This window comes from Amycolatopsis sp. cg9 (assembly GCF_041346945.1).
GTDB lineage: Bacteria > Actinomycetota > Actinomycetes > Mycobacteriales > Pseudonocardiaceae > Amycolatopsis.
The window spans coordinates 5,733,411-5,788,597 of the sequence record NZ_CP166850.1; the positions used below are offsets into that span (position 1 = coordinate 5,733,411).

Here is a 55,187-nt window from a genome sequence, read left to right on the forward strand (position 1 = left end):
AAGGCTTCGACCCCGGCGAGCATGAGCCGCCGAGCGGTCTCCGGCTGCACGTCCGGCCACAGCTCGGCCGACAACGACATCGTCATCCGGTGATCCTCCCAGACAGCCCCGCCCAAGTGGCGGCCCCGACAGCCGACGGGACGCCACCATTGTAAGCGGGCGCTAACCTTCGGATCTGGGGGATGTATCCCGCAAAACGGGATAACATACCGAAGATCCTCCTCGCAGCCACCTACGCGCTACCGCGCGCGCGGGGCCGCTTCCAGGGGCGGATTTGGGCACCGAGACGGAGGACCTGACCGACGGCGGATGATGTGGACGAATCCGCCACCGCCCAGCTTGGTCGCGAGTCCTCAGCGACGTCGTCTGGTGCACCTTGAACGCGACGTCACACCCGCCGTACGAGGTGCGGGGCGCCCCGCATTGCCTGCCGGTACGGCAAAGCCGTGCGCTCATAGGTATGGCAGGACTTGAGCGGTGACGCATGCCGCGACGTTCGGGCGCCGGAAAACGTGGCTTTGCCCGAGCTCGTGGTCCGCCGCGGCCTTCAGCTCGTCAGCGAGGCTGGTATTCGCTCGCGCACACCAGGCCTTCCAGCAGCTCGACGGCGCGCCGGGCGGCGGGGTGCTGTGCGAGCGACTTCTTCACCGCGAGGCTGAGACGCCGGACCGGGGTGGGCGTCACCAGCTTGACCGTCGTCAGGTTCTCCGGAAGCTCGCCGATGCCGAGGGTCGGTACCACGGTCAGGCCGATTCCCGTTGCCACGAAGGACATCGCGGTCCGGTAGTCATGGGTTTCCACCACGAAACCGGGGGAGAACCCGGCTTGTGCGCAGGCGTTGAGGAGCACTTGGCGGCACGGCCCTTCGCGGAGGTCGTTGTCCACCCAGTGCCGCGGGGCGAGGTCCACCAGCGGAACCTCCGGCAGCCCGGCGAGCGGGTCGTCGACGCGGACGACGGCGAGATACGGATCATCGGCGAGCCTGCGCACGTCGACGGCGCCGGCGCGCTCGACACCGGTCTCCTCGACGAAGATGTCCACATCCGGGTCGCCCGAGGTGAACTCGGTCAGCAGCAGGTCCAGCCGCAGGTCCGGGAACTCGGCGCGCAATGCGGCGACGGTCGGCGCCAGCCAGGCCGCTCCGGCTGAGCCGAAGTAGCCGATTGACAGGCTGCCGACCCGGCCGGCGCGCAGGTCGCCGACCACCCGCTCGACCCGGCTGAATGCCTCGAACAGCGTGTCGGCCTCGGCGGCCAGGGTCCGGCCGGCTGCCGTGGGCTCGATGCCGCGCCCGGATCTTTCGAACAGCTGCAGCTCGGTCTCCCTTTGCAGCGCGGCGAGCTGCTGGCTCACCGCGGACGGTGTGTAACCCAGCGAGGAGGCGCTCGCCCGGATCGAACCCGTCGCGACCACCGCCCGCAGGACGCGGAGTCGAGGGATGTCCAGCATAAGGCAAACTGTACAGAGATGCTTAACAGACGTCCATAATCAATCGCTTGTGCTGTACAGATCGGGCGGGTGAGGATGCTCCGGGGACCGATCTAGTCGAGACCCTCCGGCCCGCCGGCCCCAGTAAGACCGGCTTGGGCAAGATCGCGGCCGCCGCCGGGGTCGCGGTGCTGCTGTGGGGTTCGTCCTTCGTCGCCATCCGTGGCCTCGGGCACGCGCTTTCCCCCGGACCGCTGGCGCTGTTGCGGCACGGCGTCGCGGCGGTCACCCTCACCGCGATCGTGCTGGCCCGGCGGCCGGTCCGCATCCGGTTGTCACGCAAGGCGTTCCTGCTGATCGGGGCCTACGCCGTGGTGTGGCTCGCCGGCTACACCGTGGCCCTCAACGCGGGGGAGCAACACGTCGACGCCGGGACGGCGGCGTTGCTCGTCAACCTCGCGCCGCTGCTCGTCGCCGTCGCCGCCGGAAAGCTTCTCGGCGAAGGCTTCTCGCGACCTCTCATCGTCGGCTCGCTCGTCGCGCTGGGCGGAGCCGCGGTCATCGCGACGGGAGCCACCGCGCAGCGCGACTGGGCGGGCGTCCTGCTGTGCTTGCTGGCCGCCGCGCTCTACGCCGCGGGCGTCATGATCCAGAAGGTCGCCCTGCGCCACGTCGACGGGCTCACCGCGATCTGGCTCGGCTGTGTCGTCGCCACCGTGGTCCTGCTGCCCTGGGGGCCGCAGCTGGTCGGCGAGCTGCAGGTGGCGTCCATGCCCGCGGTGCTCGGCGCCGGTTACCTCGGCGTGTTCCCCACGGCGATCGGGTTCACCGCGTGGGCATACGCGCTGCGCCGCATGGACGCCGGCCGGCTGTCGGCGGTGACCTATGCCGTTCCGGCCGCGTCGGTGCTGTTGTCGTGGCTGCTGCTCGGCGAGATTCCCTCGGCATACGGACTCGCCGGCGGCGCGCTCTGCCTGATCGGCGTCGCCATCTCCCGCAGGCGGTAGTGCGCGAACACGCCGAGGGTCTTGGCGCCGGTGAACTGGTTGACTCCCCGTTGCTACCCGGCAGTATCGTCGGTGCTTTGCTCGACACGCACTGTCGGCGTCCGGACGAGAGTGGTCGCGCTGCCCACCGAGCGGTCCGTGTCGGCCTTCGTCATTTCAGGTCATGACCGTTGGTTCCCGCCAGTCGCACGGGTTGCGGATCGGCTCGCGGCTCCGGCTGATCACCTGGAACGTCCGGGGCCGGTTCGGTTCGTGGGAACAACGGCAGGAGCCTGGGTTCTGTCCGTACCCGAGGGTCACGAGGGTGCGCGGTCCCGGTCGAACAGGCACGCGTCGAACTCGGCAAGAGACGCCGCGCATCGGTATCGAGGCGATCTTGGTCGCGTCGACTATGGGGTGAGGGACTCGACTCCGGCTCCGACGTGCTCCAGGCATTGCCGGAGGCGCAGGAGGTAGGTGTCGAAGTCTTCGTCGGCCCGCCAGCTCTCGTAGGCAGTGGCGGACGCTGCGAGCGCGAGGTTCAGTTGCAGCGTGGCGGACATGGGATCGCCACTGCGGGGCTGGGCCAGGATCGAGGTTCGCAGGTCGGTTCGCAACTGGTCGCCGGACGCTCGGCTCGCCTGGGCGAGTGCCGGCGACTGCGTCTTGAGCCGGCGCATCAGCGGCATGCGCTCTCGCAGGCCCTCGCTGACGTCGAGCATGACGGTCGTCAGCGCGTCCCACAGCGACTCGCCGGGGTCCCGGGATTCCAGCCGGGCGCGCCAGCGGGCGCGTGCTTCGGGGTCCTGGTCGAACAGGACCGCTTCTTTGCCGGCGAAGTAGTTGAAGAAGGTGGCCCGCGACACGTCGGCGGCGGCGGCGATCTGCTCGATCGTGGTCGCTTCGTAGCCGTGTTCTTCGAAAAGCCGCAGTGCGGCGTCGCTGATGGCTCGCCAAGCGGCCAGTTTCTTCCGTTCCCGCAGGCTCATCGACCCTCCTTGCCGCAGGATACAGCTTACACTCATCTAAGTTTAGACGAGTCTAGAAATTTTGGTACCGTGGTGGCAGTAGCGCATCAAGCCCGTAACCCAGGAGTTGATCATGACCGATCCGCAGTGGACCGAAAACGACGTTCCGGACCAAGGTGGCCGGGTGGCCGTCGTGACCGGCGCCAACAGTGGTCTGGGCCTGGAGACCGCGCGAGTCCTGGCCGAGCACGGCGCGCACGTCGTCCTCGCGGTCCGCAACCTCGACAAGGGCCGGCAGGCCGTCGCCCACATCACCGGCCGCGTGCCCGGTGCCGAGCTCGGCCTCCAGCGCCTGGATCTGGCCTCCCTCGAGTCGGTGCGCGCCGCGGCCAGTGAGCTGCGTGCGGCGCACCCGCGGATCGACCTGCTGATCAACAACGCCGGCGTGATGTACACGCCGCGGCAGAAGACGCAGGACGGTTTCGACCTGCAGTTCGGCGTCAACCACCTCGGCCACTTCGCGCTGACCGGGCTGCTGCTCGAGGCGATGCTGCCCGCACCCGGCTCCCGCGTGGTCACCGTCAGCAGCTTCGGCCACCGCATCCGGGCCGACATCCACTTCGACGACCTGCAGTGGGACCGCTCCTACAACCGCATTGCCGCCTACGGGCAAGCCAAACTCGCCAACCTGATGTTCACCTACGAACTCCAGCGCCGGCTCGCCCCGCACGGCACCACCATCGCCGTCGCCGCCCACCCCGGGGCCGCCGCCACCGAGCTCCAGCAGAACCTGCCCGCGCCGCTGCGCGCGACCGCGAGCCTGTTCCTGCCGCTGGTCGCCCAGAGCGCCGTCATGGGCGCGCTGCCCACGCTGCGCGCGGCCACCGCCACCGCCGTCACCGGCGGCCAGTACTACGGCCCCAGCGGCATGGGCGGGACCCGGGGATACCCGCGGGTGGTGGCCTCCAGCGCCCGGTCCCACGACGAGGCCGTTCAGCAGCGCCTGTGGGCGGTGTCCGAACAGCTCACCGACGTCAAGTTCCCCGTCTGAGCCCGGCGATGCGCGTCATCATCTTCGGTGCCACCGGCATGGTGGGCCAGGGAGTGCTGGAAGCCTGCTTGCGTGCCGACGAGGTGACCGACGTCCTCGTCATCGGCCGGACGTCCACCGGCCGCGCTCACCCCAAGCTCCGCGAACGCCATCACGAGGACTTCCTCGACTTCACGGCGATCCAGGACGAGTTTTCGGGCTACGACGCCTGCTTCTACTGCCTGGGCACCTCGGCCGCCGGCATGACCGAGGCCCGCTACCGAGTGGTCTCCCACGACTTCCCCTTGGCCGCTGCCCGCGCCCTGACAGCGGCCAGTCCCGGACTCGCCTTTTGCTACGTCTCCGGCGCCGGCACCGACGGCTCGGGCAAGTCCCGCATGATGTGGGCGCGGGTGAAGGGGGAGACGGAGAACGCTCTCCTGGAACTGGTTCCGCGGGCCTGGATGTTCCGGCCCGCCGCCATCCTGCCGCTGCCCGGCACCAGGGCGAAGACCAAGGCTTACGTGCTGCTCTACCGCGTCCTGACCCCGCTCTACCCGGTGCTGCGGCGCATCGCGCCGCGCTACGTCACCACGAGCGTGCAGCTGGGACGGGCCATGCTCGAGGCCACTCGTAGCGGTGTGTCCCGCCGCGTCCTCGCGACGGCCGACATCAACGAACTCGCCGCCCGGTCGTCGAGCTGACTCGCTCCCGCCAGAGCAGCTTGTCCAGGGTGATGGGCAGGTCGCGGACGCGGCGGCCGGTGGCGTTGTAGACCGCGTTGGCGATCGCGGCCGCGGAGCCGACGGTGCCGAGTTCGCCGATGCCGCGGGCGCCGACCGGGGTGAGGATGGTGTCGGGGTACTGCAGGAAGCGGACGTCGATCGGCGGGACGTCCGGGTTGACGGGAAGCAGGTAGTCGGCGAGGTTGGCGTTGGCGAAGCGTCCCGTCGGCTCGAGCTGGGTGCCTTCCGGCAGCGCGTGGCCGATGCCGAAGATGACGCCACCCGCGATCTGGCTGCGCGCGGTCTTGGTGTTGACGATGAGGCCGGCGTCGACCACGGTGGTGAACCGCGACAACCAGGGCTCTCCGGTGAAGCGGTTGACGCGGATTTCGCAGAAGTGCGCGCCGAAGGAGTGGAAGGCGAACCGTTCGGGGTCGCCGCCGGGGGCGCCGCTCTCCGTGGCTTCCACGGCCGCCGTTCCCGTGGTGTCCAGCAGGGTCCCGAAACCGATCGAACGACCGGCGGCGGAAAGGGCGCCGTCGGCGTAGCGCACGTCTCCGGGGTTCATGCCGTGGAACGGGGAACGCGGGTGGTCGACAGCCAGCTGGATCAGCGCGCGCGTGGCGGCGTCGGCCGCGGCGCGCAGGGCCGGCGCGGCACCGGCACTGGACGTGGAGCCGAAGGCGCCGAAGTTGTTGGGCAGCAACGAATCGCCGAGATCGTGGGCACGCGCCCCGCTTGCCGGACGGCGCAGCGAATCGATACCGCTCAGGAGAGGGAACGGGCGCGGACTCCGGCTGATGCGCGCCGGTGAAGGCCTTCGCGAGTCAGCCGCGGTGGGCGGCGCGGTATTGCTCGTCGGTCACCGGTTCGAGCCACGTGGTCCCGTCGCCACCCTCTTCCGGCCCTTCGAGCAGGGCGAGGTGGCTCATGCAGTTCGTGCTCGTGCCGCCGTGCCAGTGCTCCTCACCGGGCGGAGTCCAGACGGTATCGCCGGCGCGCATGCGGATGACCTGGCCGTCGCGGTTGACCACCAGACCGGCGCCCTCGGTGACGTGGAGGGTCTGTCCGACGGCGTGGGAATGCCAGTTGGTGCGGGCGCCCGGGGTGAAGCGCACCAGCGAGGCCACCATGCGGGAAGGCGGCTCGGGTGTCTTGATCATCGTCAGGTAGACGTCGCCGGTGAAGCGCTCGGCCGGGGTCTTGACGGTTTCGTTGAGAGGAATGAAGTCCACGGTGTTCTCCTGGGGGTCAGTTGCGGAAGACTTGCTTGGCGACGGCCATGGCGGCCATCGCCTGAGGCCAGCCGGCGTAGAAGGCCAGATGGGTGATCGCCTCGATCAGCTCGGCCTCGGTGTTGCCGTTCTCCTTGGCCAGGCCGAGGTGGAAGACGAGCTGTTCGGTGTTGCCGTTGGTCGCCAGCGCGGCGACCGTGACGAGGCTGCGTTCCTTCGGCGTCAGCTCGGTGCGCTTCCACACCTCGCCGAAGAGCACGTCGTCGGTGAAGTGCACCAGCGCGGGCGCGAAGTCGCCGAACAGCTTCTCCGCGCCGGAGGGCTCCTTGTCGGACATGACGGGTTCCTTTCGTCGATTTCGTTCTTAGTGGCGGGTGCCCAGTCCCGCGACCGCTGCGAGTGCCGCGGCGGCGGCGATCGCGGCGGCGAGCAGCAGGCTCACCCGCATTCCGGTGTCCCAGCCGGACGGTCCGGCCAGCAGTGCGCCGAAGACGGCGACGGCCAGCGCCCCGCCCAGCTGGCGGCTGGTGTTGAGCACCCCGCTCGCGGTCCCGGCGCGTCGGGCGCCGACAGCACCGAGCAGGACCGCGATGATCGGGGGGATGACCGTGGGACCACCCACGCCGACCGGCACCATCGCCGCGGCGATCACCCAGCCGGGTGTCGTGGTGGGGAGGACCGCCAGGACGGCCAGCCCGCCGGCGATCAGCGCCAGCCCGGCCGTGACCACCGGGCGGGTGCCGGCCCGCTCGGTCACCCGCGGCACGATCGGGGTCAGCACCAGCCCGGCGAGCATCATGGGCAGGAAGACCGCTCCCGTCTCCACCGGGGACAGTCCGCGTTGCTGCAGCACCAGGCTGAGCACGAACGGCATCCCGTAGTAGCCGACCATGAACGCGAACCCGACGACCACCACCGTGACCACGGTGCGCGACCGCAGCAGCTCCAGCGGCAGCACCGGATGGGTGCTCCGGGCCTCGACCGGCACGAAGCCGGCGAGGCCCGCGACGGCGAGGGCGAAAGCGGCCACGACGTGGGGAGCGGTGAACCCGGAGCGGCCGGCTTCGATCGCGCCGTAGACCAGCGCGGCGGCGGCGACGGCGCCCACGGCCTGCCCGGTCCGGTCGAACGGGGCGCGGTGGCGCGCCGACGGAGCCACTCGGGCCAGCAGGACCACGGCCACGACGCCGACCGGCACGGTGATGAGGAAGATCCATCGCCAGCTCGCGGTGGTGAGCAGCCCGCCCAGTACCGGCCCGGCGGACGAGGCGACTGCCCCGCCCATCGCCCACACCGCGACCGCCCGCCCCCGCCTCACCGGATCGGGGTACGCCTGCGCGATCAGCGCCATCGACGACGGCATCACCACCGCCGCGGCGGTGCCCTGGAGAAACCGGAACACCACCAGCGCCGGCAGTGTCGGCGCGACGCCGCAGGCCAGCGACGTGAGCACGAACACGCCCACACCGAGGCCGAACGCGCGCTTCGCGCCGATCCGGTCCACCAGGGACCCGGCCGAGAGCAGGAACGCGGCGAACATCAACGTGTAGCCGTCGACCACCCACTGCAGTCCGGTGATGCCACCGCCCAGGTCGGCCCGCATTTCGGGCAAGGCGACGTTGACGATGACCGCGTCCAGCGTGACGACGAAGAAGCCGAGCAAGGCCGCCCCCAGCGTGGTGGCGGCCCGCGTGCCGGTGGTCTGCACGGAGGTGGTCACACCTCGATGCAACGCTCCTTCGCGAGCGCGGGGGAGGTCGCGTCTTTCCGGGTTCCGACAGAACCCCCTTGGCGCTGGGGTCGCGTCGTACCGTGGAGGACGTGAACGCCAAGAGCACCGAGGTCCGCGACTTCCTCGTCACCCGCCGGGCCAAGATCACGCCCGAGCAGGCCGGACTGCAGCACTACGGCGGCAACCGCCGGGTGCCGGGCCTACGGCGCGAAGAGGTCGCGATGCTCGCCGGGGTGTCCGCCGACTACTACACGCGCGTCGAGAAGGGCAATCTCGCCGGCGTCTCCGACAGCGTCCTCGACGCGATCGCCGAAGCTCTCCAGCTCGACGAGGCCGAGCGGGTGTACCTGTTCGACCTCGCCCGCGCGGCCAACGCCGCCGGCCGGCCTCGAACCGCGGCCGCGCAGCGCCGGCGGGTGCCGCAGCGGGTCCGGCCGGTGGTGCAGCAGATCCTCGACAGCATGACCACGACGGCGGCGTTCGTCCGCAATGGACGGTTGGACATCCTGGCCACCAACCCGCTCGCCCGGGCGCTGTACTCGCCGGTGTTCGACAGCCCGACCCGCACCAGCGAAGCCGCGCTCCCGAACCTGGCCCGCTTCGGCTTCCTCGATCCCGCCGCGCGCGACTACTTCCCCGACTACGACAAGTCCTGCCACACCTCGGTGGCCATCCTGCGCACCGAAGCGGGGCGGGACCCGCACAACCGGGACCTGTCCGACCTCGTCGGCGAGCTGTCCACCCGCAGCGAGGACTTCCGCATCCGCTGGGCCGCCCACGACGTCCGGCTGCACCGGACCGGGACCAAGGAGTTTCGCCACCCGATCGTCGGCGAGCTCACGCTGGACTTCGAAGCGATGGAGCTGTCGGCCGACGCAGGGTTGACCCTCACCGCGTACGCCGCTCCGCCTGACACGTCGTCGGCGGAGCGGCTGCGGCTGCTGGCCAGCTGGGCGGCCACGGAATCGGCGACTCGTTAGGGCGCGGTCGAGGCGCGTGGCCGGCGGTCGTTGTCCGGCTCGTCGCTGCCGGGGGCGATCTGCGCCAGCGCCTCGCGAGACGTGTCGACGCCGGCGAACACGTTGAGCAGCGTCACGACGATGTACATGCCCGAGACGCCCAGGATCACCCCGACGACGCCGTAGCTGTTGAACAGCCACAGGACGATGAAGGGGGAGAAGATCAAGCAGATGCGTCCGACGGTCTGGGCGAAGCCGCCGCCGCGGAAGCGGAACGCGGTCGGGAAGAACTCCGGTGTGGTGCCGAGGCCCAGCGTCAGGAACGACGCGACCGTCGCGACGAGGACGAAGCCGACGGCGATGACCAGTGCGGGCGCCTTCATGAAGGGGTAGAGGCCGGCGAAGATCGCCGAAAGGGTCCCGAACAGCACGATGCTGCGGCGCCGCCCGAGGCGGTCGACGATGAACATGCACAGCAGCGGCCCCGCGACGTAGCCGGCCATGATGGCCGCGTTGAAGCCGAGGGACTTCGAGACGGTCATGCCCTGCTTGACGAAGAACGTGGGCATCCAGCCGGTGACGGCGTAGGAGCCGAACAGGCACGTGACGGTCAGGATCAGCGCCATCAGCGTCCGGCGGACGACCGGGCGCGAGAACAGCACCGTGACCGGCACCCACTCGGCCTTCTCGTTCTGCTGCTGCGGGGCCGGAGCCGGATCGGCCTCGTGGCGCGAAATGCCGGACTCCCGCTCGATCTGCCGGACGACGGCCTCGGCCTCCTCGTACCGCCCGCGCGACTCCAGCCACCGCGGCGACTCCGGCATACCCCGGCGCAGCCACCAGGCGATCAGCGCGCCGACGCCGCCGATGACGAACATCCCCCGCCAGGTGAACGCCGGGATGACGACCCAGCCCAGGAGCGAGGACAGGGAGACGCCGAGTCCGGCGAAGATCCCGAGCAGGCCCAGGTACCGGCCGCGACGGGCCCGGGGGATGAACTCGGTGATCATGCCGTAGCAGATGACGTACTCGGCGCCCATCCCGATGCTCATCACACCTCGCAGGGCGATGAGCACCTGCATGGACGGCGCCAGAGCGGCGAGCAGGGCGAGGATTCCGAAGAGCGCCAGGCTGAACTGGAAGGCGAAGCTGCGTCCGACCCGGTCGCCGAGCCAGCCGGCGAAGGCGGCTCCGATCGCCAGGCCGGCGAACGTGACCGACAGGAAGAGCGAGTTCAGTTCGAGCGTCGAGAAGCCGGTGGGCAGCATCGAGGCCAGCACCGCGGCCGAGAGCGTGTTGTCGAAGGAGTCGAAGAACATGCCCAGGCCGACCAGTACGGCGATGCGCCGGTGGAATTTGCCGATGGGGAGGTTGTCGAGCCGCAGGCCCGCGTTGAGGTGCGTGGTCATCGAACGTTGCCTCCCGCTCGTGCCGGGCCGGGAAGACGGGTTTCGCATGGGTTCGATCGACATTGTCCGGTCATGCGCTTATTACCTTTGGCTTGGTGTTCGATGCGCAACGGCGCGAACACGACGGTGTGTTGGTGGGCGCTTTGTGCCGGCGGATCACCGGTTGACGACGCTCAGCTCCTCGCAGCGATACTTGACGATATCCTGTATTATGAGACATCGTCAACAGTCGAGACCCCGCCGATGTTGGCCTCGATCGAGGAGCGTTGAACGTGAAAGCTGTTCTCTTCCTGGGTGAAGGCAAGCTCGAAGTCCGTGAGCTGCCCGACCCGGTGCCCGGTCCGGATGAAGTGGTCATCCGGATGAAGGCCTCCGGCATGTGCGGGAGCGATCTCAACCACCTGCACGGCCCACCGCGCTCCGGATCCCAGCTGGTCATCGAAGGACACGAGCCCTGTGGCGTCGTCGAGCTCGTCGGCGAGGCCGTGCGGCCCGGCGAGGCCAAGGCCGGTGACCGGGTGATGGTCCACCACTACGACGGGTGCCGGACCTGCCGGTACTGCCGGTCGGGCTGGACCCAGTACTGCCCGAACGCGCGCACCGTGTACGGCGGGCTGGACGGCGACGGCGGGCACGCGGACTTCATGAAGGTGCCCGCGCACACCCTCATCGCCTTGCCCGACTCGCTGTCGTTCAAGACCGGCGCGGCGATCTCGTGCGGCACCGGGACGGCCTTCGGGGCGATCAAAAGGGTCGGGTTGTCCGCCGACGAGACCGTGGCGGTCTTCGGGCAGGGGCCTGTCGGCCTGAGCTGCACACTGCTGGCCAAGGCCTTCGGTGCCCGGGTGATCGCTGTCGATGTCGAGCCCTCGCGGCTGGAGATGGCGCGGAAGTTCGGTGCCGACCACGTCGTCGACGCCCGGGATCAGGATTCCGTCGCTGCCGTCCGGGAACTCACCCGCAACGGTGAAGGCGCCGACAAGTCCATCGAGTGCAGCGCGAACGTCACCGTGCGCCGTCAGGCCGTTCAGGCGCTCCGGCGCTGGGGAACGGCCTGCCTGGTCGGCGTCTTCGGCAAGATCGAACTGGACAGCGAAGAGCTCATCCAGCTGCAGAAGACCGTCGTCGGCTCGCTCACCTTCAGCAAGAACCTGCAGGAGGAGTGCGCCCTGTTCGTCGCCGAGCGGGGTCTGGACGTCGAATCGCTGTTCACCAACGAGTTTCGGCTCGACGAGGCCGAGCACGCCTATGACCTGTTCGACCGGCGCCAGATCGGCAAGGGCGTCTTCGTTTTCGACTGACGGGAAGCCGCAGTGACCACTTTTCAGCAGAACTTCGCCCTGGGCGAGCAGGCCCAGGGGTTCTTGTCACGCGAGGTCCACCACCACGTCATCGACGGCAAGCGCGTTCCCGCCGCGTCGGGCCGGACGCTGAGCACGGTCAATCCCTCGACCGGTGAGGTCTTGGCGCAGCTCGCGGCGGGTGACGCGTCCGATGTGGATCAGGCGGTTCACGCCGCGCGCAGAGCATTCAGCGGTCCATGGCGTGCCTGGACGCCCTATGAGCGCCAGGCGCTGCTGACGCGCGTCGCCCAGACCCTCGACGAGCGGTTCGAGGAACTGATCCAGATCGAGGCCACGGACATGGGCGCCCCGGTCTCGAGGTTGCGCACCACCAAGCCCGCCTTGATGAAGATGCTGTCGTTCTTCGCCGCGCAGGCGGCCACCATCAGCGGTGAGACCCTGATGAACGGCATTCCCGGCAGCGTCGCCACGATGACGCTGAAGGCACCGGTCGGAGTCATCGGCGGGATCATTCCCTGGAACGGTCCGCTCAACAGCCAGTTCTGGATCATCGGCGCCGTGCTGGCCAGCGGGTGCACCACCGTGCTGAAACCGTCCGAGGACGCCTCGCTGTCGGTACTGCGGGTGGCCGAGATCCTGCTCGAAGTCGGTGTGCCGGACGGCGTGGTCAACGTCGTCACCGGCTTGGGCAAGGAGGCGGGCCACGCGCTGGCGGCCCACCCGGACGTCGACCGCATCGCGTTCACCGGCTCGACGCAGACCGGCCGCAGCGTCATCGAAGCGTCCACGGTGAACATCAAGAAGCTGCAGCTGGAACTCGGCGGCAAGTCCGCGGATATCGTGTGCGCGGACGCAGACCTGGACAAGGCGGTGCCGGGCGCCGCGATGGGCGTGTTCGCCAACTCCGGTCAGATCTGCTTCGCCGGCACCCGGGTGCTGGTCCAGCGTCCCGTCGTCGACGAGTTCACCGCACGGCTGCTCGAGTTCGTGAAGACCCTGCGAGTGGGGCACAGCCTGGACACCGCCGCGACGTTGGGTCCGGTGATTTCCCAGCCCCAGCTGGACAAGGTGCTGTCCTACGTCGACGTCGGCCGGACCGAGGGTGCCGACTTGCTCTGCGGCGGCCGGCGGCTCGAAGGTAGCGGCTACTTCGTGGAGCCGAGCGTTTTCGCCGGGGTGACCAACGAGATGCGGATCGCCCGCGAGGAGATCTTCGGCCCGGTGCTGTCGATCCTGCCGTTCGACGACGTGGACGAGGCCATCGCGATCGCCAACGACAGCGAGTACGGCCTCGGGGGAGCGGTGTGGTCGCAGAACCTGTCCACCGCGCTGCGGGTGGTCCACGGCGTGCACACCGGCACGATGTGGGTGAACTGCTACGGCTACATCGACCCGCTGGTCGGGTTCGGCGGGACGAAGATGAGCGGGTACGGCTCCAAGGGGAGTGCCGCGCACATGGACACCTACCTGTACACCAAGAGCGTCTACATTCAGCTGTGACCGCTATGCGAAAGAGCGCCCCGGGAACTCAGAGATCCCGGGGCGCTCGAGTAGGAGCCCGTCGGGTCAGCTGCCGGTGTCGTAATACTGACCCGCGGCACGGGCTCGCTGGGTCGCCAACTCGATCACCAGCTCGAGGTTGGGTGTCGGGACCTGCGCCAGCGCGGCCAAATCGAGCGGGACGCGAAGCATCGCGTCGATCTCCATCGGCCGGCTCGCGCGCAGGTCCTGCGCGATGCTCTGGAGATGGCCGGACTTCGCCAGCTTGCTAAGCCCTTCTTCGGGATCCCCCGGATCGCAGCCCAGGGCACGCGCGATGGCGGCGCCCTCGTCCGCCATCGCCTTGGCGGTACCGGCGATGGCGGGCTTGTCGAGGACGTCCTTCATCGGCGAGCCCGTCAGGACGGCGAGGGAGCCGCCGACGAGGTTCATCAGCAGCTTGGCCCAGATCGCGTCGCGGATCTTCGGCGTGACGGTGGCTTCCAGCCCGCTGGGGTTGAGCAGCGTCGCCAGTGCGTCGAGCTTTTCGTCGGGCCGGCCGTCGGGGCGGCCGATGACCAGGCGGTTGCGGGGGTTCTCGGCGCGGATCAGGCCTGGTGCGGGCACGCTGCAGGCGGTGTAGGCCACAGCGCCCACGGCCCGGTCGGGGCCGACGTGGTTCTCCAGTGCGCGTTCCGGATCGAGCCGTCGGAGGTGGGTGCCGCCCAGGGGACCGCCGTGGGAGTGGAAGTACCACCAGGGGATGCCGTTCATGACGAACAGCGCCAAGCCGTCCGGCCGCAGCAGGGAACCGACCTGCTCGGCGATGGCCGGAAGGGCCGGGGCTTTGACCGCCACGATGACGATGTCCTGCGGCTCCAGCTCGGCCGGCCGGTCGGTGGCGACCGGGTGGGAGACCAGCTCGCCCTCACGGGTCTGCACCCGCAGCCCGTGCCGGCGGATCGCGGCCAGCTGCTCGCCACGGGCGACCAGCGAGACCTCGGCGTCACGGGAGGCCAGGCGCCCGGCGATGTGCCCGCCCACAGCTCCCGCGCCGTACACGCAAATCTTCATGCGAGTCCTCCGTCGAACTGCCGGCGCTTCTGCGCCGCGGCGGCGCTGAGGAACGAGATGTCGTTGCCGGTGGAGACGTAGCCGGCGCCGAGGTCCAGGTACTGCCGGATGAGGTCCGGCCGCCCGCCCATCCCGCCGATGCCCACCGTCTTGCCGTGCGCTCGGCAGGCGTCGATGACGTGCAGGAACGCCTTGTGCACCTCCGGGTGGTCCACCTGCCCGGCGAAACCCAGCTCGCCGCTGAGGTCGCTCGCGCCCACGAGGACGATGTCCACGCCGTCCACCGCGGCGATGGCCTCCGTCGCGTCCAGGCCGGCGCGGGATTCGACCATCGCCACGACCATGGAGGTCTCGTCGAGCGCGCGGATGGTCTGGTCGCTGGGCAGTGATCGGTAGTGCAGCTGCGGCGCCGATCCCGCGAAGGAGCGTTCGCCCCACGGCGCGTGCTTCACGGCACTCACCGCCGCGTGCGCCTGGTCGGCGGACTGCACGCCCGGCACGACGATCCCCATGGCGCCGGCGTCCATGACCCGGGCGATGAGGAACGGGTCCAAGCCGGGGACGCGGACCAGGGGGGTGACGCCCAGGTGGGTGCAGGCCATGCAGATCTGGCCCGCGGCTTCCAGCGGAAAGCTGCTGTGCTCCAGGTCGATGTAGACGGAGTCGAAGCCCGCGGCGTGGGCGATCGCGGCGATGTCGACTGTCCGCACCAGGCGGACGGTCATCGAGAACACCGGTTCGCCCCGGGAGAGCTTTTCCTTCAAGGGATTGCGCAACAGGGGTTCGCTGGTCATGCTCGTGCCTCGTTTTCGAACCCGTACACGGACTTGACTTCGAGATATTCTTCGAACCCGAACCTGCCCATCGAGCGGCCGATGCCGGACTCCTTGTACCCGCCCATGGGGGCGTACGAATCGGTGGCCGCGCCGTTGTAGCTCACGCGTCCGGCCCGCAGCCCGTTCACGACACGGCGGGCCTTCGCCGGATCATCACCGAAAACGTAGCCACCGAGCCCGTACGGCGAATCGTTGGCGATACGCAGGGCGTCGTCCTCGTCGCGGTAGGGCAGGACGGCCAGGACGGGACCGAAGACCTCCTCGCGGGCGATCCGCATGTCGGGGGTTACCCCGGTGAACACCGTGGGCCGCACGAAGTAGCCCCGGTCCAGACCCTCCGGGCGCTCGGTGCCCCCGGTGACGAGGTGGGCGCCGTCGTCGAGGCCGCTCTGGACGAGATCGCCGATCGACTTGAACTGGGCGGCGCTGACGACCGGCCCCATGGTCGTCGCGCTGTCCAGCGGGTCGCCGAGGCGGAAGCGCCGAACTTCGTCGACGAGGAAGGGCACCACCTGCTCGACCTGGCTTTCGTGCACCAGCATCCGGCTGGGAGCGTGACAGGACTGGCCGGCGTTGAAGAAGCAGCGCTGGATGTTCCAGCGCGCGGCCCGCTCGAGGTCGGCGTCGGGCAGCACGATGTTGGCCGACTTCCCGCCCAGCTCGAGGCACACCCGCTTCACCGTGCCGGCCGCGGCGGCTCCGACCAGCTTGCCGGCGGCGGTGGATCCGGTGAAGGAGATCATGTCGACGTCCCGGTGGCGGGAGAGCGCGTCGCCGACTTCACGGCCGGTTCCGTTCACCAGGTTGAACACGCCCGGCGGCACTTCGGCTTCGTGCAGCACCTGGGCCATGAGCGCGCCGCTCGCGGCGGAATTGAGGCTGGGCTTGGCGACCAAGGTGCACCCGGCGGCCAGGCCGTAGATCAGCTTGATCACGCCGGTCTGGATCGGCCAGTTCCACGGCGAGATCAGCGCGCAGACGCCGATCGGCTCGCGCCGGACGACGGCGCTGCCCATCCGCGTTTCGAAGGGGTAGTCGCGCAGGATGTCGCGGGCCACCCGCATGTGCTGGGCCGGGCCGGTGACCTGGGCGCGGTTGCCGACGGGAATGCCGACCTCGCGCGCGATCAGCTCCGAGAACTCGTCGGCGTGCGACTCGTACACGTCGATGATGCGGTCGATCAGTGCGATCCGGTCGGCGGCCGAGGACACGGAGAAGGTTTCGAACGCCTTGCGTGCCGCGGCGACCGCGCGATCCGCGTCCGCGGCGCTGCCCAGAGCCACCCGGGCGAAGACCTCTTCGCGGGTGGGGTCGATGAGCTCTGCTTCGCGCGGCTCGAGCGGTTCGGTCCACCGGCCGTCGATGTAGAGGTGCGGGTACTGCCGCATGAGCGTGGTCTCCTCGGGGGTCAGCTGCTGTGGGTGTAGCCGCCGTCGCAGGCGATCGTCTGGCCGGTGATGAACGCGGACGCCGGCGTGGCCAGGAAGAACAGGACGCCGACCAGATCGGTCGGCACCATGCCGCGCGGGATGCACTGCTGCGACGCCGCGCGCGCCCGGACCTCGACGGTCGGGTTGACGGTGCGCTCGACCTCAGTGGCGACCATGCCCGGCCGCACGCAGTTGACCGTGATCCCGTGGGGACCCAGCTCGCGCGCCAGGGAGTTGGTCATGCCGATGACGGCCGACTTGGAGGTGACGTAGTGCAGGTAGTTGACCGTGCCGCGGGTCACCGAGTCGGAGGAGATGTTGACGATGCGGCCGAAGCCCGCCGAACGCATGTGCGGAGCCACCGCCCGGACGCACAGGAAGCTCCCGGTGACGTTGACCTTCAGCACCTTTTCCCACTGCTCCAGGGGAATCTGGTCGAACGGTCCCTTTTCGATGGTCGCGAAGATCGACGCGTTGTTGACCAGCACGTCGATTCGGCCGCGGTCTTCGATGATCGTGTCGACCATCGCGGCGACGGAGGATTCGTCGGCCACGTCCACCCGGACGGCCAGTCCGTTCCCGCCGGCGTCGTGGATCTCCTTGACCACCGCCTCCGCTTTGGCGAGGTCGAGATCGGCCACCACGGAGATGGCGCCGGCTGCGGCGAACTGGCGCGCCAGCTCGCGGCCGATGCCTTGCCCGGCGCCGGTGACGACGACTACCCGCCCCTCGACGCTGAAGTCCCGTGCCGAGGCCGGCACACCGGAGTCCTGAGGGGTGTGAGTGAGAGGCGTCGTCGTCATGGGTTGAACATATCCTGCAATATGGGATATTGTCAATCAGGTGGCCGGTTCTGCGCCGGCCGAACGACATCGACTTTGAGGAGCGGGAGATGCGCGTAAGCAAGGCGGCCGACACCGGCAGCGAGCGGGTCGGAACCATGCGCGAGGGGACGCTCGACCAGAAGCACCTGCTGTTCGGCGAAGACGGCTCGCGCAACAACTACGACCTGAACATGGGACTCACCGGCGGTGGCGGCTGGCGGACCCCGCGGCACCGGCACAACTTCGACCAGATCCGTTACGTCATCGCGGGCAAGCTGCCCTTCACCGAGACCGACGTGCTGGAACAGGGCTGGGTGGGGTACTTCCCCGAAAGTGTCCACTATGGACCACAGGAACGCCCCGAAGGACTGCGCACCATGGTTCTCCAGTGCGGTGGCGCGAGCGGCGCCGGCTACCTGAGCGTCGCGCAGCGGGAGGCGACGAACGCCGAGCTGGCCAAGACCGGCGAGTTCAAGAAGGGCAAGTACCACTACACCGACGCCGACGGTGTGGCCCGGGTAGTGGACGGCTCGCAGGCGATCTTCGAGCACGCCACGGGCGGCAAGCTGGAGTTCGCGACTCCGCGGTACACCGACGTCATCACGATGAACCCCGCGGCCTACGACTGGCTCCCGCAGGGCGATGAGGGCGTCGCGGAGAAGTGGCTCGGCAGCTTCACCGAACGCAACCTGCGCATCGGGTTCCTGCGCCTCGACGCCGGCGCGGTGTACCGGGCAGGGCAGCACCCCTCCATCGAGATCCTGTTCCAGATCGACGGTCAAGTCTCGGCCGGCGGCGAGAAGTACGGTCCCGAAACCGGGTACGAGTTCCTCGCCAACGAGGGACCGGTGCCGGTCGAGGCCGTCGAGCCGACCGAGTTCTTCCGCGCGGTGCTGCACACGTTCTGAGCCGGCTGATGAACGATTCCCCGACGGCGTTGCTCCGGCAGCTCGCTGAAGTCGGCGTGCCCGCGGACGCGTCGCCCCGGCGCCGATCCGAGTACGCCTACGACGCCTCCAACTACCGCGTCGAACCCCTCGCGGTCGCGTTCCCGCGCTCGGTCGACGACGTCGTGGCCGCCGTCGCGGCGTGCCGGGCGACCGGTACCGCGATCATCGCCCGCGGCGGCGGCACGTCGATGGCGGGCAACGCCGTCGGTCCCGGGCTCGTCTTGGACTTCTCGCGGCACATGAACCGCGTCCTCGCGATCGACGAGGAGGCCGGGACGGTCGACGTCGAGCCCGGCGTCGTGCTCGCGGCGCTCTCTCGTGAGGTGGAGCGGGCGACCGGCGGGCGCCGCACGTTCGCGCCGGACCCGTCGTCGAAGAACCGCGCGACGATCGGGGGAGCGATCGGGAACGACGCGTGCGGCAACCACTCGGTCCGCTACGGCCGTACGTCCGACCACGTAGCCGAGATCGACGTCGTCACCTCCGACGGCGCGCGGCTGACGGCGACGGAGACGGGGCTGCGGGCCACCGATCCCGCGGACTCGTTCTCGGCCGGCCGGGCGGCGGCGCTCACGGCGTCGCTGACCCGGCTCGCCCGGGAGAACCTGAGCGCGTTCCGCGTCGAACTCGGCCGCATCCCCCGGCAGGTTTCGGGCTACCACCTCGAGAACTTGTTGCCGGAGCGGAAGTTCAACGTCGCGCGCGCCGTCGTCGGCTCCGAGGGGACGTGGGCCGTCGTCGTCGGTGCCCGGATGAAGCTCGTGCCGAAACCGGCGGCCGCGTTGCTCGTCTGCCTCGGCTACGAGGACGTCGTCGACGCCGCCCGTGACATCCCGGCGATCCTCGAGTTCTCGCCGGCGGCGGTCGAGGGGACCGACGAGGCGATCGTCGCGACCATGCGGCACCGGCGTGGACCCGACTCAGTCCTCGGACTGCCCGAGGGGCGGGCGTGGCTTTTCGTGGACCTCGACGGCGACGACCCCGGGTCGGTCCGCGCGCAGGCCGACCGGCTGCTCGCGCGCCTGGCGGAGAACGGGCGGCTGGTGCAGGGGCGAGTGGCCGCGGACTCCGCGGAACGCGCGTCGCTCTGGCGGGTGCGGGAAGACGGGGCGGGACTGTCGTCCCGGCTGGCGTCGGGCGGCGAGTCCTGGCCGGGGTGGGAGGACTCGGCGGTCGCTCCCGAGCGGCTTGCCGACTACCTCGCCGATCTCCGGGAGCTCCTGGCAGAATACCGCCTCACCGGGGTCATGTACGGGCACTTCGGGGCCGGCTGCATGCACATCCGCATCACCTACGACTTGCGCAGCGAGGAGGGCCGCGAGGTCTTCCGCAAGTTCACCCGCCGGGCCGCGGAACTCGTGGTCCGGCACGGCGGATCGCTGTCCGGCGAGCACGGAGACGGCCGGGCGCGGTCCGAGCTGCTGTCGCTCATGTACTCGCCGGAGGTGATGGCGGCGTTCGCCGAGTGCCGCCGGTTGTGGGACCCCGCCGGCATCCTGAACCCCGGCTCCATGACCGACCCCGATCCGATGGACGCCCATCTCGCACTGGCCGGGGTACCGGACCGCGAATGGCGCATGAGCTTCGACCTGCACCCGGCCGGCGGCACGGACCCGTGGGTGCACGCCGTCCAGGGCTGCATCGGCGTGGGCCGGTGCCGCGCGGACAGCGGCGGGGTGATGTGCCCGAGCTACCGCGCCACCCGCGACGAGAAGGACTCGACCCGCGGCCGCGCCCGCGTCCTGCAGGACATGGTCCGCGGCGCACGTACGGTCGAGCAGGGCTGGCGATCCGAAGAGGTCCGCGAAGCCCTGGACCTGTGCCTGTCGTGCAAGGCCTGCTCGACCGACTGCCCGGCCGGAGTGGACATGGCCACGTACAAGGCGGAGTTCTTCCACCACTACTACCGTCGCCGGCTCCGGCCGCGCTCGCACTTCTCGCTCGGCTGGCTGCCGCGCTGGCTCAAGCTGACCAGCCGCGTCTCCGGTGTCGTCAACACCGTCCTCGCGACCCGGTTGGGCCCGCTCTTGGCCGCGGCGGGCGGGCTCACCACGAAACGTGCGCTGCCGCGGTTCGCCGGAGCGCGGGAGTGGCGGCGCGAGGCCGCCGACGTCCCGGCCGGGGACGGTTCGGTGGTTCTGTTCGTGGACACGTTCACGCGCGGCTTCCGGCCCGAGGTCGCCGGCGCGGCGGCTCGCGTCCTCGCCGACGCCGGTGACGCCGTCGCTTGCTCGGCTGACGCCTGCTGCGGCCTGACGTGGATCTCCACGGGCCAGTTGAAGACCGCGCGGCGGCTCCTGGTCAAGGCCGCGAAAGCCCTCGACGACGGCACCGACCGGCCGATCGTCGTCATCGAGCCCAGCTGCGCGGCCGCGTTGCGCAAGGACCTGCCCGAGTTGGTCCCCACGGAGCAGGCCAAGCGGGTCGCGGCGCGCGTACGCAGCTTCGCCGCGCACCTGGCCGACCGGGTGTCAACGGGCTGGAAACCGGCTCCCGGGCCGGGACAGGTGGTGCTCCAGACGCATTGCCACGAGTACTCGGTCTTCGGCAGCGCGGCCCAGCGGACGGTGCTCGAAGCAGCCGGGGTGCGCACCATCGTCGACGCGAACGGCTGCTGCGGCGTCGCCGGGAACTTCGGCTTCGAAGCCGCGCACTACGACGTGAGCATGCAGGTCGCCGAGACCGCGCTCGCCCCCGCGCTCGGCACCACCGGCCACGACGTCGCCGTGCTGACCGACGGCTTCTCCTGCGCCCGTCAGGTGGACCAGCTCGATCCCACGAGGCCCGGCCTGCACCTGGCCCAGCTTCTCGACCCGAACCCCAGCAAGGAAAACGAGGAACTCACGTGACCATCGGCAAAGTCAGCACCGGCGTCTTCATCGACGGACAGTGGGGCGAAGCCGCCTCCGGCGCCCGCTTCGACGTCGTCAACCCGGCGACCGAAGAAGTCATCGCGACGGTGGCCGACGGCGGCGCCGAGGACGCGATCCGCGCGATCGAAGCCGCGGGGCGCGCGCAGAACGATTGGGCCAAGACCGCTCCCCGTGAGCGCAGTGAGATCCTGCGTCGCGCCTACGACCTGATCATGGCGCGGCAGGACGAGCTCGCACTCGTCATGACCACGGAGATGGGCAAGCCGCTCGCCGAAGCCAAGGGTGAGGTGGCCTACGCCGCCGAGTTCTTCCGGTGGTTCGCCGAAGAAGCCGTCCGCATCGGCGGCGACCTAACGACGACGGGCGACGGGAAGAACCGCATCCTCGTCTCGCGCGAACCCGTCGGCCCCTGCGTGCTGGTGACCCCGTGGAACTTCCCGCTCGCGATGGGCACGCGCAAGATCGGACCGGCCATCGCGGCCGGCTGCACGATCGTGTTCAAGCCCGCCAACCTCACCCCGCTCTCGTCGCTGGCACTGGTGGACATCCTCGGCGAGGCCGGACTCCCCGCGGGCGTGCTCAACGTCGTGTGCACGACGAAGGCGTCCTCGGTGGTCACGCCGTGGATGTCGAGCGGCATCGCCCGCAAGATCAGCTTCACCGGCTCGACCGCGGTGGGCGTCCGCCTGCTCGAACAGGCGTCGCAGCACGTCATGCGCTCGTCGATGGAACTGGGCGGGAACGCACCCTTCCTGGTGTTCGAGGACGCGGACCTGGACCGCGCGGTCGAAGGGGCGGTCGCGGCCAAGATGCGCAACATGGGCGAGGCCTGCACGGCCGCGAACCGGATCTTCGTGCAGCGGTCCGTCGCCGAGGAGTTCGCTCGACGGCTCGCGGCGCGGCTCGGTGCGCTGACGGTCGGCGACGGCGCCGAGCCCGGCATCGAGGTCGGCCCGCTCGTGGAAGAGAAGGCCCTGCGGAAGGTCCAGGAGCTGGTCGACGACGCCGTCGGCAAGGGTGCGAAGGTCGTCTGCGGCGGGAACCGGCCGGACCGCCCGGGCTACTTCTACTCGCCGACGGTCCTCTCCGACGTCTCGGCCGAGGCCAACCTCATGACCGAGGAGATCTTCGGGCCGGTGGCGCCGGTCGTCCCGTTCGACACGGAGGAGGAGGCCGTCCGCCTGGCCAACGACACCCCGTGGGGGCTCGCGGGCTACCTGTTCACCCAGGACGTGGACCGCGGGTTCCGGGTGGGCGAGGCGCTCGAGGTCGGTATGGTCGGCCTGAACACGGGGATCGTGTCCAACCCGGCCGCGCCCTTCGGTGGCGTCAAGGCTTCCGGGCTGGGTCGTGAGGGCGGCCGCGTAGGCATCGACGAGTTCCTGGAGTACAAATACATGGCCGTGCCTCGCACGTGAGTAGTTTGACAATATCTCACATGGCGGGATATTGTCACTGCCGTGACCGAGACGACGGACAGCGCGAGCAGCCTGGCCAAAATGCTCACCATCTTGCAGCTGTTCAGTGAGAAAGAGCCCGTCTGGTCGACGGCCGCCATCCTGGAGGCGCTCGAGACCTCGAGGTCGACGGGGTACCGCTACATCAAGACCCTGCACGAGGCCGGGCTGATCAACGCGGTCCGCAACGGCCAGTACGCGCTCGGCCCGCGGATCATCGAGATGGATCTGCAGATGCGGCTGACGGATCCGCTGCTGCTGGCCAGTCACGGTGTGCTCGAAGACCTGGTGGACAAGATCGGGCACTCGGCGCTGCTGTGCACCGCGTTCCGGGATTCGGTGCTGTGCGTCGGCGAGGCCCGCGCCCCGAAGAGCCCCGAAAACCGGTTCCTTCGCGGGCAGCGGCGCCCGCTGTTCCAAGGGGCGGTGTCGAAGGTCGTGCTGGCCTACTTGCCCCACCACCGCTTGAAGGCGATCTACCCGCGCCAGCAGGCGGAGATCGAGAAGGCCGGGCTGGGCAGCACCTGGAGCGAGTTCCGTGCGGCCCTGGGCAAGATCAAGAAGGACGGCTACGCGCTGACGGTGGGGGAGTTCAACCCCGGCGTCTACAGCGTCGCGGCGCCCGTCCTCGACGACCAGAAGACCTCGCTGGGTAGCGTGGGTGTCGCATGGGACGAGAAGGAGCGGCGCGACGTCGACGTCGAGCACGCGGTGCTCGCCGTCAAACAGGCGGCGGCGACGATCTCGGAGCGCCTGCTGGAGCACCAGCGTGGCGGATGACCTCCTTCGGCATAGGGAAGGCGGCTGCGGTCCTCACAGCAGGGCATCCGCGGTGATCGGGAAATCGCGGATCCGGCGCCCGGTGGCGTGGAAGACCGCGTTGGCGATCGCCGGGGCGACGCCGACCAGCACGAGTTCGGCCAGGCCCTTGACCCCGAGGGGGTCGGCTTCGCGGTCTTCGCCGTCCAGGTAGATCGCGCGGAGGTCGCGGATGTCGGCGTTGACCGGCACCAGGTAGTCGGCGAGGTTGGCGTTGACGATGCGGCCGTCGCGCGGATCGGTGACCGTGTGCTCCAGCAGAGCGGCGCCGATGCCGCCGACCATGCCGCCGAGAGCCTGGCTGTCGGCGAGCTTGGGGTTGACGATGCGGCCCGCGTCGTAGACGCCGAGCAGGCGCCGGACCCGGATGAGGCCGAGGCGGGCGTCGACGGCGACTTCGGCGAAGGCCGCGCCGTAGCCGTACATCGAGAACCGGTTCTCCGGCGAGGGCGCCCAGGACCCGATCACCTCGAGGTGATCGCGGCCGTTGCGCGTGAGCAGCTGCCGGTAGGTCTCGCCGCGCGTGGGATCGCTCTTCACGTGCATTCGTCCTTTTCGGACGAGCACGTCGTCCGGATTGACGCCGCGCAGGGGAGATCGAGGGTCGTTGACGGCCAGGGTGATGGCCTGGCGGCGGACCTTGTCGCAGCCGTCCTGGACGGCGGAGCCGACGCTGGCCATGGTCATCGAGCCGCCGTGGGGCGGGGTCGGTGGCATGAGGGAGTCGCCGAGCCGGAACCGCACGGTGTCCATGGTCAGGCCGAGGGCGTCGGCGGCGACCTGGGGCATCGAGGTGTAGGTGCCGGGGCCCATGTCGCTGGTCGCGGACTCGACCAGTGCCGTACCGTCGGCGTTCAGCCGGACGTGGGCCTGCGCCGGGGCGCGCGCGGTGTCGTAGACCGCGGCGGCCATGCCGGTGCCGATCAGCCAGTCGCCGTCCCTGGTGGAGGCCGGCTTGGGATTGCGACGGCGCCACCCGAATTCGTGCGCGCCGACGTCGTAGCATTCGCGCAGCCGCCGGGTGGAGAACGGCTGCCCGGTGGACTCGTCGGCCGCCGGTTCGTTGCGTTTGCGCAGCTCGATGGGGTCGATGCCGAGTTCGTGGGCGAGCTCGTCCATCGCGGACTCGATGACGAGGGCGGCGGAGGCGTAGCCGGGCCCGCGCATCCAGATCGGGGTGTTCACGTCGAGCGGGACGGTCGAGTAGGCCTGGCGGACGTTCGGCATGCTGTAGAGCATCTGGCCGGGTGCCAGCATCGCCTCGGTGAACGTCTCGTAGCTGGAGGTCTCGCCGCGGATCTCGTGGGTCATCGCGGTGAGCCGCCCCGTGCGGTCGCTGCCGAGCCGGAGCCGGTAGGAGTAGGCGGGCCGGAACCCGGTGCCGAAGTACAGCTGCCGGCGCGCCATGACCAGCTTGACCGGGCGTCCGGTTTCGCGGGCGGCGAGCGCGGCGACGGTGGTGTGCGGCCAGGCCCGCAGCCCGCTGCCGAACGCGCCGCCGACGAACGGCGAGATGACCCGGACCGACGTCTGCGGGATGCCGAACACGGCCGCGAGCTCCTGCTGGGTACCGCCGACCACCCACTGGGTCTTGTCCCAGACCGTGAGCCGGTCGCCGTCCCAGCGGGCGATCGTGGCGTGCGGCTCCATCGGGTTGTGGTGGTTGCGGGCGGTCCGGTAGGTCAGGTCCAGCCGGACCGGCGCGGTGCCCAGCGCACCCTCGGCGTCGCCGCGCGCGTAGGTCGCCGGCTCGTCGGCCGGGGCGGTGGCCAGGTCGGTGCTCGGCTGCTCGGCGGCGTAGGTCACCGTCACCAGACGGGCGCCCTGCTGGGCGGCTTCGTGAGTGGTGGCGACCACGACGGCGACCGGTTGGCCGAAGAACCGCACCCGGTCGTCCTGGAAGACCCGCAGCCTCGTACCCGGCGGGTTGTTCGAACCCGGATTGTCCACGTAGGGCAGTCGCGGTGCGTTGCGGTGGCTGATCACGCGCAGGACGCCGGGGTGCGCGAGGGCGCCGCGGTCGTCGATGACCGTGATGCGGCCCCGTCCGACGCTGCTGTCCACGACTGCCGCGTACAGGACGCCGTCCGTGGGGTGGTCGGCGGCGTAGAGCGCGCGCCCGGTGACCTTGAGCCGTCCGTCCACCCGGGACTGCGGGGTGCCGACGGCGGTGCGGGGCTGGATCATCGGGTGCCTCCCACGACGCGCAGCTGGCGTTCGACCGTGCGCTTGAGCAATTCGACCTTGAACCCGTTGTGCCGCAACGGGCGGGCGCCGTCCGCGGCTCGCTGCGCGGCTTCGGCCCACAGCGCATCCGACGGCCGCTTGCCGAGCAGGTGCTGTTCGACGGCGGGCAGTTTCCACGGGACGGTGCCCACGCCGCCGGCTGCGACCTTCGCCGCGCGGATCACGCCACCCTGGATGTGCAGGGCCACTGCGGCCGAGGTCAGGGCGAACTCGTAGCTCTGCCGGTCCCGCACCTTCAGGTAGCCGGATTTCGCCGGGCGCGGGAAGGCCGGGATCTCGACAGCGGTGATCAGCTCACCAGGGCGCAGGGCTTGTTCCCGGTCGGGCGTGCTGCCGGGCCGCAGGAGGAAGTCGGCGAAGGGGATGGTGCGTTCGCCGGCGGAACCTTGCACGTGCACGATCGCTTCCAAGGCGGCGAAGGCGACCGCGACGTCCGATGGGTGCGTGGCGACGCACGCCTCCGAGCCGCCCAGGATGGCGTGGCCGCGGTTGTAGCCGTCGAGGGCCGCGCAGCCCGAACCCGGGGTGCGCTTGTTGCAGTTCGCGCTCACGTCCCGGAAGTAGGTGCAGCGAGTGCGCTGCATGATGTTGCCGCCGATGGTGGCCATGTTGCGCAGCTGGGCGGACGCGCTCAGTTCCAGGGCCTCCGACACCACCGGGAAGGCGCCGTGGACCCGGGGATCCGCGGCGACGTCGGCCATCCGCACCAGTGCGCCGATCCGCAGGCCGCCACCCGGGGTGGGGGTGATGCCGGTGAGCGGCAGCGTGGCGATGTCGACGAGGGTGCCGGGGTGTTCCACGGTCTCGCGCATCAGGTCGACCAGCGTCGTGCCGCCCGCGATGTACCGGCCGCCGCGCTGCCCGGCCGCGATGGCCGAGCGGATGTCGGGGACCTTGGCGTAGGAGAAGGGTTCCATCGCCTCAGCCCTTCGCCTGCTGGATGGCCTTGATGATCTTGACGTAGCAGCCGCAGCGGCAGATGTTGCCGCTCATCCACTCCCGGATCTCGTCCGGCGATCCAGTGTGGCCCTCCTTGAGGCAGCCGACGCCGGACATGATCTGCCCCGGCGTGCAGTAGCCGCACTGGAAGGCGTCCTGGTCGACGAACGCCTGCTGCAGCGGGTGCAACGGCCCCTCATCACCGGGGGACAGGCCCTCGATGGTGGTGACCTTCGCGCCGTCCAACCGCACCGCCAGGGTGAGGCAGCCGTTGACGCGGCGGTCGTCGACCAAGACCGTGCAGGCGCCGCACGCGCCCGCGTCGCAGCCCTTCTTCGTGCCCGTCAGCCCGAAGTGCTCGCGCAGCAGGTCCAGTAGCGACGTCCGGTTGTCCACGGTCACGGTGCGCCGGGTGCCGTTGACGGTCAACGAGACCCGGCTGCTCGGCGTGCTGTCGGCCGCGGTCGCGGGCTCGGCGCCCAGCAGCGAGGAGCCGGCCACGACGGCACCGCTCACGGCCGACGCGGCGAAGAACGTCCGCCGGGAAACGGCTGCCGCCTCTCCTGGCGGCTGGGGGTTTTCGGAGGCCATGGGACGACTCCACCAGGTGTTCGCGCGGGCTGGGAGTCACTGGCGAAGGGTGTACTGGCAGTACGTCGCAAAGCGGACGAATCGGCGGTACTTTGGCCGGTTGACTCGGGAGCGGGTGTGGCGACCGGGGTGCGCGTTACGTCAATCAACTGATTTAATCGGGTTGTCTGACCTCGCCCGGACCATCCCCACACGGCGCAACGGAGAATCCCTTGACCGCATCCGCTTTGGACCCCGGCACGGCCTTGCTCGTCGTCGACCTGCAACGCGCGACCACCAGCCTCCCGTCCGCTCACGACATGGACGGCGTCATCGCGAACGCCGTCCGGCTGGCCGGTGCGTTCCGGCAGCGGGACCTGCCGGTGGTCCTGGTCAGCGCGGACCTGAACCGGCCGCCCGCGGGGCGGACCGAGCTGGGCGGGAACCGGCCGCCGATCCCGGAGGCGGCGCTCGCGCTCGTCCCGCAGCTCGATCCGCAGCCCGCGGATCTGCGCGTCGTCAAGTCCGGGTGGGGAGCGTTCGCCGGCACCGACCTGGCCGGCACACTGACCCGGCTCGGCGTCACGCAGGTGGTGATCGCCGGGGTCGCGACGACTTTCGGCGTCGAGTCGACCGCGCGCCAGGCGTACGACCTCGGCTTCACCGTCACGGTGGTCGTCGACGCCGTCACCGATCCCCGCGCCGAGGCGCACGAGCAGAGCGTCGCCCGGGTGTTCCCCGTGCTCGGCGAGACAGCCACCACCGAGGAGGTGCTCGCGCTGCTCCCGATCAGGGCGTGAGCAGGGCCTTGATCGCGCGCCGCTCATCCATGGCCCGGTAGCCCTCGGCCACCTGGTCCAGGGGCAGCGTGAGGTCGAAGACCGGGCCGGGGTTGATGTGGCCGGACAGGACGCGGTCGATCAGGTCGGGCAGGAAGCGGCGCACCGGCGCGGGGCCGCCGCGCAGGCCGACGTGGGAGAAGAACAGCTCTTCGCCGGCGATCTGCACGTCGTGCGGGACGCCGACGAACCCGACGTTGCCGCCGGGCCGGGTCGCGTGGAGCGCCTGCTTCATGGATTCGGCGGTGCCGACGCACTCCAGCACGGCGTCGGCGCCGATGCCGCCGGTGAGGTCCTTGATGGCGGCGACGCCGTCGTCGCCGCGTTCGGTGACGATGTCGGTGGCGCCGAACTCAGTGGCCAGCTTCTGCCGCGATTCGTGGCGGCTCATGGCGATGACGCGTTCCGCGCCGAGCTCCTTGGCCGCGATGACGCCGCACAGCCCGACCGCGCCGTCGCCGACCACGACGGCGGTGGAACCGGGCTTCACCTCGGCGGCGACGGCGGCGTACCAGCCGGTGCCCATGACGTCGGACACGGCCAGCAAGCCGGGGAGGTGCTCGGGGCCGGGGTGTTCAGGGGTGGCGACGAGCGTGCCCTGGGCGTTGGGGATGCGGACGAGGTCGGCCTGGCAGGTGCTCATGAACTCGCGGTGCAGGCAGGACGACTGCCAGCCGTTGCGGCAGTTCGCGCAGGTGTTGTCCGAGGTGGCGAACGAGCCGACGACGAACTGGCCGGGCTTGACCGCGGTCACCTCGCTGCCGACCTCTTCGACGACGCCGACGTACTCGTGGCCCATCGGGTGCGGGTCGCCGATCGGCTCGAGGCCGCGGTAGGGCCACAGGTCCGAGCCGCACACGCAGGTGACGACGGTGCGGATGATCGCGTCGGTCGGCTGCTCGAGCTTCGGGTCGGCGAGCTGTTCGAAACGGACGTCGCCGGGCGCGTGGATGACGGCTCCGCGCATGGGGATGGCTCCTCGGGTGACGGGGTGCGGGCCCAAACGGCCCCTGGCGCTTACAGGCAACCGCGTCTCCGCGCGCACAGCGAGTCTCTGATGAAGGGTGTACCGGCAGTACACCCCAACGTGTGATGGCGGCGCGTACGGTCGCGCTGTGGACAACCGTGACGAAGTCCGCGAGTTCCTCGTCTCGCGGCGAGCCAGGATCACGCCGGAGGAGGCGGGGCTGCCGGGCGGGACCCGGCGTCGCGTGAGCGGGCTGCGCCGCAGCGAGGTCGCCGCGCTGGCCGACGTGAGCGTCGAGTACTACGCCAAGCTCGAACGCGGGAACCTCGCCGGTGCCTCGCCCGCCGTGCTCGAGGCGGTCGCCCGCGCGCTGCGGCTGGACGACGCCGAACGCGCCCACCTGCTGCACCTGGCCCAGACCGCCGACGGGGCCGATGTGCTCGCCCGCCCTCGGCAGCGGTCGGCGAAACCGCGCACGCTGCACCGCAGTCTGCAGTGGACGCTGGACGCGATCACCGCCGGGCCCGCGTTCGTCAACAACGGCCGCCTGGACCTGCTGGCGGAGAACCGGCTCGCCCGGGCGTTCTACCGCGACATGTACGTGGGTGGCCCGAAGCCGAACATGGCCCGGTTCCAGTTCCTCGACCCCACGGCCCGCCGCTTCTACGCCGACTGGGACCTGGCCGCGGACATCACCGTGGACGTCCTGCGCACCGAAGCCGGCCGCAACCCGCACGACAAGGGCCTGCACGACCTCGTCGGGGAGCTGTCCACTCGCAGCGACGAGTTCCGCCGCCGCTGGGGCAAGCACAACGTCCGGCGGCACGGCACGGGCGTGAAACGCTTTCATCACCCGGACGTGGGTGATGTCACCCTCACGTGGGAGGCGATGGGCATGGCCGCCGAACCCGGTCTCACCCTGGTGGTCTACACCGCCGAACCGGGTTCTCCGTCCGCGGAAGGGCTGGAGCTGCTCGCGTCCTGGGCCGCGGCTCAGCCCGACCGGTGACCGGTCGGGTGTGCCGCCTCGTGCGTGGCCGCCCAGGAGGCCAGGAGGCGCAGGGTCTCTTCGGACGGTGAACCGGGCTCGGCCGTGTAGATGGTCACCGTCAGGCCGGGTTCGGCGGCCAGTTCGAGGCCTTCGTAGGCGAGGGTGAGGTCCCCGACGACCGGGTGGTGGAAGGTCTTCGACCCGGTGCCGTGGTGGCGGACGTTGTGGGCGCCCCACCGGACGCGGAACTCGTCGCTGCGGGTGGACAGTTCGCCCACCAGGTCGTGCAGGCCCTTGTCGTGCGGGTCGCGGCCGGCTTCGGTGTGCAGGATTTCGACGCAGACGTCGGCGAAGAAACCCCAATCCGGGTAGAACCGCCGCGAGGCCGGATCGAGGAACTGGAACCGGGCGAGGTTCGGTGGTTGCTGCGGGCTCGCGTAGACGTCGGAGTAGAAAGCCCGGGCGAGGCGGTTGGCGGCCAGCAGGTCCATCCGTCCATTGCGGACGAAGGCGGGGCCTTCGGTGACGGCGTCGAGGACCCACTGCAGGCTGGGGTGCAGTGTCCGGTCGCCCTTCGCCGGCCGCCGCAGGATCGCGCTCGTGCCGTCCGCCGCGCGGGCGAGGGCGAGCAGATGGGCGCGCTCAGCGTCGTCGAGCTGGAGTGCCCGGGCCACCGCGTCCAGGACGGACGGCGAAACTCCGGCGAGGTTGCCGCGTTCCAGCTTGGCGTAGTACTCGACGCTGACGTCGGCCAGCATGGCGACCTCGCTGCGGCGCAGGCCCGGCACCCGCCGTTTGCTCCCGGGCGGGAGCCCGGCCTGCTCGGGGCTGATCTTCGCGCGCCGCGAGACGAGGAACTCGCGAACTTCCTGGCGATTGTCCACCCCACCACGATAAGTCCGCCCACGACGGTGAAGGGTGCTCTGCCAGTACACCTTTCGAGAGAACCTCGCGGGTCGCGCCGGCTTCTGGTTCCGTGGGAACCGGAAGCCAAGTCCGGCCGAGGAGTATTCATGTCGACTTTCGCACTCGTCGGTGCCGGCCCCGGCCTGGGGTTCGCCACCGCACGGCGCTTCGGGGCCGCCGGCTACGACGTCGCCCTGATCGCCCGCAGCGCTTCGCGCCTTGAAGAGCTGACGGCCGAGCTGACGCGTGAGGGCATCCGAGCTCGCGCGTTCCCCGCCGACGTGCTCGACCGCACGTCGCTCACCGCCGCGTTGCAGGCAGCCGGGCCCGTCGAGGTCCTGCAGTTCAGCCCGGTGCCCCGCGCGGACTTCATGAAGCCGCTCCTCGACACGAGCGCCGACGACCTCGACGCGCCCCTGAACTTCTCCGTGAAGGGCCCGGTCACCGCCGTGCACGCCGTGCTGCCCGGCATGCGCGCCCTCGGCCGCGGAACCGTCCTGTTCGTGAACGGCGGCAGCGCCGTGCGCCCGCACCCCCAGCGCGCCGGCACCTCGATCGCCTTCGCCGCGGAGAGCGCGTACGCCCGGATGCTGCACGAAGTGCTGGCTCCGGAAAACATCCACGTCGCCCAGCTCATCGTCCCGGGAGCCATCCGGCCGGACGCGGAGCACAGCAGCCCGGACGCCCTCGCCGGGAGACTCTTCGCCATCCACTCCGAACGTGACGGTTTCCGGCACTTCGCCGAGCCCATGCCGGAGACGCCGTGACTCTCGCCCGCGCGATCCCCGTCACCGCCCTGCTGGCCGCGGTCGCCTGCGGCGCCGAACCACCGCCGTCCTCGGCACCTCCGGCGTCCTCGACGACCCTCGCGCCCACGACCGGGAGCACCACCGTGAACATCCGCCTCACCGTCGACGGCCGCGTCGTGCACGCGACCCTGAACGACAGCGCGGCCGCCCGTGATTTCGCCATCCTCCTGCCGCTCACGCTGGACCTGAGCGACTTCCACGAAACGGAACGCATCTCCGACCTGCCCCGCCGGCTGTCGACCGACGGCGCCCCGGAAAGCGCCGAGCCGAAGGCCGGTGACCTGGCCTTCTACGCGCCGTGGGGCAACCTGGCGATCTATTACCGCGACGCGCCCCGCGCGAACGGCGTCGTCGTCCTCGGCCGCCTCGCCGACGGCGGCGCCGATGTGCTCGCCACCGCCGACCGCGTCACCATCGAACCAACCCCCTGAAGCTGGAGAACGCCCGAGATGAACCCCACGTACGACTTCACCGGCCAGGTCGCCTTCGTCACCGGAGCCGGCTCCGGGATGGGGCTGGCCACCGCCCGCGCCTTCGCCGAGTCCGGTGCCGCCGTCGCCCTCACCGACGTCGACGAAGCCGCGCTCGAGGCGGCGGAGAAGGAGCTCACCGCCGCCGGTCACCGCGTCCTGGCGCTGACGTGCGACGTCACCGACGAAGACCAGGTCGCCGCCGCCGTCGACCGCACGGTCGAAACCTTCGGCCGCCTTGACCTGGCCTACAACAACGCCGGTATCCAGATCCCGCCCGCCGACGCCGCCGAGGAGAGCGCCGAGCAGTTCGACCGCGTGCACGCCATCAACCTGCGCGGCATCTGGGCGAGCATGAAGCACGAGCTGCGTCACATGCGAGCACAGGGCAGCGGCGCGATCGTCAACTGCTCCTCCCTGGGTGGCCTCGTCGGCATCCCCGGCCGCGCCTCCTACCACGCGTCCAAGCACGGCGTGATCGGCTTGACCGGCAGCGCCGCCCTCGAGTACGCCCCGCGCGGCATCCGGATCAACGCGGTCTGCCCCGGCACCATCGACACCCCGATGGTCGGCGACATGATCGCCAAGGGCGAGCTCGACCGCGCCGAGGCCGAGGCCAACCAGCCCATCGGCCGGCTGGGCACGGCCGAGGAGATCGCCCAGGCCGTGCTGTGGCTGTGCAGCCCCGGCTCCGGCTTCGTCGTCGGGGTGGCCCTGCCCGTCGACGGCGGCTACGTGGCACGCTGAGCCATGGCACGCGTCTTCGTCACCGGTTCGGCCGACGGGCTCGGCCTCGCCGCGGCTCGGACCCTGCTGGACGAAGGACACGAGGTGGTCGTCCACGCCCGCCGCCGAGAACGGCTCCCGGCGGCCTTGCTGGATCGGGGTGCCGCCGGAGTCGTGGGTGATCTGTCCGATGTGGATCAAACACGGGGTGTCGCCGGGCAGGTGAACGATCTCGGCGAGATGGACGCGGTGATCCACAACGCCGGCGTCTACCGCGGCGCGCTCGTCCTGCCGGTCAACGTCGTCGCGCCCTACCTGCTGACCGCGCTCGTCCGGCGACCGGCGCGGCTGGTGTACCTCAGCAGCGGCATGCACCGCGGCGGGCGGCCGAAGCCGCGCGGACAGGACTGGTCCGGGCGCCGGGTGACCGCGTCCTATTCGGACAGCAAGCTCTTCGTGACCGCCTTCGCCGCCGCGGTCGCCCGGCTGTGGCCCCACGTGTGCAGCAACGCGGTCGACCCGGGTTGGGTGCCGACGAAGATGGGCGGCCCGGGTGCTCCCGACGACCTCCGGCTCGGCCACCTCACCCAGGAGTGGCTCGCCACCGCCGACGACCCGCAGGCCCGCACCACCGGCGGCTACTGGTACCACCGGCAACGGCACGACCCGCATCCCGCCGTCCGAGACGAACGGTTCCAGGACGAGCTGCTGGCCGAGCTCGCGGCCTTCACCGGCACGAGCCTGGCGTAGCCCGGCAGTTCACGCAGGACGGTCGCTGGTCGTCCGGCCGGGCTCGGCCGCCCAGGAGGCCAGCAGGCGCAAGCCGTCGTGGGACGGAGTGCCGGCTTCGGCGGTCCAGACGATGATCTGGAGGTCGGTATCGGCGGCCCAGGTGACGGCGTTCCAGTCGAGGTGCAGGTCACCGACGACCGCGTGGCGCAGGTGCTTGGATCCGGTGTCCCGGGTCGCGACGTCGTGAGCGGCCCACCACCGGCCGAACTGCTCTTCGCGGACGGAGAGTTCGCCCACCAGCTCGGCCAGTTGCCGGTCGCCGGGGTTGTTCGCGTTGTGCATGCGCATCTGGGCGATGGCCAGCCGGGTGACGCCTTCCCAGTCCGCGTACAGCTCGCGCATCGCGGGGTCGGTGATGAGCAGCCTGATGTAGTAGCGCTGTTTCTCGGGGATCTTGCCGAAGTCGGTGATCAGCGCGGCGCCCATGGCGTTCCAGGCGACGATCTCGGTCCGCGGCCCGATCACGAAAGCGGGGGTGTGCGCCAGGTCGTCGAGCAGGCGCTGCAGCTGCGGCTGGATCTTGGGCCGCGGCGGTCGCCGCGTCGGCTGGTGGTCGCCCTTGGCCGAGAGCTCGTGCAGGTAGGCGCTCTGGTCGTCGTCCAGGCGCAGAACCCGGGTCAGGGCGGTCAGCACGGCCGGCGACGCCGGCATCCGGCCCTGTTCGAGGCGGGTGTAGTAGTCGGTGCTGATCGAGGCCAGCACGGCGACCTCTTCCCGGCGCAGACCCGCGACGCGCCGCTGGCCGCCGTCGGGCAGGCCGACGTCGGCCGGGGTGAGCTCGGCTCGGCGCGCCCGGAGGAATTCCCCCAGTTCGTTGCGCTGAGGATCGCGGTTCATGTCCCCAGCTTGACATCGGCCGGCGGCGTTGTCAGGGGGAGAGTTCTGTCCCAGGGTGGTGTGTCCCGGCGACCACGGCGTGGCCGCCGGGACGGGGTCTCAGCCGAGGGCTTTGACGATCTCCTGGGCGAGCGGGACGGCCGACGCCGGGTTCTGCCCGGTGTAGAGGGTGCGGTCCACCTCGAGGTGCGGGGCGAACGGTTCGCCCTCGCGGTAGTCCGCGCCAAGGTCGCCGACGAGGCGGTCCTGGAGCAGCCACTTCGCCCGGTCGGCGAGGCCGTTCAGCTTCTCCTCGGCGTTGGACAGCCCGGTCAGGCGGTAGCCGTGGAACGGGGACTTGCCGTCGGCATCCACTGTGGCCAGGAGCGCCGCCGGGCCGTGGCACACCAGGGACACCGGCTTGCCCGAGGCTAGCCACTCGGTCAGCAGCTTGCCGGATTCGGCGTTGCCGGGCAGGTCCTCCATCGGGCCCCAGCCGCCGGGGTAGAAGACAGCGTCGTAGTCCTCGATCCGCGCGTCCTCGATGCGGATCGGGTTCGCCAGCTCGGTCGCGTCGCGCAGCGCGGTCTTCGTCTGCTCGGCGCCCTCGGGGCCGCCGTTGAACTCGGGGGTGAGGCTGAGTGCGTCCGCGGTCGGCGGGACGCCGCCGGGAGTGGCCACGGCGATCTCGTAGCCGGCCCCTTTGAAGACGGCGTACGGGCCGAGGGCCTCTTCGGCCCAGTAGCCGGCCGGCTGCCGGAAGCCGTCGGCGAGGGTCCAGTGGGTTGCGGCGGTGATGACGAACAGGATCTTGGTCATGGAATGCTCCTTGGTCAGCCGTTGAGGGCCTGCTGCAGCACGTGGCTGTCAGCGGCCTGCCGGAGGTGGACGAGCTTGCCGTCGCGGACGGTCCACAGGTGGATGAAGCGGACATCCGCCTTCTCACCGGACTTCGTGATCGCGTGGTAGTTCCCGTAGACGAAGACGTGGTTCTCGTCGTCGGCGAAGAACTCCTCGGCGCCGGCCGAGAAGGATTCGAAGTCCGGCATCATCCGGCCGAAGAAGTCCCGGCCGACGCTGTCCCACCCGTGGTAGACCCCGCTGTGGGGGAAGCCGGGGGTGATGTCCCAGACCAGGTCGGGGCTGATGATCTCGGCGGTGACCTCGGGCGCCATGCCGGAGTCGTACAGGCGGCGGACCAGGGCGGTGTTCGGCGAATCGGACATGATCGTGCTCCTTCGGGTGCGGTGGGCGTCAGGCGGTGGCGGTCAGGGCGGCCTGGCCGGCGCGGAACACCGCGGCCTGGCGGGCGACGCGGGCGCCGAGGTGCTCGGCGGTGGCGATGTCGGACTTGTGGACGCCCTCCGGGCCGACGTCGTTCGGGCTCTGGGCGCCGGCGCCGAGGAAGAAGCCCAGGCGGTTGATGTCGTCCTCGCTCGCGGTGCTGCTGGCCCAGCCGGGCTGGAGGCCGAGGCTGACCCAGTGCATCGCGTGCTGGGCGGCCATGGTGGCGAAGTAGCTCAGGGTGGAGGACTTGTCGCCGGTCTTCGCGCCGGAGTTGGTGAAGCCGGCCGCGAGCTTGTCGGCCCAGGTCTGGGTGAACCAGCGCTTGGTGCTCTCCTGCGCGAAGGCGTGGAACGCGGCCGAGGCGGTGCCCATGTAGGTGGGGGCGCCGAAGATGATCGCGTCGGCGGCGTCCAGCTGCGCCCACTGCACGCCGGTGATGGTGTCCACGGGGATGGACACCACATCGGCGCCGGCTTCCGCGGCGCCGCGCGCCACGGCCTCGGCGAGGACCGCGGTGTGACCGTAGCCCGAATGGAAGGCGATCGCGACGCTCGGGCGGACCGGAGAGGACATTGGTGCTCCTCGAAAAGTGTGGATCAGGTACGTTCACCACAGTGCCTTGCCATGGGGAGTGAAAACAGGGAGAGATCGCTCCCCGGTTGATTTCTCCCTGCTTTTCGCCGGCGAAGGAAATCGGAGCCGTCAGGTGGCGGCCCAGGAGGCGAGCAGGCGCAGTCCGTCGGCGGAGCGGCTGCCGGGTTCGGCCGTCCAGACGACGAGGTGCTGTTCGGGGTCGGCGGTGGAGGTCAGGGTGTCCCAGTCGAGGATGAGCGAGCCGGCCACCGGGTGGTTCAGGTGCTTGGTGCCCACCCCGCGGCCGGCGACCACGCGGGCGGCCCACCACTGCCGGAAGTGTTCGTCCCGGGTGGACAGTTCGCCCACGAGTGCGCTCATCCGTCGGTCGCCGGGGGTGCGGGCCGCCTCGACCCGCAGCGTGGCGACGGCCATGCGCGCGACGTTCTGCCAGTCCGGGTAGAGCTCGCGCATCGCCGGATCCGTGAACAGCAGCCTGATGTAGCTGCGGTGCTTCTCCGGGATCCGGCCGAAGTCGGTGATCAGGGCCGCGGCCATCGGGTTCCACGCGAGGATGTCGGTGCGCCGGCCGAGCACGAACGCGGGGGTCGCGGTCAGGTCGTCCAGCAACCGCCACAGCTGCGGCTGGACCTGCTGCCGGGCCCGGCGGTAGGGGCGGTGGTAGATCTCGTTCCCGGCGAGTTCGAACAGGTGGGTGCGCTGCTGCTCGGTCAGCCGCAGCACGTGGGCGAGGGCGCCCAGAACCGGCCCCGAAGCCGCGATGCGGCCCTGCTCGAGCCGGGCGTAGTAGTTGGTGCTGATGGCCGCGAGGAGGGCGACCTCCTCGCGGCGCAAGCCGGCGGCCCGCCGCCGCGGAAGGTCCTCGGGCAGCCCCACGTCACCAGGGGTGAGTTCGGCGCGGCGGGCTTTGAGGAATTCGCCGAGTTGTCCGGGTCGCGGATTTCGGGTCATGCGATCCAGAATCGCATCCCGCGTCGTCCGTGTGAGGGGGAGGAATTTCTCCCAGGATGGAGTTCTCCCTTTTTCGATTCGCTCCGGGCATGCGAATGTCAGCGCTGTGAAAGCTGTGGGAGTGACCGAGTTCGGCGGGCCCGACGTGTTGCGTGTGCTGGAGCTCCCGGTTCCCGCGGCGGGTCCGGGCGAGATCCGCATCCGCGTGCGCGCGGCGGGGGTCAACCCGGTCGACGTGCTGGTGCGCCGGGGCCAGGCCTTCGTTTCCGACGCCGAGCCACCGTACGTCCCGGGCATGGACGCGGCCGGCGTGGTCGAGGAGATCGGCGAGGGGACTGAAACCGATCTCGCCGTCGGCGACCGCGTGATGGCCGTCGCGGTCGTGTCCGGCACGCACGGCGCCTACGCCGAGCAGCTCGTCGTCCCCGCCGAGTCGGTGGTCCGGGTCCCGCGCGCCGCGACCGACGTCGAGGCCGCCACGCTGCCGATGAACGGCCTGACCGCGCGCATGGCGCTGGACCTGCTCGACCTCCCGGCAGGCGCCACCGTGGCGGTCACCGGCGCGGCCGGCGCGGTCGGCGGCTACGCCGTCCAGCTGGCCAAGGCCGACGGCCTCCGGGTCATCGCCGATGCGGCACCGAAGGACGAGCAGCTGGTCAAGGACCTGGGTGCCGACGTCGTGCTGCCGCGTGGCACGGAATTCCCCCGGCATGTGCGCACCGAAGTACCCGCTGGTGTCGACGGGCTCGTCGACACCGCGGGCCTCACCGAGGCGACTGCCGCGGTGCGCGACGGCGGCCGGGTGGCCACGTCGGCCGGCGGGTTCCAGGAGAGCGCCGGTGAGCGCGGCATCGTCACCGGGCGCACGTTCGTGCCGCAGTACGCCCGCGACCACGCCAACCTCGACCGCCTCCGTCAGCTGGCGGAAGCCGGACGGATCACCCCGCGGGTCGCGCGGACCCTGCCCGCCGAGCGCGCTGCCGAAGCACACCGGCTGCTGGAGGCCGGCGGCCTCCGCGGCCGAGTGGTGCTCACGTTCTGACCATTCCCGAGACGAAAGCGAGAAACACCATGCGTGCCACCGTGATCCACGGCCCCGGCGACATCCGGGTGGAGGACGTCCCCGACCCGAAACTGGTCGAGCCCACCGACGCGATCGTCCGCACGGTCGCCACCTGCGTGTGCGGGTCCGATCTGTGGGCCTACCGCGGCACGGAGCCAGTCGGCGAGCCGCACCAGATGGGGCACGAGTACGTCGGCGTGGTCGAAGAAGTCGGCAGCGAGGTCACCTCCGTCCGGCCGGGACAGTTCGTCATCGGTTCGTTCGCGACGTCGGACAACACGTGCCCGAACTGCCGCAACGGCTACCAGTCCAACTGTGTGCAACGAGAGTTCATGAGCACCTGCCAGGCCGAGGCGTTCCGCGTCCCGACGGCGGACGGCACCCTGGTCGCCACCCCCGGGCAGCCGGACGAGGACGTCATCCCCAGCCTGCTGACCCTCTCCGACGTCATGGGTACCGGCTGGTACGCGGCCGTGGCCGCCGAAGTCAAGCCCGGCTCGACCGCGGTCGTGGTCGGCGACGGCGCGGTCGGCCTGTGCGGCGTGCTCGCGGCCAAGGAACTCGGCGCCGAGCGCGTCATCGCGATGAGCCGCCACGAAAGCCGCCAGAAGCTGGCTCTGGAGTTCGGGGCCACCGACATCGTCAGCGAGCGCGGCGAGGACGGCGTCGCCCGGATCAAAGACCTGACGAACGGTATCGGCGCGGACTCCGTCCTGGAGTGCGTCGGCACCCCGCAGTCGATGCGGCAGGCCCTGCAGTCCACCCGCCCCGGCGGAAACGTCGGCTTCGTCGGCATTCCGCACGAGGTGGAGATCGACGGTGTGGAGCTGTTCTTCTCCCACGCCGGCCTGCGCGGCGGCCCGGCGCCGGTGCGCGCCTACCTGCCCGACCTCATCACCCGCGTTCTCGACGGCCACATCGACCCCGGCCGGGTCTTCGACCTGACGCTGCCCCTGGACCAGGCCGCCGAGGGCTACCGGGCCATGGACGAACGCCGCGCGATCAAAACACTGCTGCGTCCCTGAGGGAGGCGATCCGATGACCACCTGGACGAACGACGAGCTGACCCGGATCGGGCAGGCCGACGAGCTGCAGCTCGCGGTCCTGCGCGGCGACGGAACTCCGCGTGCCCGGCTGCCGATCTGGGTCGTGCGCGACGGCGACGCCCTCTACGTCCGCTCTTACCGGGGCAGTGCCGGCGCCTGGTACCGCGCGGCGGTGAAGCACGGCGAGGGCCACATCCGCGCCGGCGGGGTGGACAAGGACGTCACCTTGGCCGAGGTCGCGGATGTAGCCGTCAACGACCGCGTCGACGCTGCCTACCGTGCCAAGTACGGCTGCTACGGCGCGAGCTACCTCGGCCCGATGACGGCTGCGCGGGACACGACGCTCGAGCTCGTCCCGCGCTGACCACGCACGCGGGAGAAACACGGTGCTCGGTCTCGAACTCGTCGTCGTCCTCGGTGCGGCGGTGCTGGTGTGCCACGTGGTTGCGACGAGTTCCGGCATCGCCTCGTCGATCCTGCTGCTCGCGGTGGGTGTACTGCCGCCCGAAGTGGCGCTGCCTGGTGGGTGTGGAGTTGCACTACGCCCTCTGCGGCCTCGGGCCCGCCGCCCTGTGGCGTGCGCTGATCGCGGTCGGAGTCGTCTGCGTAGCGCGGCCGTGAGCGCCGGCGCCGCCGACGATCCGGCGTTGCGCTGCTACCACGACGACACGGTCCTGCGGCGGCTGCGGGCCGGCCTCGACAACGAAGAGATCCGGCTGACCGGCCGTGCGGCCGCGGAGCGACCGAACGGAATGGTCATCGGGAGCGCGACGCTTCGCGTAACCAGCGCCACTGCTCCGGTTCGTCGATGGCTTCGCGGTGAGTGAGCTGCAGAACCGTCAGACCCGGGCGGCCGGTTGCCGGGAAGCTCGCCTCCTCCTGCGCGGAAAGGGCCACGAGCAGGGGAACCTCGACCTCGCCGGCCGCGGCCGGGACGTCGAAGACAGCGAGCGTGCGAGCCAGTTCCTGCCGGTCCTCGACGCCGGAGAACTCCCTGGCGAGATGGGTGGCGCTCGTGAGCAGCAGGCGATCCACCCGGACGCAGCCGAACACGGGCCGGCGCGCCGCGGCGAGGACCGCGAGATCGTCACCGACGACCGCGCGTGCGAGTCGGTCCAGATCCGGGAGGTCCAGTGCGATGTCGATCCCGCGCAACGTGTCGGCGAAGACGTGGCGGTACAAGAACTTCTCCGGTCCCAGCCGGGCGGAGCGCAAGGCACCCGGGTAGGGCATCGGCGTCTCGGGGCTGGTCAGGTCCTGGCCACGGTGGTTGATCGTCAGCGTCACGAACTCTTCGAGAACCGCCCGTCCGGGTGTGAAGTTGACGGTGCCGTACCGCGGAGTGAATATCACGGCGGTGTGCGCCGTGCCGTGCGGGACGGTCAGCAGAGCGCTCAACCGGGCATCGTCCGTACCGGTGAAGCGGAGCCTATAACGGTCATAGGCGCCGCTGGTGTCCAACGGCTCTCGCTGGATGGCGCGGGGGAGCCGAGCGAGTTCTTCGTCGATCTGGTCGAAGTACCGTTCTCGCTCGCGTCCATCGAGCACGGCCGGCGGCACGCGGCAAGAGGTGGGGCCACCGGGTGCGGGCACGGGTGATCGAGGCTCGAGGTGCTTCGCAAGGAAGACGGCCGCCTTGTCGTCGGCCCACCGTGCGCCTGCCTCATGGCCGCAATCCGGGTACTCGTCGACTGTCACTGGGCCGGGGAGCACTTGGCCGAGCCTGCCCGCGGTCGTCGGCGGGCAGGTCGTGTCGTGGGTTCCGACGTGGAGGTAGACCGGGGCTCGGACCTCGGCGGCAAGGTTCAGGACGTCAACCTCGCCGAGGGAACGCCGGACCCGCTCGCCCAGTTCGGGACGGCTCGACAGCAGGGCGCGGATCTCCTCGTAGGGACCGGCGGTGGCCTCGGCCAGCGCGACGTCGATGCCGGTCAGGAACGGGCATCCGACCGCCACCGCCGCGACCGCGCCCGGCCGCAGGGCCGCTGCGGCGAGGACGATCGCCGCACCTTGGCTGACGGCGCGCACGCCCACGCGGTCCGCGTCGACCTCCCGCCGGGAGCGGAGCAGGTCCAAGCCGCGGACCCCGTCGGCGTAGACGCCGCGGTAGACGTATGTGTGCGCGTCCTCTATTCCGCTGGTGACGTAGCCGGGGAACCCCGGCGCGACGTCGGCGTTGGCGCGGTTCTTGCCGCGGTACGCCAGGCTGAGTACGGCGTAGCCGCGCTCGGCCCACTCGACGGGGACGGCCGGATCCGCCAGGTAGCCCGGCGCGACCAGCAGCCCGGGGAGCTTCGCCGTGCCTGGGTGGCGGGGAAGGGCGTACCAGGCCGCGATCCGAGCGCCGCCCCAGCCGCGGAATCGCACGTCGTACACCAGGACGTCCGATGTGGACTCATCGTCGTCAGGTCGCCAGACCGCTTCCGCGGGGATCCGATCCAGGTCGGCGAGGGTGTCGCGCCAGAACCGGTCAGGCATCCTTCCCCCAGGTCCGGCCCACCTCGGCGAGGGGAGTCCGGTAGGTTTCCCGCGCGGTCGCGGCCGAGATGGCAGCGAGACCGGCGGCGACGGCACCCAGGACGGCGATCGGCAGCCAGTTGTGTGCGTCCGATCCCTTCAGGGACTGGCCGATGGCCGGTGCGAACCCGTACAGAACCAGCCCGAGTTGCATGCCGACTGCCATGCCGATCGTCCGGACCTTCGAGTTGAACATCTCGCCGTACAGCGCCGGGGACACGCCGTTGGGGGCCGAGTAGAAGACGCCGAGGAGCAGAACGGCCAGCACTATGATGAGAGGTACCGAACCGCTGTTGATCACGCCGAAGTAGGCGAACAGCAATGCCGCGCTGGCCACCGCGCCGCCGATGAAGACGGGCTTGCGGCCGATCCGGTCGGCCACCCGTCCCCAGAACGGCTGGGCGGGAACGGCGATGATGTTGGCGATCAGCACCGCCCAGAGCATCACGGCGCTGCTGACTCCCACCGCGTCGCTGGTCGCGAAGGACAGCCCGAAAACGGTCGCCAAGGAAGAAACGCTGGCGTAGAAGGAACAGAAGAGCACGCGCAGGACGTCACGCCACTGGTGCTTGAGCACGTCCTTCGCCGGGAAGCTCGCCGTCGTGCCCTTGGCCTTGCGGTCGGCGAACTCCGGGGTTTCGGGGAGTGTACGCCGGATGACGATCGTGGCGATGATGACGACGACGCTCAGCAGGAACGGGATCCGCCAGCCCCAGCTGTAGAGGGATTCCTTCGGCAGGGCCGCGACAGGCAGGAACGCGAGGCTGGCCAGCGCCTGCCCGCCCTGCACGCCGGACATCGTCCAGCTGGAGAAGAACGACCGGCGGTCCTCCGGGGCGTGCTCGATGGTCAGGGCGTACCCACCCGGGGCCTCGGCCGCCGTCGAGAGGCCCTGCACGATGCGCAGCGCGACCAGCAGGATCGGCGCCGCTACGCCGATCTGGGCGTAGGAGGGGAGCAGCCCGATGGCCAGAGTGGCCACGCCCATCATCAGCACGGTCAGCTGCAGCAGCGTCTTGCGGCCGAGCTTGTCGCCGATCGTGCCGAAGATGAACGCGCCGAACGGCCGGGCGACGTACGAGACTCCGTAAGTCGCGAACGAGAGGAGCACCGCGGAGGCGGGTGCGACGGACGGGAAGAACACGTGCGGGAACACCAGCGCCGCGGCCGCGGCGTACAGCATGTAATCGTAGTACTCCAGCGCGCTGCCGAGGAGACTCGCCACTGCGGCCCGGGCCGGCGTCTTCCGGCCGGCCTCCGTTCCGGTGGTCGCGGGGTGGATTGAAGTCATGGCAGCTCCTCTGCGCATCGGGCAGCTTGGTCGGCGGAGGTCATGGGGAGTCAGGCAGCTGATCGGCTTGCGACGCTCGTTCGTGGCGTGCGTCCGGGCAGGATCAAGCGTGGCCGCGGTCGTCCCGTGAGCGCTGGTGGCGCCGAGGACTCGAGGCCGTATGAACGAAATAGTGAGTTAATTAGCCCGTTACTGTCAAGACCTGGTTGCGCAGGGACCTGCGTGCGGAACGGGCCCCGCGGCGGACGTCCGGGGCGGGCTCCGGCCGTCGGCGGTTCGCGGGCGACCGGTACGTCACCCGCGCCGCCGACGAACCGGCCCAGCTGAGCGTTGTGAGCAGGGCGCTGTCGGCGACCCGTCCGGAGGGGTCGACCCGGTTCATGGCGTAGGCCCACTTGGCAGTCGTCGGCCGGGTGAGCAGGCGAGCAAGGGGCGGTCGCGGCCTCATGCCGGGGAACAGGCGGGCCGTTGGCTGATCGGCGGGCGGAGGTGGCAGGACCGGAGCGATGGGGCGGTCAACCACGCCGCCTCCGGTGCTGGCCGGGAGCGAAGAGGCTGTGATGGGACGTGCACGAGGGGCTGGCATCCAGGGGATACATCCTGCGAAACTGCAGGAAAGCGGGCGCTTTCTGGAGTCCTTGCGCCCGGCGCCGCGGTCACGTCGGTGGGTGCGACGTCGCGCTGACCGCACTGGCCGACGTGCCCGGCCGCCGACGGACGGCCGGGCACCTCATTGGCGGCAGTCTGAGCGGTTACGCGCAGAACAGGGTGTCAAGCGTGGATATCGGCGAACTCCAATCGGCGCTGCCGTATTTGACCACCAGATATTCGACCCATTGGACGTGGCCTCCGCAAATCGGGGACACCTGAGGGTTGCCGGAATAGATCGTCCGCTGTTCGCCGGCGGCGAGAGTGGCGAAGCCTTCGTCATCGTGCTTGAGCGGTCCGGTGGTTTGCAGTCGGTGGTCCAGATCCCACATCACGGTCCGCGTGGTCGTCGCCGTGTTGATCAAGCCCAGGTAGCCGAGAACATTGCAACTGTCGCTGTCGCAGTTGTAGCGGAAACACACCTGATAGCGGATCACTCCGTATCCGCTCGTGCCGGAACACTTCGGCGAACTCATCATCTCGCTGGAATCAGCCCGCGGCGAGCTGCTGCTCGAAGCGGCAACGCTTTCGGCCGCGGCTGCCGACGCGTTGAACGCTGTGCCGACAATTGCGGCCATGCCGAGGCACAGTGCGACCAATGTTCGTTTCATGAAGATCCCCTCGGTGGTAGTGCTTGTTGTCCGCCGGCGGCCGTCTCCCGGTTCACGACCGGCCAGGGAACTGGTTTACCGGACCGGCCTCGATTCACCCGATCGACGCAGTGCCGCGCGCCGCGCACGCCCCGACCTGTCCCGAGGACGGCGCGCTCGCCGGGGGAACCCGGAGCCCGGCCGCATCGCCGGCCCGGCAGCGGGCGGTGTTAAGCGCACGACCGCGGAAGCGTTACTCCCGCCCGGTCCGGTAACACGCCGATGTTCCGGATGAAACCGTCCGGAAATGGTTCCCGGGTGCACTGCTCGGCATGAACTTCGAGCTCGACGGCCTGCACCGGCCGGTGATCGTGGTCGGCGGCGGCCAGGCGGGACTGTCGATGTCCTACTGCCTCACCACCGCCGGGGTCGGGCACCTGGTGCTCGAACGCGAGCGCGCGGGGCACGAATGGCGGACCCGCCGCTGGGACAGTTTCTGCCTGGTCACGCCGAACTGGCAATGCCGGCTGCCCGGGTTCCCCTACGCGGGCGACGATCCGGACGGGTTCATGGTCCGCGACGAGATCGTCGCCTACCTCGAGTCGTACGTGAAGGAGTTCGACGTCCCGCTGCACGAGGGCGTCGAGGCGACGCGGCTGCGGCCGCTGCCCGGCGGTGGCTTCCGGCTGACGACGTCGGCCGGGGAACTGACCGCCGACCACGTCGTGCTGGCCACCGGTCCGTACCAGGTGCCGCTGAAGCCGCGGCTGGCCGAGCGGCTGCCCGAGCACGTCGTCCAGCTGCACTCGGCCGAGTACCGCAACCCCGCTCAGCTGCCCGAGGGTGACGTCCTCGTCGTCGGCACCGGGCAGTCCGGCTGCCAGATCGCCGAGGACCTGCACCTGGCCGGGCGCCGCGTGCACCTCGCCGTCGGGTCGGCGCCGCGGGTGGCCCGGCGCTACCGCGGCCGCGACGTCGTCGCCTGGCTCGACGAGATGGGTTACTACGCCCGGGGGATCGACGAATTCGCCGACGCGGACGCCGTCCGGTTCCGGGCCAATCACTACGTGACCGGCCGCGACGGCGGGCACGACATCGACCTGCGTGCGTTCGCCGCGGGAGGGATGCAGCTCTACGGCAGGCTCGACACGGTCCGAAGTGGACAGCTGGGCTTCGCGGACGACCTGCGCCGCAACCTCGACGCCGCCGACGCCGTGTCCGAAGGCATCAAGGACTCCATCGACGCCTTCATTGCGAAACGCGGGATTGCCGCGCCGGAGGAGGACCGCTACCAGCCGGTTTGGGAACCACGGGACAGCCGAATGACCCTCGACGCGGAAGCGCTTTCGGCCGTCGTCTGGAGCACCGGGTTCGGCCGCGACCACCGGTGGATCGACGTCCCGGTCTTCGACGGCAAGGGCTACCCGACGCACCACCGCGGCGTCACCAGCTGTCCCGGCCTGTACTTCCTCGGCCTGCCGTGGCAGCACACCTGGGGCTCCGGCCGGTTCTGCGGCGTCGCCGCGGACGCGGAGTACCTCGCCCGGCGGATCACCGACGTCGGCCGCGGCGGTGACGTCCGGTGGCTCTCCGGCACGCCGGTGAGCACCTACCCGGCCGACGACGACTGGGTCGCGCCGCGGACGGTGGCGTGATGCGGTGGACGAATGACGCCCACCGGCACTTGGGCGTGCTGCCGGCGTACCCCTTCTACGGCGGGCCGCCGGTCGCGCCCGCGCTCGGCAGCCGCGCGACGATCGGCGAGCTGCTGTCCGATCTGGACCGTGAACGCACCGAACGGGCCCTGGTGATCCCGAACTACGGTGTGCCGGACCCGGCGATCGCGTTCTCCTTCAACGAACTCTGCGTCGAGGCGGCGGGCGAGGACGACCGGATCAGCGCCGCGCTCTGGGTGTCGCCACGCGCCGAAGACGCCGACCGCACCGACGACGCCCTGAAGCTGGCCGGGGAACCAGGCGTGCGAGCGCTCAAGCTCAGCTTCCTGCTGGGCGGCAGGGCATCCGACCCCGCGTGCAAGCCACAGCTCGACAAGATCTTCGCCACCGCACAGGAGCACGACCTCGTCGTGCACGTCCACACCTCGCCGGGCGCGGCGTCGGACATCGACGAGGTGGGCAAGCTCGTCGAGGCCTACGGCGACGACGTCAAGCTGCACCTCGTCCACTTCGGCGGCGGGATGAGCGGCCACATCAAGCTCGTCGGCGGCCGCTTCTTCGACTGGATCGCCGCCGGCAAGCAGGTCTACACCGACCTGTCCTGGGCGATCGGCTTCACCCCGCGCTGGCTCGTCGACGAGATCTCGAGCCGGGGTCTCGGCCACGACCGCGTGCTGTTCGCCTCCGACCAGCCGTGGGGCGATCACGAGGGTGAACTCGCGAAGCTGGCCGCCGCGGCCGGCGACGGCGAGCTCGCCGACCTGGTTTTCCGCGGCACGTTCGACGTGCTGTACGGACCGAAGAAAGGGAAATAGACCGATGGCAGAGCTGACCGAAACCGAGAAGACCAGCCTCGACGAGATCCCGCACCCGTCGCTGCCGCAGGGGTCCAACCTGTACGGCGGGACCAAGGTCTTCCCGGACTACCAGGCCGAACCCGGCCAGAGCTACTTCACGCTCGTGCACGGCATCGCGCACGAGTCGTCGGTGAGCTTCGTCGCGATCCTGCAGGCGACCCGCGCGCTGCGGAAGGGCTTCGAAGCGGCGATCTACTTCTACGGCCCGGGTTCGCTGAACTGCCTGGCCACGCGCGGCTTCCCGACCACCGGCAACGCCGCGTTCCCGGGCGAGCTGAACATCAACGACCAGCTCAAGACGTTCATCGGCGAGGGTGGCAAGGCCTACTGCTGCCGGTTCGGCCTGTCGCTGCACGGCGCGCGCGAGGAGGACCTCATCGAAGGCGTCATCCCGACGCACCCCCTGGACGTCCAGGACGCACTGATCCACTACGCGCGCAAGGGCGCGATCATCAACTCCACCTACATGTTCTAGGAGCGGTCCGTGCGCGTTGGCATCGATGAAGAACTGGACACCCGCGCCGACATCGCCGTCCGCGGGGTGCGGATGGACGCACCCGTGCAGCGCAGCAAGGGCGCCGGGCCGAGCGACGACGGCCACCTGGTCGTCGACGGTGCCAACGCCACGCTGCCGCTGAACCCCGACAGCCCCTACGAGGTCCGGGACGGCCGGATCCACCGGGGAACGGTCGATCTCGGCCTGAGCGTGACACCGGTGGCCCGGCCGCGGTTCTACGAACTGTCCACTTCGGACGGTATCCCGTACCGGAAGATCGCGCTGCTGCACGGCAAGGACGTCCTCGCGACGACCGCCGTGCAAACCTGCATCCGGTACGCCGAGGACCAGCGGTGCCGGTTCTGCACCATCGAGGAGTCGCTGCGGGCCGGGTCCACGGTGGCCGCCAAGACGCCGGCGCAGCTCGCCGAGGTCGCCGAAGCGGCGGTGCGCCTCGACGGTGTCCGGCAGATGGTGCTGACCACCGGCACCACGGCCGGGCCCGACCGCGGGGCGCGGCACCTCGTCCGGTGCGTCCGGGCGGTGCTCGACGCCGTGCCGGGCCTGCCCGTCCAGGTGCAGATCGAGCCGCCGGGCGACCTCGCCGTGCTCACCGAGCTGCGCGACGCCGGAGCGACGTCGATCGGCATCCACGTCGAGTCCCTCGACGACGACGTCCGGCGGCGCTGGATGCCCGGCAAGTCCACGGTGCCCATGGCGGAGTACGAAGCCGCGTGGGCGGAAGCGGTCCGGGTGTTCGGGCGCAACCGCGTCTCGACGTACCTGCTGATCGGGCTCGGCGAGGACCCGGACGAGCTCGTCGAGGGCGCCGGCCGGCTGATCGGCATGGGCGTCTACCCGTTCGCCGTGCCGATGCGGCCGATGGCCGGCACGCTGGCCCGGCGGGACGGGGTCACGGCCCCTCCGCCGTCGCTGGTCGCCGACGTCACGAGCCGGATCGCGGCGTTGCTGCGGGCGGCCGGGATGACCGGGGCGGACCAGGGCGCGGGCTGTGCCGCGTGCGGCGCGTGCGGGCTGCTCAGCGCGGCGGGAGGCTGACGTGGACCACGACATCCTCGCGCTGCTGGGTGACGTCCGCAGCGTCGCGGCCCGCCCGGCGTTCCACCTCGAGCCCGCCGACCACAGTGGACTGACGGCCTACCGCGCGCTGCGCCACGACGCTTTCGTGGCGCGGCAAGGGCTTTTCTCCGGGCACGACCTCGACGACCACGACACCGACCCGCGCACGATCGTGCTGGTCGCGCGGAACGCCGCCGGAGACGTGCTCGGCGGGGTCCGGCTCGGCCCGGCCACGGACGGCCCGGACCTCGGCTGGTGGCGGGGCGGGCGCTTGGTCGTCGCGCCCGGTTCGCCGGCCGGGATCGGCTCGGCACTGGTCCGCGCCGCTTGCGCGCGGGCTGAAGCCGAAGGGGCCCTGCGGTTCGAAGCGACCGTGCAGACCCGCACCGAAAAGCTGTTTGCCCGGCTCGGCTGGCAACGGGTGCGGCCGGTCACCGTCGCCGGGCACGACCACGTGCTGATGCGGTGGCCGATCGGCCGGATCGCCGCGCTGGCCCGGTCGGCGAAGGCCGCGCTCGGCCCGCTGCTGCGCGGGCTGACCGGCGTGCCCGGCTTCGTCGGCGACGACGGCGTCCCGCTGCCCGGCACTGACGTCGTCGCCGCCTGCGACGCGATCATCCCGGCCATGGTCGAACGCGACCCGGAATGGGCGGGCTGGTGCTCGGTGCTGGTCAACCTCAACGACCTGGCCGCGATGGGGGCCACGCCGACCGGGTTGCTCGACGCGCTGGGCGCCCGGGACGCGTCGTTCGCCGCCCGCGTCCTGAGTGGACTGCGGAAGGCGAGCGAGGCGTACGGCGTGCCGGTGCTCGGCGGCCACACGCAGTTCGGGGTGCCGGCTTCGCTGTCGGTCACGGCGCTGGGCCGGACCACCGACCCGGTGCCCGGCGGGGGCGGAACACCGGGACAGCGCGTCTGGCTCACCGCCGACCTCGGCGGCGGCTGGCGGCCCGGCTACACCGGCCGCCAATGGGACTCGACGAGCTTCCGGCGCACGCCCGAGCTGCGTGAACTGCTCGGCTCGGTGGCGAAGGCGAGACCGGCCGCGGCCAAGGACGTCTCGATGGCGGGGATCGCGGGCACCCTCGGCATGCTCGCCGAGGCGTCCGGCTGCGGTGCGGTCCTGGACGTCGAACGCGTCCCACGGCCTCGCGAAGCGTCCACAGGGGACTGGCTGACCTGCTTCCCCGGCTTCGCGATGCTCACCACCGGCGCGTCGGCACCGGCCGGCCCGGCGGTCACCGCGGAGTGCGGCGAGCTGGTCGCGGGCACGGGCGTCACGCTGCGCTGGCCCGACGGCGAAACGACGCCCGCCATCGACGGCGGCGTCACCGGATTGGGGAACTCATGACCACGCTCAGGATGGCCGCGGTGGCGGCGCCGTTCGACCGCGACCTCGAAGGGGACTTCGCCCGCATCGAGAAGCTGATCGGGCAGGCGAAGGCGGAGGGGGTGCGGCTGCTGGCGCTGCCGGAAGCGGCCCTCGGCGGGTACCTCGCCAACCTCGACGGCGGCGCCGAAGGACCGCCCGCGCTGGCCGTCGACGGTCCGGAGGTGCGGCGGCTGGCCGCGCTTGCGGGCGATCTCGTCGTCACGGCCGGGTACTGCGAGATCGCCGGCGGCCGCCGCTACAACTCCGCGGTGTGCGTCTCCGGCGACGGCGTCCTCGGCCACCACCGCAAGGTCCACCAGCCCCTCGCCGAAAACGCCAGCTACGGCGCCGGCCGCGGGTTCGCCGCGTTCGACACGCCGGTCGGGCGGCTGGGCATGCTGATCTGCTACGACAAGGCGTTCCCCGAGTCCGCGCGGGCCCTGGCGCTGGACGGCGCCGAGATCGTCGTTTGCATGAGCGCCTGGCCCGGCAGCCGCACCCACGCGGCCCCCGATCTCGAGCAGGACCGCTGGAAGCGCCGCTTCGATCTGTTCGACCGGGCCCGCGCCCTGGAGAACCAGATCGTCTGGCTCTCGGCCAACCAGTCCGGCACTTTCGGCGACCTGCGGTTCGTCGCGAGCGCCAAGGTCGTCGAACCCGGCGGCGAAGTGCTCGCCGACACGGGCGTCGCCGAGGGCATGGCGATCGCCGAACTCGACGTCCAGCGGGCGCTGGCCACGGCCCGGCGGTCGATGGGGCACCTGGCGGACAGACGGCCCGACGCCTACCCGGTTAGTGTCCCGTGAATGGGGCAGATCCGCATCGCCGCCGTTGCCGCGCACTTCGGCCGCGACCTCGACTTCGACCTGCAGCGCATCGCGACGCTGATCGACCACGCGCGCTCGTCCGGCGTCGCGCTGCTGGTGCTGCCGGACTCGGCCCTCGGCGGCTACCTCGCCGACCTGCGCCATCCGGACCCGGACGCGCTGCCGCCCGCGCTCGACCCGGACTGCCCGCAGCTGAAGACCATCGCCTCGCTCGCCGCGGAAATGGTCGTCTGCGTGGGCTACTGCGAGGCCGACGGGCCGCGGCGCTACAACTCCGCGGTGTGCGTCACCGGTGACGGCGTGCTCGGCCGGCACCGCAAGGTCCACCAGCCGCCGGGGGAGCAGGTCGCCTACGCACCCGGTGCGGAGTTCGCCGCGTTCGACACCCCGGTCGGGCGGCTGGGCATGCTGATCGACTACGACAAGACGTTCCCCGAGTCGGCCCGCTCGCTCGCGGTCGACGGCGCCGACGTCGTCGCCTGCCTGAGCGCGTGGCCGACCAGCATCACCAACCGCGCGCCGCGGATGGCGCAGGACCGGCAGTCGCGGCTGTTCGACCTCTACGACCAGGCGCGGGCGGCGGAGAACCAGGTGGTGCTCGTCTCGTCCAACCAGACCGGCGCGATGGGCGGGATGCGGTTCCTCGGCCAGGCCAAGGTGGTCGGGCCGGGTGGGGAGATCCTGGCGCGGACCTGGTCGAAGGCCGGTATCGCGGTGGCCGAGCTGGACGTCGCGCAGGAGCTGGCGAACGCCCGCCGCGTGCTGCACCACCTGGGGGAACGGAAACCGTCGGTGTACCGGGAGGCTTGATGCGCATCGCCCTGCTGAGCTACTCCACGAAACCCCGCGGCGGCGTGGTGCACACGCTCGCCTTGGCCGAGGCCCTCGCCGAGCTGGGCGAGGACGTCACGGTGTGGACGCTCGGCCGCGGCGGCGACGCGGGGTTCTTCCGGCCGGTCGACCCGCGGGTGCGGCTTTCGATCGTCCCTTTTCCGGATGTCCCCGGCGAGAGCGTCGGGGAACGGATCCTGCGGTCGATCGCGGTGCTGCGTTCCGCGTTCACGCCGGGGGACTACGACGTCGTGCACGCGCAGGACTGCATCAGCGCCAACGCCGTCGACCGCTGCGTCCGGACGATCCACCACCTCGACACCTTCACCACCCCGGAACTGGCGGCCTGCCACGAACGCGCCATCGTCCGGCCGTACGCGCACATCTGCGTGTCGGCCGCGGTCGCGGCGGAAGTCCGCGCCGGCTGGGGCATCGAGGCGGCGGTCATCCCCAACGGCGTCGACTACGACCGGTTCGCGACGGCCCGCCCGGACCGGGGTCGAGGTAAGTACATCCTGGCCGTGGGCGGGATCGAGCCGCGCAAGGGGTCGCTGGACCTGCTCGAGGCGTACGCCCTCCTGGCGGACCCGGCTGTCCGCCTGGTGATCGCCGGCGGGGAGACGCTCTTCGACTACCGCGACTACCGCACGCGCTGGGACAAGCGCGCCGCCGAGCTGGGCGTCGAACCGGAGGTGCTGGGCCCGGTCGCGCACGACGAACTGCCGTCGCTGATGGCGTCGGCCGCGGTGTTCGCGTTCCCGTCGACCAAGGAGGGCTTCGGGCTGGCGGCGATGGAAGCGCTCGCCGCCGGGGTGCCGGTGGTGACGCGCGACCTGCCCGTGCTGCGGGAGGTCTTCGGTGAGGTGGCGCGGTTCGCCACCGACCCGCCCGGTTTCGCCCGCGAGCTGCGCGCCGCGATGGCGGGCACCGACCCGGCGCGGGGCCGGACACTGGCCCGCCGCTACACCTGGACCGCGGCGGCCGAAGCGCACCGGCGCTTCTACCGCGTCGTGGGCGGGAAAGCCGGTTAGCAGCCCAGACTCGGATCGGGCCGGTTCCCCCGTGCGGCAGCCGCAGCCGTTTGCCGCGACAGCTCCTGCTCTACGGGCCCCCGATTATCAGCACGTAGCTCAGTGCTGACGTCGCGACGACCGTCGCGCCGAGCCCGCTGACGGTGCTCACGCGTGACCGACGGCGGGCGCCTGCCGGCAAGACCTCCCTGCCGGTTTCCCCCGGCACTGCGCTCGCGTTTTCGTCCCATCGGTCTCGTCGCACTACAAACCCTTCGGCCTTGTCTCTGTCCCGTTTTGCCATGACTTCCGTGCGTCGACCGTGCTGCTGGGAAAGTTGACCGAGATCCACTGTGCTGGGTGGACGACTGCTCCAGGGGCCGTGCGTCCCCCGAAAATGACGGACCGAGCAATCCGAGGGGGAGCTGCGCCTGTCGCCGATCGCGGCTCCCCTCGGCTCGTCAGTCCATCGCCGACAACGGCCCGGTCAATCCATGCCGCCCATTGCGGCAACCGCAGTTTTTCGTTGGCGACCTGCGCCTGCGCGCACCGCATCCAGGACCGGGTCCTCGTCCCCGGCTGGTCGGCAACTCCGAGATTTCGCCGGAACGGTGCAAAATCCCGCACGCGTGAGCTCTCGACTTTCCGCAACGACGACAGCGATCAAAAGTACCCCATTCCAAACCGGGATCCCACCGTGGGCCGACGAGCCGCCGAAGGCTCAGTTCTGCCTTCGTGGACGCGTCAAGGCGGGATGGGGCCGAGCAGGAAATGATGCAAACTTCACGATATTTCACCTGTGCCCACGCCTATGCCACTTCCTCTCGGTGGCCCGTCAAAGTTATCGAATCAAGATCATCGCTGCCACCATCCGAGAGGATGGACACGGGTGACTGTGGCCGGTACCACTGACGGTCCCCTGGCTGGAGCCGTATCTGCGCGGAAACGTGGTCTCGTGCAAGGTCGGGCCGGCCGTGCTCGTCGACGCGGACAATGCTCAGCCCGGGCCGCCGGCCGAGGTCGCCGACGTGCGACGCAGGTAACGGCCGGCGTGGTCAACACGACCCCACAGGTGAAAGGCATGCCGCCCAAGGACACCGACATCCGGTCCCGGCGATCCGCCTACCGCTGCGAGAGGTGCTCGAGATGCCGTTGAACGTGGTCGGTGTGGGAGCGGACGGCAGGGTCTACCACGCTGTCCGGAACCGCTATCTACGTGATCCCTGGACGGCGTGGACGGACGTCACGGCCGTCGTCGGCGATCCCGGTTCGGCGTTCGTCGTGATCGATTGCGCTACCGTGGACCGGTCGGTGCACATCTGCGGCCTCACCGCGGATGACCGGATTCTTCATACGTTCCGCGAGCCGGGCGGGATGTGGCAGTCGGGTTGGGGAGATGTCGGTTCCGCCGCTGGTCTCGGCTCTGGTCGGCCTGATGCCGTGGCCACCGCAGGTGCCGGAACGAATCTGCATGTCTTTGCGCCGGTCCAGCGCCGCGGTGGCAGTGGCGGTGTCGTGCCGGCAGCGGGCTCGCCCATCAACCACGCGATCCGATCCTCCGAGCCGCCGGACTGGCCGCAGCACTTCACCGAGGTTGCGAGTGGTTTTTCCGCGTTCGTGCTGAACCAGTTCTTCGCATTGGCCGCTGACGATGTTTCTGGCCGCCTGCACCTCTGTGCTACCGGTTTCAACAACGAGCTGTGGCACACGCTGCAGTTGTCCGGTGGGCCGGAAAATTGGCAGCCGTTCAGTGATGTTCGACTGGTGCACCCCAACAGCCCGGGAAGGATTGGCGATGTTGCGGTCGCAGGCATTGGTAATCTGCTTCATGTCTGTGTCGCGGCCGAAGGGGGCGTCTGGCACACGATACGGGCAACCTCGGTCTGGCAAGCGCAGTGGGGCAACGTGATGCAAGCCGTGAGTTCGGGTGTCACCGGAACCGTCACTCGAGTGGCATGTGCGAACCTGGAGGACAATCTGCATCTCTGCGCTCTCCTTGACGACGGCAGGATAATCCACACGATTCGCATGTCGAACCCGCCGAGTTGGCAGAACCCGGAAGATTCCGGGCAGGCGGCATTCGGTGATGTCACCGCAGTGGTCGGCAGCCGTGGCGTGGATCCTCGCCCGTTCCAGCTTCTTGCAGCTTCTGGTGAATAGCTGACGAAGGAACGGCTCAACCCGTTCGCGTGCTTGGGGCGAAGAGCGCCACCTGCCCGTCGGCAGGGCGGTGGAGCCGGGCTCGGCCCCCTACGCGAGTCCCCGATCTCGCTCTCCGGCCCCCGGGGCCGACGATCGGGAACACCCGGATGGGGGAGAACGGCCGGCGCAGCTGACTACGGCTTGACCGACCGGGCGTCGCGGCGGGCGAGGACGTCGTCGAGGCGGGAGCCGACTTCGGCGCAGTTTGCGCGGACGACGTCCAGGAACGCCGCGAGCACCGGGGAGTCGTCGGCCGCGC

At 70.5% G+C, this 55,187-nt stretch carries 55 protein-coding genes (2 of these 55 cut by a window edge); 29 read left to right on the forward strand and 26 right to left on the reverse strand.

Annotation, left to right across the window (positions count from 1 at the left end):
- Positions 1–86: the start of a TetR/AcrR family transcriptional regulator gene (locus tag AB5J73_RS27345; protein WP_370961521.1), read on the reverse strand. Its footprint begins 544 nt before the window's first position; the window shows 86 of its 630 coding nt (coding positions 1–86); its start codon is at positions 84–86; its stop codon lies off the left edge, out of view.
- 469 nt (positions 87–555) lie between these two features.
- Positions 556–1,449, reverse strand: a complete 894-nt coding sequence (locus tag AB5J73_RS27350; RefSeq protein WP_370961522.1) for a LysR family transcriptional regulator — start codon at positions 1,447–1,449, stop codon at positions 556–558.
- Positions 1,450–1,583: 134 nt separating this feature from the next.
- Between AB5J73_RS27350 and AB5J73_RS27355 the strand changes: the two genes are divergently transcribed.
- Positions 1,584–2,435 (forward strand): DMT family transporter, encoded by an 852-nt coding sequence (locus AB5J73_RS27355; RefSeq protein WP_370961523.1) that lies wholly within the window; start codon positions 1,584–1,586, stop codon positions 2,433–2,435.
- 389 nt (positions 2,436–2,824) lie between these two features.
- On the opposite strand, the gene AB5J73_RS27360 is transcribed toward AB5J73_RS27355, so the two are convergent.
- Positions 2,825–3,403, reverse strand: coding sequence for a TetR/AcrR family transcriptional regulator (locus tag AB5J73_RS27360; RefSeq protein ID WP_370961524.1), 579 nt, complete (start codon positions 3,401–3,403; stop codon positions 2,825–2,827).
- A gap of 112 nt (positions 3,404–3,515) precedes the next feature.
- Between AB5J73_RS27360 and AB5J73_RS27365 the strand changes: the two genes are divergently transcribed.
- Positions 3,516–4,433, forward strand: coding sequence for an SDR family NAD(P)-dependent oxidoreductase (locus tag AB5J73_RS27365; RefSeq protein ID WP_370961525.1), 918 nt, complete (start codon positions 3,516–3,518; stop codon positions 4,431–4,433).
- 8 nt (positions 4,434–4,441) lie between these two features.
- Complete coding sequence (locus tag AB5J73_RS27370) at positions 4,442–5,116, forward strand: NAD-dependent epimerase/dehydratase family protein (RefSeq protein ID WP_370961526.1); 675 nt, start codon at positions 4,442–4,444, stop codon at positions 5,114–5,116.
- Here AB5J73_RS27370 and AB5J73_RS27375 read toward each other — a convergent pair.
- The 4 genes from AB5J73_RS27375 to AB5J73_RS27390 form a co-directional block, all read right to left on the reverse strand.
- A complete protein-coding gene (locus AB5J73_RS27375) occupies positions 5,085–5,843 on the reverse strand; it encodes a xanthine dehydrogenase family protein molybdopterin-binding subunit (RefSeq protein WP_370961527.1) in 759 nt (252 codons plus the stop codon). The genes AB5J73_RS27370 and AB5J73_RS27375 overlap by 32 nt on opposite strands.
- A 121-nt stretch (positions 5,844–5,964) precedes the next feature.
- The gene (locus AB5J73_RS27380) at positions 5,965–6,372 is read right to left on the reverse strand and encodes a cupin domain-containing protein (RefSeq protein ID WP_370961528.1); all 408 of its coding nucleotides are present in this window, start codon (positions 6,370–6,372) and stop codon (positions 5,965–5,967) included.
- Positions 6,373–6,388: 16 nt separating this feature from the next.
- Complete coding sequence (locus tag AB5J73_RS27385) at positions 6,389–6,709, reverse strand: carboxymuconolactone decarboxylase family protein (RefSeq protein ID WP_370961529.1); 321 nt, start codon at positions 6,707–6,709, stop codon at positions 6,389–6,391.
- 27 nt (positions 6,710–6,736) lie between these two features.
- On the reverse strand, positions 6,737–8,092 hold the full coding sequence (locus AB5J73_RS27390; protein WP_370961530.1) for an MFS transporter: 1,356 nt from the start codon (positions 8,090–8,092) through the stop codon (positions 6,737–6,739).
- Positions 8,093–8,193: 101 nt separating this feature from the next.
- Here AB5J73_RS27390 and AB5J73_RS27395 point away from each other — a divergent pair, with 101 nt between their 5' ends.
- On the forward strand, positions 8,194–9,084 hold the full coding sequence (locus tag AB5J73_RS27395) for a helix-turn-helix transcriptional regulator (protein WP_370961531.1): 891 nt from the start codon (positions 8,194–8,196) through the stop codon (positions 9,082–9,084).
- On the opposite strand, the gene AB5J73_RS27400 is transcribed toward AB5J73_RS27395, so the two are convergent.
- On the reverse strand, positions 9,081–10,472 hold the full coding sequence (locus tag AB5J73_RS27400) for an MFS transporter (RefSeq protein ID WP_370961532.1): 1,392 nt from the start codon (positions 10,470–10,472) through the stop codon (positions 9,081–9,083). The genes AB5J73_RS27395 and AB5J73_RS27400 overlap by 4 nt on opposite strands.
- A gap of 272 nt (positions 10,473–10,744) precedes the next feature.
- Between AB5J73_RS27400 and AB5J73_RS27405 the strand changes: the two genes are divergently transcribed.
- Together AB5J73_RS27405 and AB5J73_RS27410 are read left to right on the forward strand one after the other, a co-directional pair.
- The gene (locus AB5J73_RS27405) at positions 10,745–11,773 is read left to right on the forward strand and encodes a zinc-binding dehydrogenase (RefSeq protein ID WP_370961533.1); all 1,029 of its coding nucleotides are present in this window, start codon (positions 10,745–10,747) and stop codon (positions 11,771–11,773) included.
- A 12-nt stretch (positions 11,774–11,785) separates the two neighbouring features.
- Positions 11,786–13,276, forward strand: a complete 1,491-nt coding sequence (locus AB5J73_RS27410; protein ID WP_370961534.1) for an aldehyde dehydrogenase — start codon at positions 11,786–11,788, stop codon at positions 13,274–13,276.
- A 66-nt stretch (positions 13,277–13,342) separates the two neighbouring features.
- Here AB5J73_RS27410 and AB5J73_RS27415 read toward each other — a convergent pair whose 3' ends face one another.
- From AB5J73_RS27415 to AB5J73_RS27430, 4 genes are read right to left on the reverse strand one after another with little or no spacing between them, the layout of a single operon-like run.
- Entirely contained in the window at positions 13,343–14,329 is a 987-nt protein-coding gene (locus AB5J73_RS27415) for a ketopantoate reductase family protein (RefSeq protein ID WP_370961535.1), read from the reverse strand.
- Positions 14,326–15,123 carry an HpcH/HpaI aldolase/citrate lyase family protein gene (locus tag AB5J73_RS27420; protein WP_370961536.1) on the reverse strand — a complete coding sequence of 266 codons (798 nt, stop codon included), beginning with the start codon at positions 15,121–15,123 and terminating at the stop codon, positions 14,326–14,328. The genes AB5J73_RS27415 and AB5J73_RS27420 overlap by 4 nt, the downstream gene beginning before the upstream one ends.
- Positions 15,120–16,553: an aldehyde dehydrogenase family protein gene (locus AB5J73_RS27425; RefSeq protein WP_370961537.1), complete on the reverse strand. Its 1,434-nt coding sequence runs from the start codon at positions 16,551–16,553 to the stop codon at positions 15,120–15,122. The genes AB5J73_RS27420 and AB5J73_RS27425 overlap by 4 nt, the downstream gene beginning before the upstream one ends.
- A 20-nt stretch (positions 16,554–16,573) precedes the next feature.
- Positions 16,574–17,398, reverse strand: coding sequence for an SDR family NAD(P)-dependent oxidoreductase (locus AB5J73_RS27430; protein ID WP_370961538.1), 825 nt, complete (start codon positions 17,396–17,398; stop codon positions 16,574–16,576).
- An 89-nt stretch (positions 17,399–17,487) separates the two neighbouring features.
- Between AB5J73_RS27430 and AB5J73_RS27435 the strand changes: the two genes are divergently transcribed.
- Genes AB5J73_RS27435 through AB5J73_RS27450 form a run of 4 tightly spaced genes read left to right on the forward strand, consistent with a single transcriptional unit; the run spans position 17,488 to position 23,479 of the window.
- Positions 17,488–18,327: a hypothetical protein gene (locus tag AB5J73_RS27435; protein ID WP_370961539.1), complete on the forward strand. Its 840-nt coding sequence runs from the start codon at positions 17,488–17,490 to the stop codon at positions 18,325–18,327.
- 8 nt (positions 18,328–18,335) lie between these two features.
- Positions 18,336–21,218, forward strand: a complete 2,883-nt coding sequence (locus tag AB5J73_RS27440) for an FAD-binding and (Fe-S)-binding domain-containing protein (RefSeq protein ID WP_370961540.1) — start codon at positions 18,336–18,338, stop codon at positions 21,216–21,218.
- On the forward strand, positions 21,215–22,660 hold the full coding sequence (locus tag AB5J73_RS27445) for an NAD-dependent succinate-semialdehyde dehydrogenase (RefSeq protein WP_370961541.1): 1,446 nt from the start codon (positions 21,215–21,217) through the stop codon (positions 22,658–22,660). Before AB5J73_RS27440 ends, AB5J73_RS27445 begins: the two co-directional genes overlap by 4 nt.
- Positions 22,661–22,702: 42 nt before the next feature.
- Positions 22,703–23,479, forward strand: a complete 777-nt coding sequence (locus AB5J73_RS27450; RefSeq protein WP_370961542.1) for an IclR family transcriptional regulator — start codon at positions 22,703–22,705, stop codon at positions 23,477–23,479.
- A 33-nt stretch (positions 23,480–23,512) separates the two neighbouring features.
- Here AB5J73_RS27450 and AB5J73_RS27455 read toward each other — a convergent pair whose 3' ends face one another.
- Genes AB5J73_RS27455 through AB5J73_RS27465 form a run of 3 tightly spaced genes read right to left on the reverse strand, consistent with a single transcriptional unit; the run spans position 23,513 to position 27,295 of the window.
- Positions 23,513–25,705, reverse strand: coding sequence for a xanthine dehydrogenase family protein molybdopterin-binding subunit (locus tag AB5J73_RS27455; RefSeq protein ID WP_370961543.1), 2,193 nt, complete (start codon positions 25,703–25,705; stop codon positions 23,513–23,515).
- Positions 25,702–26,682, reverse strand: a complete 981-nt coding sequence (locus tag AB5J73_RS27460) for a xanthine dehydrogenase family protein subunit M (RefSeq protein ID WP_370961544.1) — start codon at positions 26,680–26,682, stop codon at positions 25,702–25,704. The genes AB5J73_RS27455 and AB5J73_RS27460 overlap by 4 nt, the downstream gene beginning before the upstream one ends.
- A 4-nt stretch (positions 26,683–26,686) precedes the next feature.
- Complete coding sequence (locus AB5J73_RS27465) at positions 26,687–27,295, reverse strand: 2Fe-2S iron-sulfur cluster-binding protein (protein ID WP_370961545.1); 609 nt, start codon at positions 27,293–27,295, stop codon at positions 26,687–26,689.
- 212 nt (positions 27,296–27,507) lie between these two features.
- Between AB5J73_RS27465 and AB5J73_RS27470 the strand changes: the two genes are divergently transcribed.
- Positions 27,508–28,074: an isochorismatase family protein gene (locus AB5J73_RS27470; RefSeq protein WP_370961546.1), complete on the forward strand. Its 567-nt coding sequence runs from the start codon at positions 27,508–27,510 to the stop codon at positions 28,072–28,074.
- Here AB5J73_RS27470 and AB5J73_RS27475 read toward each other — a convergent pair.
- On the reverse strand, positions 28,064–29,080 hold the full coding sequence (locus AB5J73_RS27475; protein WP_370961547.1) for a zinc-dependent alcohol dehydrogenase family protein: 1,017 nt from the start codon (positions 29,078–29,080) through the stop codon (positions 28,064–28,066). The genes AB5J73_RS27470 and AB5J73_RS27475 overlap by 11 nt on opposite strands.
- A 148-nt stretch (positions 29,081–29,228) precedes the next feature.
- Between AB5J73_RS27475 and AB5J73_RS27480 the strand changes: the two genes are divergently transcribed.
- Positions 29,229–30,089, forward strand: coding sequence for a helix-turn-helix transcriptional regulator (locus AB5J73_RS27480; protein ID WP_370961548.1), 861 nt, complete (start codon positions 29,229–29,231; stop codon positions 30,087–30,089).
- Here AB5J73_RS27480 and AB5J73_RS27485 read toward each other — a convergent pair.
- The gene (locus AB5J73_RS27485) at positions 30,074–30,955 is read right to left on the reverse strand and encodes a helix-turn-helix domain-containing protein (RefSeq protein ID WP_370961549.1); all 882 of its coding nucleotides are present in this window, start codon (positions 30,953–30,955) and stop codon (positions 30,074–30,076) included. The genes AB5J73_RS27480 and AB5J73_RS27485 overlap by 16 nt on opposite strands.
- Positions 30,956–31,084: 129 nt before the next feature.
- Here AB5J73_RS27485 and AB5J73_RS27490 point away from each other — a divergent pair, with 129 nt between their 5' ends.
- From AB5J73_RS27490 to AB5J73_RS27505, 4 genes are read left to right on the forward strand one after another with little or no spacing between them, the layout of a single operon-like run.
- On the forward strand, positions 31,085–31,744 hold the full coding sequence (locus AB5J73_RS27490; protein WP_370961550.1) for an SDR family oxidoreductase: 660 nt from the start codon (positions 31,085–31,087) through the stop codon (positions 31,742–31,744).
- Positions 31,741–32,217: a cyclophilin-like fold protein gene (locus tag AB5J73_RS27495; RefSeq protein ID WP_370961551.1), complete on the forward strand. Its 477-nt coding sequence runs from the start codon at positions 31,741–31,743 to the stop codon at positions 32,215–32,217. Before AB5J73_RS27490 ends, AB5J73_RS27495 begins: the two co-directional genes overlap by 4 nt.
- An 18-nt stretch (positions 32,218–32,235) precedes the next feature.
- Positions 32,236–33,003, forward strand: coding sequence for an SDR family NAD(P)-dependent oxidoreductase (locus AB5J73_RS27500; RefSeq protein WP_370961552.1), 768 nt, complete (start codon positions 32,236–32,238; stop codon positions 33,001–33,003).
- A gap of 3 nt (positions 33,004–33,006) precedes the next feature.
- A complete protein-coding gene (locus tag AB5J73_RS27505; protein ID WP_370961553.1) occupies positions 33,007–33,732 on the forward strand; it encodes an SDR family NAD(P)-dependent oxidoreductase in 726 nt (241 codons plus the stop codon).
- Between the two features lie 9 nt (positions 33,733–33,741).
- Here the strand turns inward: AB5J73_RS27505 and AB5J73_RS27510 are convergent, their stop codons facing one another.
- The 5 genes from AB5J73_RS27510 to AB5J73_RS27530 form a co-directional block, all read right to left on the reverse strand.
- On the reverse strand, positions 33,742–34,611 hold the full coding sequence (locus AB5J73_RS27510; RefSeq protein WP_370961554.1) for a helix-turn-helix transcriptional regulator: 870 nt from the start codon (positions 34,609–34,611) through the stop codon (positions 33,742–33,744).
- Positions 34,612–34,710: 99 nt separating this feature from the next.
- A complete protein-coding gene (locus tag AB5J73_RS27515; RefSeq protein WP_370961555.1) occupies positions 34,711–35,409 on the reverse strand; it encodes a type 1 glutamine amidotransferase domain-containing protein in 699 nt (232 codons plus the stop codon).
- Between the two features lie 14 nt (positions 35,410–35,423).
- Complete coding sequence (locus tag AB5J73_RS27520) at positions 35,424–35,816, reverse strand: nuclear transport factor 2 family protein (protein ID WP_370961556.1); 393 nt, start codon at positions 35,814–35,816, stop codon at positions 35,424–35,426.
- A 28-nt stretch (positions 35,817–35,844) separates the two neighbouring features.
- Entirely contained in the window at positions 35,845–36,450 is a 606-nt protein-coding gene (locus AB5J73_RS27525) for a flavodoxin family protein (RefSeq protein ID WP_370961557.1), read from the reverse strand.
- A 129-nt stretch (positions 36,451–36,579) separates the two neighbouring features.
- Positions 36,580–37,422 carry a helix-turn-helix domain-containing protein gene (locus AB5J73_RS27530; RefSeq protein WP_370961558.1) on the reverse strand — a complete coding sequence of 281 codons (843 nt, stop codon included), beginning with the start codon at positions 37,420–37,422 and terminating at the stop codon, positions 36,580–36,582.
- 121 nt (positions 37,423–37,543) lie between these two features.
- On the opposite strand from AB5J73_RS27530, the gene AB5J73_RS27535 reads away from it, so the two are divergent.
- From AB5J73_RS27535 to AB5J73_RS27550, 4 genes are read left to right on the forward strand one after another with little or no spacing between them, the layout of a single operon-like run.
- Positions 37,544–38,464, forward strand: a complete 921-nt coding sequence (locus AB5J73_RS27535) for an NADP-dependent oxidoreductase (protein WP_370961559.1) — start codon at positions 37,544–37,546, stop codon at positions 38,462–38,464.
- A gap of 29 nt (positions 38,465–38,493) precedes the next feature.
- A complete protein-coding gene (locus AB5J73_RS27540) occupies positions 38,494–39,510 on the forward strand; it encodes a zinc-dependent alcohol dehydrogenase family protein (protein ID WP_370961560.1) in 1,017 nt (338 codons plus the stop codon).
- A 13-nt stretch (positions 39,511–39,523) separates the two neighbouring features.
- Positions 39,524–39,895 carry a DUF2255 family protein gene (locus tag AB5J73_RS27545; protein WP_370961561.1) on the forward strand — a complete coding sequence of 124 codons (372 nt, stop codon included), beginning with the start codon at positions 39,524–39,526 and terminating at the stop codon, positions 39,893–39,895.
- Between the two features lie 22 nt (positions 39,896–39,917).
- Entirely contained in the window at positions 39,918–40,358 is a 441-nt protein-coding gene (locus tag AB5J73_RS27550) for a hypothetical protein (protein ID WP_370961562.1), read from the forward strand.
- Here AB5J73_RS27550 and AB5J73_RS27555 read toward each other — a convergent pair.
- The 3 genes from AB5J73_RS27555 to AB5J73_RS27565 all read right to left on the reverse strand — a co-directional run bounded on the left by AB5J73_RS27555 (position 40,288) and on the right by AB5J73_RS27565 (position 44,598).
- Entirely contained in the window at positions 40,288–42,009 is a 1,722-nt protein-coding gene (locus tag AB5J73_RS27555) for an acetylxylan esterase (protein WP_370961563.1), read from the reverse strand. The two genes, AB5J73_RS27550 and AB5J73_RS27555, sit on opposite strands and share 71 nt — an antisense overlap.
- Positions 42,002–43,339, reverse strand: coding sequence for an MFS transporter (locus AB5J73_RS27560; protein WP_370961564.1), 1,338 nt, complete (start codon positions 43,337–43,339; stop codon positions 42,002–42,004). The genes AB5J73_RS27555 and AB5J73_RS27560 overlap by 8 nt, the downstream gene beginning before the upstream one ends.
- Positions 43,340–44,091: 752 nt before the next feature.
- Complete coding sequence (locus tag AB5J73_RS27565) at positions 44,092–44,598, reverse strand: hypothetical protein (RefSeq protein WP_370961565.1); 507 nt, start codon at positions 44,596–44,598, stop codon at positions 44,092–44,094.
- A gap of 311 nt (positions 44,599–44,909) precedes the next feature.
- Between AB5J73_RS27565 and AB5J73_RS27570 the strand changes: the two genes are divergently transcribed.
- From AB5J73_RS27570 to AB5J73_RS27610, 9 genes are all read left to right on the forward strand, one after another.
- On the forward strand, positions 44,910–46,232 hold the full coding sequence (locus tag AB5J73_RS27570) for an MSMEG_0569 family flavin-dependent oxidoreductase (RefSeq protein WP_370961566.1): 1,323 nt from the start codon (positions 44,910–44,912) through the stop codon (positions 46,230–46,232).
- On the forward strand, positions 46,232–47,068 hold the full coding sequence (locus AB5J73_RS27575) for an amidohydrolase family protein (RefSeq protein ID WP_370961567.1): 837 nt from the start codon (positions 46,232–46,234) through the stop codon (positions 47,066–47,068). The genes AB5J73_RS27570 and AB5J73_RS27575 overlap by 1 nt, the downstream gene beginning before the upstream one ends.
- Before the next feature lie 4 nt (positions 47,069–47,072).
- Positions 47,073–47,585, forward strand: coding sequence for an MSMEG_0572/Sll0783 family nitrogen starvation response protein (locus tag AB5J73_RS27580; RefSeq protein ID WP_370961568.1), 513 nt, complete (start codon positions 47,073–47,075; stop codon positions 47,583–47,585).
- 9 nt (positions 47,586–47,594) lie between these two features.
- Positions 47,595–48,665 (forward strand): MSMEG_0568 family radical SAM protein, encoded by a 1,071-nt coding sequence (locus AB5J73_RS27585; protein ID WP_370961569.1) that lies wholly within the window; start codon positions 47,595–47,597, stop codon positions 48,663–48,665.
- 1 nt (position 48,666) lies between these two features.
- Complete coding sequence (locus AB5J73_RS27590; protein ID WP_370961570.1) at positions 48,667–50,037, forward strand: MSMEG_0567/sll0787 family protein; 1,371 nt, start codon at positions 48,667–48,669, stop codon at positions 50,035–50,037.
- A complete protein-coding gene (locus tag AB5J73_RS27595; protein ID WP_370961571.1) occupies positions 50,034–50,864 on the forward strand; it encodes a carbon-nitrogen hydrolase family protein in 831 nt (276 codons plus the stop codon). The genes AB5J73_RS27590 and AB5J73_RS27595 overlap by 4 nt, the downstream gene beginning before the upstream one ends.
- The gene (locus AB5J73_RS27600) at positions 50,865–51,695 is read left to right on the forward strand and encodes a carbon-nitrogen hydrolase family protein (protein WP_370961572.1); all 831 of its coding nucleotides are present in this window, start codon (positions 50,865–50,867) and stop codon (positions 51,693–51,695) included.
- Positions 51,695–52,747, forward strand: coding sequence for an MSMEG_0565 family glycosyltransferase (locus AB5J73_RS27605; protein WP_370961573.1), 1,053 nt, complete (start codon positions 51,695–51,697; stop codon positions 52,745–52,747). The genes AB5J73_RS27600 and AB5J73_RS27605 overlap by 1 nt, the downstream gene beginning before the upstream one ends.
- A gap of 1,125 nt (positions 52,748–53,872) precedes the next feature.
- On the forward strand, positions 53,873–54,886 hold the full coding sequence (locus AB5J73_RS27610) for a hypothetical protein (RefSeq protein ID WP_370961574.1): 1,014 nt from the start codon (positions 53,873–53,875) through the stop codon (positions 54,884–54,886).
- A 176-nt stretch (positions 54,887–55,062) separates the two neighbouring features.
- Here the strand turns inward: AB5J73_RS27610 and AB5J73_RS27615 are convergent, their stop codons facing one another.
- Positions 55,063–55,187 carry the 3' end of a LysR family transcriptional regulator gene (locus AB5J73_RS27615; RefSeq protein WP_370961575.1) on the reverse strand. The gene runs 826 nt beyond the window's last position, so the window shows 125 of its 951 coding nt (coding positions 827–951); its start codon lies beyond the right edge, outside the window; its stop codon occupies positions 55,063–55,065.

What these genes read in the sequence shown, in the direction of transcription:
- AB5J73_RS27385 (WP_370961529.1), bottom strand. Translation starts at nt 6,709, where the DNA reads ATGTCCGACAAGGAGCCCTCCGGCGCGGAGAAGCTGTTCGGCGACTTC.
- AB5J73_RS27580 (WP_370961568.1), top strand. Translation starts at nt 47,073, where the DNA reads ATGGCAGAGCTGACCGAAACCGAGAAGACCAGCCTCGACGAGATCCCG.
- AB5J73_RS27560 (WP_370961564.1), bottom strand. Translation starts at nt 43,339, where the DNA reads ATGACTTCAATCCACCCCGCGACCACCGGAACGGAGGCCGGCCGGAAG.
- AB5J73_RS27505 (WP_370961553.1), top strand. Translation starts at nt 33,007, where the DNA reads ATGGCACGCGTCTTCGTCACCGGTTCGGCCGACGGGCTCGGCCTCGCC.
- AB5J73_RS27510 (WP_370961554.1), bottom strand. Translation starts at nt 34,611, where the DNA reads ATGAACCGCGATCCTCAGCGCAACGAACTGGGGGAATTCCTCCGGGCG.
- AB5J73_RS27350 (WP_370961522.1), bottom strand. Translation starts at nt 1,449, where the DNA reads ATGCTGGACATCCCTCGACTCCGCGTCCTGCGGGCGGTGGTCGCGACG.
- AB5J73_RS27465 (WP_370961545.1), bottom strand. Translation starts at nt 27,295, where the DNA reads ATGGCCTCCGAAAACCCCCAGCCGCCAGGAGAGGCGGCAGCCGTTTCC.
- AB5J73_RS27555 (WP_370961563.1), bottom strand. Translation starts at nt 42,009, where the DNA reads ATGCCTGACCGGTTCTGGCGCGACACCCTCGCCGACCTGGATCGGATC.
- AB5J73_RS27420 (WP_370961536.1), bottom strand. Translation starts at nt 15,123, where the DNA reads ATGACCAGCGAACCCCTGTTGCGCAATCCCTTGAAGGAAAAGCTCTCC.
- AB5J73_RS27360 (WP_370961524.1), bottom strand. Translation starts at nt 3,403, where the DNA reads ATGAGCCTGCGGGAACGGAAGAAACTGGCCGCTTGGCGAGCCATCAGC.
- AB5J73_RS27435 (WP_370961539.1), top strand. Translation starts at nt 17,488, where the DNA reads ATGCGCGTAAGCAAGGCGGCCGACACCGGCAGCGAGCGGGTCGGAACC.
- AB5J73_RS27600 (WP_370961572.1), top strand. Translation starts at nt 50,865, where the DNA reads ATGGGGCAGATCCGCATCGCCGCCGTTGCCGCGCACTTCGGCCGCGAC.
- AB5J73_RS27415 (WP_370961535.1), bottom strand. Translation starts at nt 14,329, where the DNA reads ATGAAGATTTGCGTGTACGGCGCGGGAGCTGTGGGCGGGCACATCGCC.
- AB5J73_RS27490 (WP_370961550.1), top strand. Translation starts at nt 31,085, where the DNA reads ATGTCGACTTTCGCACTCGTCGGTGCCGGCCCCGGCCTGGGGTTCGCC.
- AB5J73_RS27610 (WP_370961574.1), top strand. Translation starts at nt 53,873, where the DNA reads ATGCCGTTGAACGTGGTCGGTGTGGGAGCGGACGGCAGGGTCTACCAC.
- AB5J73_RS27520 (WP_370961556.1), bottom strand. Translation starts at nt 35,816, where the DNA reads ATGTCCGATTCGCCGAACACCGCCCTGGTCCGCCGCCTGTACGACTCC.
- AB5J73_RS27525 (WP_370961557.1), bottom strand. Translation starts at nt 36,450, where the DNA reads ATGTCCTCTCCGGTCCGCCCGAGCGTCGCGATCGCCTTCCATTCGGGC.
- AB5J73_RS27425 (WP_370961537.1), bottom strand. Translation starts at nt 16,553, where the DNA reads ATGCGGCAGTACCCGCACCTCTACATCGACGGCCGGTGGACCGAACCG.
- AB5J73_RS27400 (WP_370961532.1), bottom strand. Translation starts at nt 10,472, where the DNA reads ATGACCACGCACCTCAACGCGGGCCTGCGGCTCGACAACCTCCCCATC.
- AB5J73_RS27545 (WP_370961561.1), top strand. Translation starts at nt 39,524, where the DNA reads ATGACCACCTGGACGAACGACGAGCTGACCCGGATCGGGCAGGCCGAC.
- AB5J73_RS27515 (WP_370961555.1), bottom strand. Translation starts at nt 35,409, where the DNA reads ATGACCAAGATCCTGTTCGTCATCACCGCCGCAACCCACTGGACCCTC.
- AB5J73_RS27540 (WP_370961560.1), top strand. Translation starts at nt 38,494, where the DNA reads ATGCGTGCCACCGTGATCCACGGCCCCGGCGACATCCGGGTGGAGGAC.
- AB5J73_RS27605 (WP_370961573.1), top strand. Translation starts at nt 51,695, where the DNA reads ATGCGCATCGCCCTGCTGAGCTACTCCACGAAACCCCGCGGCGGCGTG.
- AB5J73_RS27570 (WP_370961566.1), top strand. Translation starts at nt 44,910, where the DNA reads ATGAACTTCGAGCTCGACGGCCTGCACCGGCCGGTGATCGTGGTCGGC.
- AB5J73_RS27475 (WP_370961547.1), bottom strand. Translation starts at nt 29,080, where the DNA reads ATGCGCGGAGCCGTCATCCACGCGCCCGGCGACGTCCGTTTCGAACAG.
- AB5J73_RS27575 (WP_370961567.1), top strand. Translation starts at nt 46,232, where the DNA reads ATGCGGTGGACGAATGACGCCCACCGGCACTTGGGCGTGCTGCCGGCG.
- AB5J73_RS27365 (WP_370961525.1), top strand. Translation starts at nt 3,516, where the DNA reads ATGACCGATCCGCAGTGGACCGAAAACGACGTTCCGGACCAAGGTGGC.
- AB5J73_RS27565 (WP_370961565.1), bottom strand. Translation starts at nt 44,598, where the DNA reads ATGAAACGAACATTGGTCGCACTGTGCCTCGGCATGGCCGCAATTGTC.
- AB5J73_RS27500 (WP_370961552.1), top strand. Translation starts at nt 32,236, where the DNA reads ATGAACCCCACGTACGACTTCACCGGCCAGGTCGCCTTCGTCACCGGA.
- AB5J73_RS27460 (WP_370961544.1), bottom strand. Translation starts at nt 26,682, where the DNA reads ATGGAACCCTTCTCCTACGCCAAGGTCCCCGACATCCGCTCGGCCATC.
- AB5J73_RS27370 (WP_370961526.1), top strand. Translation starts at nt 4,442, where the DNA reads ATGCGCGTCATCATCTTCGGTGCCACCGGCATGGTGGGCCAGGGAGTG.
- AB5J73_RS27455 (WP_370961543.1), bottom strand. Translation starts at nt 25,705, where the DNA reads ATGATCCAGCCCCGCACCGCCGTCGGCACCCCGCAGTCCCGGGTGGAC.
- AB5J73_RS27530 (WP_370961558.1), bottom strand. Translation starts at nt 37,422, where the DNA reads ATGACCCGAAATCCGCGACCCGGACAACTCGGCGAATTCCTCAAAGCC.
- AB5J73_RS27440 (WP_370961540.1), top strand. Translation starts at nt 18,336, where the DNA reads ATGAACGATTCCCCGACGGCGTTGCTCCGGCAGCTCGCTGAAGTCGGC.
- AB5J73_RS27595 (WP_370961571.1), top strand. Translation starts at nt 50,034, where the DNA reads ATGACCACGCTCAGGATGGCCGCGGTGGCGGCGCCGTTCGACCGCGAC.
- AB5J73_RS27430 (WP_370961538.1), bottom strand. Translation starts at nt 17,398, where the DNA reads ATGACGACGACGCCTCTCACTCACACCCCTCAGGACTCCGGTGTGCCG.